Annotated in this window: 34 protein-coding genes and 1 pseudogene; 12 read left to right on the top strand and 23 right to left on the bottom strand. The window is 48.7% G+C overall.

The genetic code is table 11. The features are described 5' to 3' along the window. Window positions 1-120: 120 nt before the first annotated feature. A pseudogene (gene pgtP, locus EOJ37_RS10930) lies at window positions 121-1,422 on the top strand (phosphoglycerate transporter PgtP); the annotation flags it as partial. A 69-nt stretch (window positions 1,423-1,491) separates the two neighbouring features. Here pgtP and EOJ37_RS10925 read toward each other — a convergent pair. From EOJ37_RS10925 to tesA, 3 genes are read right to left on the bottom strand one after another with little or no spacing between them, the layout of a single operon-like run. Next, window positions 1,492-2,346 (bottom strand): thioredoxin family protein, encoded by an 855-nt coding sequence (locus tag EOJ37_RS10925; RefSeq protein ID WP_127959950.1) that lies wholly within the window; start codon window positions 2,344-2,346, stop codon window positions 1,492-1,494. 53 nt (window positions 2,347-2,399) lie between these two features. Continuing rightward, the gene (locus tag EOJ37_RS10920; protein ID WP_127959949.1) at window positions 2,400-3,179 is read right to left on the bottom strand and encodes an SDR family oxidoreductase; all 780 of its coding nucleotides are present in this window, start codon (window positions 3,177-3,179) and stop codon (window positions 2,400-2,402) included. A gap of 24 nt (window positions 3,180-3,203) precedes the next feature. After that, a complete protein-coding gene (gene tesA / locus EOJ37_RS10915; RefSeq protein WP_420820634.1) occupies window positions 3,204-3,833 on the bottom strand; it encodes a multifunctional acyl-CoA thioesterase I/protease I/lysophospholipase L1 in 630 nt (209 codons plus the stop codon). Window positions 3,834-4,055: 222 nt separating this feature from the next. Between tesA and ybbA the strand changes: the two genes are divergently transcribed. Beyond that, window positions 4,056-4,742, top strand: coding sequence for a putative ABC transporter ATP-binding protein YbbA (ybbA, locus tag EOJ37_RS10910; RefSeq protein WP_127959947.1), 687 nt, complete (start codon window positions 4,056-4,058; stop codon window positions 4,740-4,742). Next, window positions 4,739-7,162 carry a putative ABC transporter permease subunit YbbP gene (ybbP, locus tag EOJ37_RS10905; RefSeq protein WP_127959946.1) on the top strand — a complete coding sequence of 808 codons (2,424 nt, stop codon included), beginning with the start codon at window positions 4,739-4,741 and terminating at the stop codon, window positions 7,160-7,162. Before ybbA ends, ybbP begins: the two co-directional genes overlap by 4 nt. Before the next feature lie 78 nt (window positions 7,163-7,240). Here the strand turns inward: ybbP and purK are convergent, their stop codons facing one another. The 9 genes from purK to mpl all read right to left on the bottom strand — a co-directional run bounded on the left by purK (window position 7,241) and on the right by mpl (window position 15,253). Then, window positions 7,241-8,308 carry a 5-(carboxyamino)imidazole ribonucleotide synthase gene (gene purK / locus EOJ37_RS10900; RefSeq protein ID WP_127959945.1) on the bottom strand — a complete coding sequence of 356 codons (1,068 nt, stop codon included), beginning with the start codon at window positions 8,306-8,308 and terminating at the stop codon, window positions 7,241-7,243. Next, window positions 8,305-8,829 (bottom strand): 5-(carboxyamino)imidazole ribonucleotide mutase, encoded by a 525-nt coding sequence (gene purE, locus EOJ37_RS10895; protein ID WP_127959944.1) that lies wholly within the window; start codon window positions 8,827-8,829, stop codon window positions 8,305-8,307. The genes purK and purE overlap by 4 nt, the downstream gene beginning before the upstream one ends. Window positions 8,830-9,030: 201 nt before the next feature. Then, window positions 9,031-9,768 carry a UDP-2,3-diacylglucosamine diphosphatase gene (locus EOJ37_RS10890; RefSeq protein ID WP_127959943.1) on the bottom strand — a complete coding sequence of 246 codons (738 nt, stop codon included), beginning with the start codon at window positions 9,766-9,768 and terminating at the stop codon, window positions 9,031-9,033. Between the two features lie 10 nt (window positions 9,769-9,778). Beyond that, window positions 9,779-10,273: a peptidylprolyl isomerase B gene (gene ppiB / locus EOJ37_RS10885; protein WP_127959942.1), complete on the bottom strand. Its 495-nt coding sequence runs from the start codon at window positions 10,271-10,273 to the stop codon at window positions 9,779-9,781. Between the two features lie 619 nt (window positions 10,274-10,892). Continuing rightward, complete coding sequence (nagZ, locus tag EOJ37_RS10880) at window positions 10,893-11,909, bottom strand: beta-N-acetylhexosaminidase (RefSeq protein ID WP_127959956.1); 1,017 nt, start codon at window positions 11,907-11,909, stop codon at window positions 10,893-10,895. Window positions 11,910-11,932: 23 nt separating this feature from the next. Beyond that, the gene (locus EOJ37_RS10875; protein WP_240651703.1) at window positions 11,933-12,823 is read right to left on the bottom strand and encodes a phosphotransferase; all 891 of its coding nucleotides are present in this window, start codon (window positions 12,821-12,823) and stop codon (window positions 11,933-11,935) included. Continuing rightward, window positions 12,783-13,370, bottom strand: coding sequence for a penicillin-binding protein activator LpoB (gene lpoB, locus EOJ37_RS10870; RefSeq protein ID WP_127959941.1), 588 nt, complete (start codon window positions 13,368-13,370; stop codon window positions 12,783-12,785). The genes EOJ37_RS10875 and lpoB overlap by 41 nt, the downstream gene beginning before the upstream one ends. A 58-nt stretch (window positions 13,371-13,428) precedes the next feature. After that, window positions 13,429-13,779 (bottom strand): purine nucleoside phosphoramidase, encoded by a 351-nt coding sequence (hinT, locus tag EOJ37_RS10865; RefSeq protein WP_127959940.1) that lies wholly within the window; start codon window positions 13,777-13,779, stop codon window positions 13,429-13,431. A gap of 97 nt (window positions 13,780-13,876) precedes the next feature. Continuing rightward, window positions 13,877-15,253: a UDP-N-acetylmuramate:L-alanyl-gamma-D-glutamyl-meso-diaminopimelate ligase gene (gene mpl, locus EOJ37_RS10860; RefSeq protein WP_127959939.1), complete on the bottom strand. Its 1,377-nt coding sequence runs from the start codon at window positions 15,251-15,253 to the stop codon at window positions 13,877-13,879. A 170-nt stretch (window positions 15,254-15,423) separates the two neighbouring features. On the opposite strand from mpl, the gene fbp reads away from it, so the two are divergent. Together fbp and ppa are read left to right on the top strand one after the other, a co-directional pair. Continuing rightward, the gene (fbp, locus tag EOJ37_RS10855; protein WP_127959938.1) at window positions 15,424-16,428 is read left to right on the top strand and encodes a class 1 fructose-bisphosphatase; all 1,005 of its coding nucleotides are present in this window, start codon (window positions 15,424-15,426) and stop codon (window positions 16,426-16,428) included. A gap of 33 nt (window positions 16,429-16,461) precedes the next feature. Continuing rightward, on the top strand, window positions 16,462-16,992 hold the full coding sequence (ppa, locus tag EOJ37_RS10850; RefSeq protein WP_127959937.1) for an inorganic diphosphatase: 531 nt from the start codon (window positions 16,462-16,464) through the stop codon (window positions 16,990-16,992). Window positions 16,993-17,140: 148 nt separating this feature from the next. Here ppa and EOJ37_RS10845 read toward each other — a convergent pair whose 3' ends face one another. Genes EOJ37_RS10845 through tamA form a run of 3 tightly spaced genes read right to left on the bottom strand, consistent with a single transcriptional unit; the run spans window position 17,141 to window position 22,980 of the window. After that, a complete protein-coding gene (locus EOJ37_RS10845) occupies window positions 17,141-17,488 on the bottom strand; it encodes a gamma-glutamylcyclotransferase family protein (protein WP_127959936.1) in 348 nt (115 codons plus the stop codon). Between the two features lie 3 nt (window positions 17,489-17,491). After that, window positions 17,492-21,247: an autotransporter assembly complex protein TamB gene (tamB, locus tag EOJ37_RS10840; RefSeq protein WP_127959935.1), complete on the bottom strand. Its 3,756-nt coding sequence runs from the start codon at window positions 21,245-21,247 to the stop codon at window positions 17,492-17,494. Beyond that, window positions 21,244-22,980, bottom strand: a complete 1,737-nt coding sequence (gene tamA, locus EOJ37_RS10835) for an autotransporter assembly complex protein TamA (protein ID WP_127959934.1) — start codon at window positions 22,978-22,980, stop codon at window positions 21,244-21,246. The genes tamB and tamA overlap by 4 nt, the downstream gene beginning before the upstream one ends. Window positions 22,981-23,746: 766 nt before the next feature. Here tamA and paeA point away from each other — a divergent pair. Continuing rightward, window positions 23,747-25,072: a polyamine export protein PaeA gene (paeA, locus tag EOJ37_RS10830; RefSeq protein ID WP_127959933.1), complete on the top strand. Its 1,326-nt coding sequence runs from the start codon at window positions 23,747-23,749 to the stop codon at window positions 25,070-25,072. 130 nt (window positions 25,073-25,202) lie between these two features. Here paeA and EOJ37_RS10825 read toward each other — a convergent pair whose 3' ends face one another. Next, the gene (locus EOJ37_RS10825; protein ID WP_127959932.1) at window positions 25,203-26,459 is read right to left on the bottom strand and encodes a hypothetical protein; all 1,257 of its coding nucleotides are present in this window, start codon (window positions 26,457-26,459) and stop codon (window positions 25,203-25,205) included. A gap of 601 nt (window positions 26,460-27,060) precedes the next feature. After that, window positions 27,061-28,308, bottom strand: a complete 1,248-nt coding sequence (locus EOJ37_RS10820; protein ID WP_127959931.1) for a hypothetical protein — start codon at window positions 28,306-28,308, stop codon at window positions 27,061-27,063. Window positions 28,309-29,222: 914 nt separating this feature from the next. On the opposite strand from EOJ37_RS10820, the gene dksA reads away from it, so the two are divergent. The 4 genes from dksA to folK all read left to right on the top strand — a co-directional run bounded on the left by dksA (window position 29,223) and on the right by folK (window position 32,720). Continuing rightward, window positions 29,223-29,678, top strand: a complete 456-nt coding sequence (gene dksA / locus EOJ37_RS10815; RefSeq protein WP_127959930.1) for an RNA polymerase-binding protein DksA — start codon at window positions 29,223-29,225, stop codon at window positions 29,676-29,678. 70 nt (window positions 29,679-29,748) lie between these two features. Next, window positions 29,749-30,624 carry a tRNA glutamyl-Q(34) synthetase GluQRS gene (gene gluQRS, locus EOJ37_RS10810; RefSeq protein ID WP_127959954.1) on the top strand — a complete coding sequence of 292 codons (876 nt, stop codon included), beginning with the start codon at window positions 29,749-29,751 and terminating at the stop codon, window positions 30,622-30,624. Between the two features lie 93 nt (window positions 30,625-30,717). After that, complete coding sequence (gene pcnB / locus EOJ37_RS10805) at window positions 30,718-32,244, top strand: polynucleotide adenylyltransferase PcnB (protein ID WP_127959953.1); 1,527 nt, start codon at window positions 30,718-30,720, stop codon at window positions 32,242-32,244. Beyond that, window positions 32,241-32,720: a 2-amino-4-hydroxy-6-hydroxymethyldihydropteridine diphosphokinase gene (folK, locus tag EOJ37_RS10800; protein ID WP_127959929.1), complete on the top strand. Its 480-nt coding sequence runs from the start codon at window positions 32,241-32,243 to the stop codon at window positions 32,718-32,720. Before pcnB ends, folK begins: the two co-directional genes overlap by 4 nt. Window positions 32,721-32,768: 48 nt before the next feature. Here the strand turns inward: folK and rarD are convergent, their stop codons facing one another. Continuing rightward, a complete protein-coding gene (gene rarD, locus EOJ37_RS10795; RefSeq protein WP_127959928.1) occupies window positions 32,769-33,656 on the bottom strand; it encodes an EamA family transporter RarD in 888 nt (295 codons plus the stop codon). A gap of 283 nt (window positions 33,657-33,939) precedes the next feature. On the opposite strand from rarD, the gene pldA reads away from it, so the two are divergent. After that, the gene (gene pldA, locus EOJ37_RS10790; protein WP_127959927.1) at window positions 33,940-34,794 is read left to right on the top strand and encodes a phospholipase A; all 855 of its coding nucleotides are present in this window, start codon (window positions 33,940-33,942) and stop codon (window positions 34,792-34,794) included. Window positions 34,795-34,906: 112 nt separating this feature from the next. Then, window positions 34,907-36,739: an ATP-dependent DNA helicase RecQ gene (gene recQ, locus EOJ37_RS10785; protein ID WP_127959926.1), complete on the top strand. Its 1,833-nt coding sequence runs from the start codon at window positions 34,907-34,909 to the stop codon at window positions 36,737-36,739. 182 nt (window positions 36,740-36,921) lie between these two features. Here the strand turns inward: recQ and pnuC are convergent, their stop codons facing one another. From pnuC to EOJ37_RS10760, 5 genes are all read right to left on the bottom strand, one after another. Continuing rightward, window positions 36,922-37,611, bottom strand: a complete 690-nt coding sequence (pnuC, locus tag EOJ37_RS10780) for a nicotinamide riboside transporter PnuC (RefSeq protein ID WP_127959925.1) — start codon at window positions 37,609-37,611, stop codon at window positions 36,922-36,924. Then, a complete protein-coding gene (locus EOJ37_RS10775; protein ID WP_127959924.1) occupies window positions 37,608-38,666 on the bottom strand; it encodes an AAA family ATPase in 1,059 nt (352 codons plus the stop codon). The genes pnuC and EOJ37_RS10775 overlap by 4 nt, the downstream gene beginning before the upstream one ends. Before the next feature lie 478 nt (window positions 38,667-39,144). After that, window positions 39,145-40,266 (bottom strand): alanine dehydrogenase, encoded by a 1,122-nt coding sequence (gene ald, locus EOJ37_RS10770; protein ID WP_240651702.1) that lies wholly within the window; start codon window positions 40,264-40,266, stop codon window positions 39,145-39,147. Between the two features lie 20 nt (window positions 40,267-40,286). Next, the gene (gene kynU / locus EOJ37_RS10765; RefSeq protein WP_127959923.1) at window positions 40,287-41,567 is read right to left on the bottom strand and encodes a kynureninase; all 1,281 of its coding nucleotides are present in this window, start codon (window positions 41,565-41,567) and stop codon (window positions 40,287-40,289) included. A 31-nt stretch (window positions 41,568-41,598) separates the two neighbouring features. Further along, window positions 41,599-42,798, bottom strand: coding sequence for an MFS transporter (locus EOJ37_RS10760; RefSeq protein ID WP_162473690.1), 1,200 nt, complete (start codon window positions 42,796-42,798; stop codon window positions 41,599-41,601). Window positions 42,799-43,689 lie beyond the last annotated feature (891 nt).

Genomic DNA, 43,689 nt, shown 5'->3' with positions numbered 1-43,689 from the left:
GCTCCGGGATCAGTGGTGCCATCTTTTCCCACAGTTCATCGCTAATCTGCCACTTGCTATTTGCCATAATTCACCCTCAGAAATGATCATGATGTATTATACAGTAATTCCTATTGAGATGGGCTCTTAGCCTATTATATTGTGCGGAATAACTTCACTCTATCAACTCCTTATTTGAAAGAGCAACTTGATCTTAGTGCGACCCAAATCGGTCTACTGACCAGTTGTATGTTAATCACTTACGGTATCAGCAAAGGGATCATGAGCACACTGGCAGATAAAGCGAGTCCGAAACTATTTATGGCCTGTGGCTTAGCGCTCTGTGCCATAGTGAATATTGGGTTGGGATTCAGCACTGCGTTTTGGATCTTTGTCGCGTTAGTGGTGCTGAATGGCCTGTTTCAAGGTATGGGCGCTGGCCCCTCTTTTATTACCATCGCCAACTGGTTTCCCCGGCGTGAACGGGGCCGTGTCGGTGCATTCTGGAATATATCCCACAACGTTGGTGGTGGTGTTGTCGCTCCGATTGTCGGGGTTGCTTTCGCACTGTTGGGCAATCAACACTGGCAAGCAGCCAACTATATTGTGCCGGCTGGCATTGCGCTCGGATTTGCTGTTATTGTGTTGTGGTTCGGCAAAGGCTCACCACGCCGTGAAGGCTTGCCGACGCTGGAACAAATGATGCCAGAAGAGACGATGCAACTTAACAGTACCTCTCAACAGCAAGCACCAGAAAATATGAGTGCGTTACAAATTTTCTGCACTTACGTGCTGCGTAATAAACACGCCTGGTATGTATCATTAATGGATGTTTTCGTTTACATGGTGCGCTTTGGCATGATCAGTTGGCTGCCACTCTACCTGCTAACAGTGAAACATTTCTCTAAAGAGCAGATGGCTATCGCCTTCTTGTTCTTCGAGTGGGCAGCTATTCCCTCGACTCTGCTCGCTGGCTGGTTATCTGACAAATTATTCAAAGGACGTCGAATGCCTCTGGCGATGATCTGTATGAGTATTATCTTTGTCTGCCTAATTGGCTACTGGCGTAGTGATTCATTGCTGGTGGTGACCATTTTTGCCGCTATCGTTGGTTGTCTGATCTATGTGCCACAATTTCTCGCTTCAGTACAAACTATGGAGATTGTGCCCAGTTTCGCCGTTGGCTCGGCTGTCGGGCTACGCGGCTTTATGAGTTACATCTTTGGTGCTTCGTTGGGCACCAGTCTATTTGGTGTGATGGTTGATCAGGTCGGTTGGGATGGCGGTTTCTACCTGTTGATGGGTGGCGCAGTTTGCTGCCTGCTATTCTGCTACCTCTCTCACCGTGGCACACTTGAGCTAGAGCGAGAAAGAGCGCAGCATCTGCAATCGGCGGCAAGCGCACCGCAACCGACAGCATTGCAGCCAGCCACTATCGAATAGCACGGTTAGCCGTTGAACCATCCCCTCGCTTGACGCTGCGAGGGGATGCAGCCTGTGCCTATCAAACGGTTAATAGAGCAGTGCGTAGAGTTGGCGGCGATATTTGGCTGCCAATGCGTCACCCGTGCCCAGTGCGGCCAAAATATCCAGTAACGTCTTGCGTGCATTACCGTTTGCCGCTGCCAAATCTTGTTGCAGATGGCTCAACAGTAGTGTCAACGCCTCTTCATTACGGCCAACCTGATGCAGTTGTAATGCTAGCTGTATCGCCAGTTCAACATTCTGCGGCTGCTGTGCAACCTGTTGTTGTAGTAGCTGGATCTCTGGGGTATCGGCAGCTTGTTTCATCAGCTCAATTTGCGCTACCAGCCCTTGATAACCGGTATCACGATCCTGCAATGGGATCACAGCCAATACATCTTCCGCCTCACTGATCTTGTTTAAGGTGATCAATGTTTCTGCCAGTGTCAACGCAATATCACTGCGTTTTTGGTTGATCTGCCAAGCTTCCTTCAGCAGTGGCAATGCATCACTGGCTCGCCCCTCTGCCAAACACTCGCTGGCTTGTGCAAATTTGATCTCCTCAGTTTTCGGCAAAAAACTCTGCACAAATTCGCGGATCACCGCTTCCGGCTGTGGCCCTTCAAAGGCATCAACCGGCTGCCCATCCTTAAACAGATAGACCGTTGGGATAGCACGTAAGCCAAACTGTGCGGCGATCATCTGCTCGACATCACAGTTAACTTTTGCCAGCAGCAATTGCCCAGCATACTCCGCAGCCAGTTTTTCCAGAATTGGACTGAGCTGCTGGCAGTGTTGACTGCGTTCTGACCAGAAATAGAGCAGCACTGGCACCGTAAGCGATTGCTCCAGCGTCTGGCGCAGGTTGGTTTCATTCATTTCAATAACAGATTGAGCTAGCATGGTTTCCCTTTATCTGATTGTACTGCGTGGCATTATTCTATACTCAAATTCGCCTAGCTGTTAGTGCGCAGTAGCCAGTCAAGCATACGGCCTGGTAAGACGCGGCGTAACAGTGCCATCACATGCGTTAACCGCGTTACCGGATAGCGCAGTTTGGCACGCCGACTCTCCAACGCATGGTGCAACTTCGGCAGTACCGCTTCGGCAGTGAGTGCCAGACGTTTGACGATTGCGCTATTCTTTACCGGCTGCGAACTGAGCGCCTGGTTGACATTATTGGTGAACTCCGTTGCCAGTGGGCCAGGCTCAATCAAGCTGACCTGGATACCTGTCGCGTGTAACTCCATGCGCAAACTGTCAGACCAAGCCTCCAGCGCGAATTTACTGGCCGCATAGGCACCACGCCCGGGCGTTGCTATCAAGCCCATGACCGAACTGGTTTGAATAATCCGCCCCTCACCATGTGGCAGCATAGCAGGTAGTAATAGTTGTGTGAGTTGATGAGTGCCAAACAGATTGCTAGAAAACTGCTGTTCCAACTGCTGGCGTGAGATATCTTGCAATCGCCCATAGACACCAAAACCGGCATTATTGAATAGCCCATACAGTCGGCCATCAGTGCGCTTGATCACCTCTTCTGCCGCGCGCTGTACGCTGGCACTATCATCCAGATCCAGTTCAATCCCTTCCAGTCCCAGTTGAGCCATTTTTTCCACATCAGTAGGTTTGCGGCAAGCCGCCAGCACGCGGTAGCCACGCTGCTTCAGATCTTGCGCGGCCACCAAACCAATCCCACTCGAACAACCAGTAATCAATATGCTTTTTTCGCTCATGCTATGCTAATAACCTATTGTTAGTTAAGGTTGGATAACGGCTGTTAACTGCTCAGCCATCCAGGTTGCAATAAATGGCTGTGCGGCCTGGTTAGGGTGCAACTGATCATCCTGCATCCAATGCGGTTTGAGTGCTACCTGCGGCATAAAAAACGGCAGCAGCGGAATAGCGAACCGCTGAGCTAATGCCGGATAGAGCGCACTAAAGGCATCGGTATAACGACGACCATAGTTCGGTGGAATATTAATTTGCATCAACAGTGGCTTAGCCCCTGCCTGTTGCACCAATTCGATAACCTGACTGAGATCTGCTGTGATATTCGCGACCGGGAAACCGCGCAAACCATCATTAGCCCCCAGTTCAATCAACACCCAGCGTGGCTGATGCTGCTGCAACAGCGCCGGTAAACGTGCAAACCCCTGTGCAACCGTGTCACCGCTGACGCTGGCATTCACTACTTGCGGCAGATCCTGTTGTGCTTGCCAGCGCTGTGCCAGCAGTGTCGGCCAGGCTTGTGCCACTGGCAGCCGATAGCCAGCACTTAAGCTGTCGCCCAAGATCAGTAACGTATCTCGCGCACTGGCCGCTGCGCTTAGCAAACCCAGCAGCAGTAACCAGGCAAAGCGCCAGTGAAAAATAACGTTTCTGTTGATCATACTCGCCGTCTACCCCTCTCTATCACGCTGTTATTTCAATCATTGTCAAGTAATTATCCTGGGAGCGCACTTATTTGGCAACCGGTTGTACTTGCCGCTCTGGATCACATCCCTAGTAGCAATCATAGCGGCTGAGTTAGCAATCACCTACAATCAACCCAGCGCGCTGGTTGTACCACGGGCAAACGCAATCATCCTGTCAGTTAAAAGGTTGGGGAAATGACCACAGAACATATTATTGCTGCTCACCATTTGACCAAACAGGTTGGCGAGGGAGAACATCAGCTAACTATCCTGACCGATGTCGAGTTACTGGTCAAACCCGCACAATCTATCGCCCTGATTGGTGAATCCGGCTCTGGGAAATCGACTCTATTGGCAATTTTAGCCGGTTTGGATGACGGCAGTGCCGGTGATGTCTGGCTACTGGGCCAGCATTTGAACCAGCTCAATGAAGATCAGCGTGCTGCCTTAAGGGCACAGAGTGTTGGTTTTGTTTTTCAATCCTTTATGCTGATCCCGACCCTGAATGCGCTGGAGAATGTGCAGCTACCGGCGCTGTTGCGCGGTGAGAGTGAACAACACAGCCGAGAGCAGGCTGTTGAGTTATTAACACAACTCGGTCTGGCGAAACGGCTTAGTCATCTGCCAGCGCAACTTTCTGGTGGTGAACAGCAGCGAGTCGCATTGGCTCGGGCATTTAGTGGCCGGCCGAAAGTACTATTTGCCGATGAACCAAGCGGAAATTTAGATCGCCAGACTGGCGAGCGTATTGCCGATCTGCTGTTTTCACTCAATCGCGACTTTTTCACCACCTTGATTATGGTGACACACGATGAAACCTTGGCTGCCCGCTGCCAGCGGCGGCTACGGCTGCGTGATGGCAAACTCTGGGAGGAGCGATGATCTGGCGCTGGTTCTGGCGCGAATGGCGCTCCCCCTCCCTATTGATTGTTTGGCTGGCACTCACCCTGTCAGTGGCTTGTGTACTGGCGCTCGGCAATATCAGTGACCGTTTAACCACGGCATTAACTCAGCAAGGACGCGATTTTATTGCTGGTGACGGCGTATTGCGTGCAGCCCATCCTGTGCCGGAAGCCTGGTTACAGCAAGCCAAACAACAAGGCCTACAGGTTAGTCGACAATTAGCGTTCACCACCATGACCTATGCGAACGATCGACCACAATTGGCCCAGGTGAAAGCCACTGATGCCGCCTATCCACTGTATGGCAATCTGGAAACACGCCCTGCCAACCTGAAACCACACGTTGGTCAGGTACTGGTTGCGCCGCAATTGCTGGCGCTGCTTAATCTGCAACTGGGTGATCTGCTTGAAGTGGGCGATGCCTCGCTACGTATCAGTGGTGAAATCTTACAAGAACCAGATGCCGGGTTTAACCCGTTTCAGGTCGCCCCGAAGGTGATCATCCATCTGGCCGATGTCGAGCGAACCGGTGCAGTACAGCCGGGTAGTCGCCTCACCTACCGTTATATGTTTGCTGGTTCACCCGCTCAGTTAACACGTTTTCAGCAGCAGCTTGAGCCACTGCTACAAGCTGATCAACGTTGGTACGGGCCAGAAAACAGCGCTAGCTTGGGGCGTTCACTACAGCGCTCACAGCAGTTTCTGCGACTCTCCGCACTGCTGACACTACTGCTATCGGCAGCAGCCGTTACCGTAGCAATGACTCACTATTGTCGTACTCGCCACGAGTTGATTGCGATCTTAAAAACGCTGGGTGCGCAGCGTCACACCATCAGCAAACTGATCATTGGCCAGTGGCTATTGCTACTTCTGTTGGCTGCGCTCACTGGCAGCCTAGTCGGTTTAGCATTTGAAGCGTTACTGGTGCAAATGCTGTTGCCAGTGCTGCCGCGCGCACTGCCTGCTGCGGGCCTATGGCCGTGGCTGTGGGCGCTAGGCGCACTGGTCACTATCTCATCACTGGTTGGCGTGCGCCCGTTTCGGCAACTGCTCGCTACCCAACCCTTGCGTGTGCTGCGCCAGAATACTGTGGCGAATGTCTGGCCACTGCGCTATTTCTTACCGCTCATCTTCCTCACTGTGCTGTTGTTATTGCTAGCAGTGATTGGTGCGAATCCGCTGTTATGGGCTAATTTCGCTGCTATTGTGCTACTGGCGTTGTTATTAGCCAGTTTTGGCTGGGGAACACTGCAACTTCTGCGGCGGTTACGGCTAAAAAACCTGGCGATCCGGCTGGCGGTAAGCCGTCTGTTGCACCAACCCGGGCACACCCTCAGTCAGTTAGCCGCTTTCTCGCTCTCTTTTATGCTGCTAGCACTACTCCTGCTGTTGCGTGGTGATCTGCTCTCCCGTTGGCAGCAGCAGCTACCGGCTGATAGCCCAAACTATTTCCTGTTAAACATCAGCAGCGAACAGATACCACCACTGACAGCATTTCTACAGCAGCATCAAATCAAGCTACAGACCTTCTACCCAGTAGTTCGTGCCCGTCTGACAGAGATCAATCAACAACCTGCCACGCAACGTGCAGCAGAATTGCCCGCTGGGGCCGAGGCGCTGACTCGTGAACTGAATCTCACCTGGCTAGCCGAGTTGCCAGCCCACAATCCACTGCTGGCTGGGCACTGGCCGCCAGCAAATGGCGAGGTTTCGATTGATCAGGGGCTGGCACAGCGGCTGCAACTTAAATTGGGTGATCAGCTGACCTTCACCACGCCCAGCCAGCAGTTCAGTGCCAAAATTAGCAGTCTGCGCCAGGTGGACTGGGAGAGTTTAAGGCCGAATTTCTACTTTATTTTTCCTCCGTCCGTGCTGGAACAGCAACCGCAGAGCTGGTTAACCAGTTTCCGCCATAGCACGGATAATAGTTTACTCGTTGAGCTGCACCGCCTGTTTCCTACCATTAGTCAGTTAGATATCGGGGCTATTTTGCAACAACTCGACCAAGTGTTGCAGCAGGTTAGCCGCGCGTTGGCGTTGATGGTGCTGCTGGTGGTTGTCTGTGGCTTGCTGTTGCTAATGGCGCAAGTGCAGGTGGGTATGCGCCAACGTCAACAGGAGTTGGTGGTTTATCGTATTCTCGGCGCCAGCAAACGTCTGTTACGTCAGACGCTGTGGTGTGAGTTCACTCTGTTGGGATTGGTAGCCGGTTTCACCGCTGCAATCGGTGCTGAAGCAGCACTGGCGCTACTGCAACACTATGTGTTTCACTTTCCTTGGCAGCCCACAGTGTTATTGTGGTGGCTACTGCCGCTGTGCAGTGCGCTGCTACTTTCGCTGTGTGGCGGCGCATTAGGATTGCGGCTGTTGCGCCGTGGCGCGGCACTGCGGGGGGATTGATCGGCAGAAACGCGCTAGCACCAAGATATGGCCGGAGAGTGAATGGGGGCATAGCCCCCAGCGGTAAAGCGCTACAGATTATCCCAGTTGCTGCTCAGCCCAGCGTAGACAGCCGTGATAGTCGTTCGGTAACAGTGGGGCCAGCGCTTGTAGTGTCTGCTGTAGCGCCTCGATATGACTATCATTGAGATTGAGATGCCCCACTTTGCGCCCTGGGCGCACCTCTTTTTGGTACCAGTGCAGGCGCACGCGTGGCAGCGCTAGCCATTCAGTACAACATTCGGTGCCAATCAGATTGATCATCACCGAGGGGCTATTTACCACAGGCACCGGCAGCGGGAGATCGAGCAGCGCCCGGAGGTGCAGTTCAAACTGACTGATTGACGCGCCGTTCTGTGTCCAGTGCCCACTGTTATGGACGCGTGGAGCCAACTCATTGATCAGCAATTTATCACCCACCACGAAGCACTCCATCGCCATCACGCCGACATAGTTCAGGTGCTGCAAAATCGCCGACAACATCTGTTCAGCCTGTTGCTGTAACTGTGGATCAGGCTGTGGCAACGCAACGCTAGCACGCAGAATGCCCTGCTGGTGCAGGTTATGGGTTAACGGGTAGAAGACACAGTGGCCGTCGTGGCTACGCGCGCCCACCAACGAGACTTCCGCCGAGAAATTAATCGCCTGTTCGATAATCGCTTCACCATACACCTCCTCGGGTAGCTCAATGGCCTGCCCTTGTTGAATACACCATTGACCGCGACCGTCATAACCGCCGGTGCGACGTTTCACCATCAACCGTTCACCCAAACAGCTAAACAGCGTCGACCACTGTTCCGGCGCATTCAGTGCAGACCAAGGAGCAGTGGCGAGATCGAGCTGATCCAGCAGTTGTTTCTGTGGCAGACGATCGGCCAGACGCGGGAAAATGTCACGGTTGATGAAACTGCGACAACCCGCCAATTCACGTGTCAGTGCCGTCTCTGGCCAGCGTTCAATCTCTGCCGTGATCACCGCATCTTGGTAAGGCACTGCCTCCGGCTGAGCATCTAAGCCAACCGGATAGACTGCGATCCCCAGCGGTTCACCCGCTTGGCGCAACATTCGCCCCAATTGACCATTCCCCAATACGCAGACTGGTTTCATAGTGACTCCCGTGGATCTGGATGGTTTAGCACCTCCTCGGTCTGTGCCTGACGCCAATCAGCCAAACGTTGTGCCAGCACGCTATCGTGCAATGCGAGGATTTGTGCCGCCAACAGTGCCGCATTGGCTGCACCGGCTTTGCCTATCGCCAATGTTCCGACTGGAATGCCACGTGGCATCTGTACAATCGAGTACAGGCTATCAACACCACTCAATGCCGCACTCTGCACCGGTACGCCTAACACCGGTAGCAGCGTTTTAGCCGCCAGCATTCCTGGCAGGTGCGCAGCACCGCCAGCACCGGCAATAATGACCTGAAAACCCTGTGTGCTTGCCTGCTCGGCAAAGGAGAACAACTTATCTGGGGTACGGTGTGCTGAGACGACTTCAACATGAAATGGTAGATCGAGCATTGTCAAGACTTCGGCGGCGAATTGCATGGTCGCCCAGTCACTTTTTGAACCCATAACAATGGCGATTTTAGCTTCAAGATTGGCGGCTGACGTGGCATTGGCGCCCATAGGGATTTGGCTCCTGTTCAGGTGCGGGTGGTGGCCGAATGAAACACACACGGATCGGTGTGCACTAATTTGGCTGGCGATAATAGCACGCTGACAGCGATAGGAAAACGGTTGCGTGGCCGCTTTTTGCCGCACTGACTCTGCGATCACTGCACTCTACTGCCGCTCACCGCAGGCGTTAGGACAGCAACAATATTAGCTTCAGCATGGCGACCCATCTAACGCAAAGTGGAGCAGTTCAACCGCCTGTGGGGTAACCTGCACCATGGAGCCGCTATCATGCCAGTCGCCTAACACGATGCGCTGCGCATCACCTGAAGGCAGTGTCAGCGGGTGAACCGCCGGGCGGTGAGTGTGACCGTGGATCAACCAGTGTACATTGTGCTGCATCATCGTCTGAACTACCGCTTGGGCATTCACATCCATAATCGTCGCGGGCTTGTACTGGTTATCTTGCTGACTGCGCGCACGCATTCCAGCCGCTATCTGTAATCGCCAACGCAGTGGCAAGGCTAAAAATAGTTTCTGTAACCAGCGGGTATGCATTCTACGACGAAATTTCTGGTAAGCATGATCGTCGATACACAAGGTATCACCATGCATAATCAGGATTTTTCTACCATATAACTCGATCACCTGTTCGGCGGGCAACAGCGTCAGTTGGCACCGTTTCGCAAACGCTTCAGCTAAGAGAAAATCACGATTACCGTGGATAAAGTAGCAACGCACGCCCGCCTGATGTAGGCTCTGCAATGCCTGTGCGACCTGATGATGCAGCGGCTCCGCTGCATCATCACCAACCCAGACTTCAAACAGATCACCTAAGATATATAACGCATCCGCGCGGTTGGCCTGCTGCTGTAAAAAACGCAGAAAACCGGCAGTGACCAAGGGTTGTTGTGCCGAAAGGTGTAGATCAGCAATCAGCAGGGTACGCATCGGCAAGCGCTTATTCGCTGACCGTGACGCTGTTGATAATTACATCTTCAACCGGCACATCCTGATGCATTCCGCTACGACCGGTCTTGACTGCCTTGATCTTATCAACCACTTCCATCCCTTCAACCACTTCGGCGAAAACACAGTATCCCCAACCTTGTGCGTTTTCTGCGCGGAAATCCAAAAAGTCGTTATCAACGACATTAATAAAGAATTGAGCAGTGGCAGAGTGCGGATCATTGGTGCGTGCCATTGAGAGTGTGCCACGGCTGTTTTTCAAGCCATTGTTGGCTTCATTACGGATTGGTGCTTTGGTTTTTTTCTGATCCATGCCCGGTTCAAAACCGCCTCCCTGGATCATAAAACCATTTATAACACGATGAAAAATAGTATTATTATAAAAGCCTTCGCGGCAATAACTGAGAAAATTCTCAACGGTAAGCGGAGCCTGTTCGGCAAAGGTGTTGATAACGATATCGCCGTGATTGGTGTGGAAAGTAACCATAGTGTTAATCCTAGCTATGATGAAATCAGATGCCACATAACTGTGTCTGTACCGTCATCGCAGATCGGAGAGACAACAGATGGTGACCACTTGAACCTATACTCTAAATAACTTGAGTTGCATCTCGTTGGCTAGACTGAAAAATTTTCAGCAGTATCGCCTGATTGTTGATTGATGCGCCGCTACCAGCGGTGAGACTGGGTAAAAACCAAGTCACCAGCGACAATCAACACGGATGCACGTTGAAGCGTGACGAGTACAAGTAAATTTTAATTTACAAATCAACCCATTATAGAAAATCGCGCTAGCGTATTTAACATGTTTGAAGCAATAGGCTGATCGGCGCGACATGTTAACACAACTCCAATCGAAAACCGCGCCCAAATCCCGATTTTTCTATACCACGCTGCATTAAGAAAAACCTTTTTTTCTATGCAATTACCTGCTTTTAAAAGCATATCGCTGGCAAGCGGTATAGCTAGTGTATTGTTTCTGCACGTTTGATGTTTGGAGGGTTGAACGCCTCTACCGTCCCCCCTCCTCGCTGCTGATTCAATGCGATACCGCCAAGCGATTGCTGACAGCGCCTCTGGCCTCGTATTGGCTGTCGTCGCCAGCCTCAGTCACGCCGTTGTTTCTCGGCTTCCCAACGCTCACTCAGTTCAGTTAATGCCTTATTGGCTTGCTGCCAGCGTGCAGAATCATGTAGCTGTTGACGCGTAAAACGGCCTCGGTGGTAAAGTTGCTGTGGTTTCTCTGTGCTGATTGGCGGCAGATTATCCAGCAAGCTAACCGCGCCTGCACGATGATTACAAACTAGGATCATGTCACAACCCGCATCCAACGCAGCTTGTCCGCGCTGGCTATAGCTGCCCATGATTGCTGCGCCTTCCATTGAAAGATCATCTGAGAAGATCACTCCCTCAAATGCCAATTCCTGACGCAAAATCTGTTTTAGCCAGTATGGCGAAGCACTGGCTGGGCGTTGATCTGCTGCGGTGTAGATCACGTGAGCTGGCATAATTGCGTCTAATCGTTGCCGTTCAATCAAGGTGCGGAATACCGACATGTCATGAGCGCGGATCTCGGCCAGTGGTCGCTCATCTTGTGGTGTCTCTTTGTGTGAATCAGCATTGACCGCACCATGCCCAGGAAAGTGTTTACCGGTGCTCTTCATGCCTGCACTGTGCATTCCCAGAATAAAGTGCTCTGCCATTACTATCGCCTGTTCTGGCTGATGGTGGAAAGCCCGTTCACCAATCGCACTACAGTGGTGGCCAATATCCAGCACCGGAGCAAAACTGATGTCGATATCTTGTGCCATCATCTCTGCCGCCATTAGCCAGCCTGCCTCTTCGGCTAGTCTTGCCCCTTCGGCGACGCTGTTCAATGCCGCAAATGACTGAGCAGCAGGTAATCGGGTGAAGCCTTGATGGAAACGCTGTACCCTTCCGCCCTCTTGATCCACCGCCACCAGTAGACGCTGGGGTGAAGTCGCGCGAATTTGCCGTACCAGTTCACCAAGCTGTTCAACATCATGGAAATTGCGGCTAAACAGGATCACCCCGCCAACAAGCGGATGTTGTAAAATCTCGCGTTCTTCTGCGTCCAGCTCATAGCTGGCAACATCTAACATCACTGGGCCCACAGCCACCTCACTTAACAAGAAAATTTAGTGGGCAGACAAAACTGACGATACAGTGCCGCCCCCTGTTGCAGTAGCGCACTATCTTGGCTCTGCTGCCAGCGTACTTCAAACCACATCAGCATCAGATAGTCTACCCACACCGCCCAACGCGCTATCTGCTGAGTGAGGCGAGCGAGATCACGATAACCGTGCTGGCTATAGTCAGATAAAAAAAGCCGTTGCTGTGTGGAGGAAAATTGATTGAAGCGAAACAGTGCCGCCAGCTCCAGTGCAATGTCACCATCAGCGGCATATTCCCAATCAATCAGTTGCAGTTTTCCTGCACTGTGCAGCAGGTTGTCGGCGTGGATGTCCATGTGCAGCGGTGCCAACATCAGTGGTGTCGGCATGTTGCCGTGGCTAAAGTAGCGCTGCCAGGCTAACCAACGCGGCGTCAAACGGCGACGATCAATCTGTTGCCAATAGGCAGCAAATTGCTGTTGCAAGTTAATCCGGTAACCGCTGCAACCACACTGGTGCAGTTGTGCCATCGTGGCTGCCAGTTGTCCATTGTAGAGGCAGGCATTAAATGTTTCTGGATCAACGCATTCCCCTGGCAACCACTCGACCAGCAACCATCCCGCCTGCTGCAAGATCACCCGTGGTGCTAATGGTGGGCCACAGCGTTTTAATGCTGCTGCTTCACGCCGACGGTTAATACCAAGCTGTTGTCGCTGCACGGTCTGAGGACGCGCCAACAACGACACTTTCTGGTCTGCAATACGCCAACTTTTACCACTCAGCCCTTCCACCAGGCTAATCTGGCAACTGTTGGCGTCTATTGTTGGCAAAAAGCGCCGGATCAATTGGCGTAGTTGCTGTTCAGTATCTGACACCACTTTCACCAGACCAGACAATTTCACCACTCTGCACCAGCATCAACTGCATATCGATGGTGGGCGCAGTGACATCACCGCTCACGTCGCTATACAGCACATACTGCGCACCAACAACACGCGCTAATCCGATCGCTTTACTGCGTGAAGCCAGGCTATCTTCTGCCGATAGTCCTAGTGTTTGTTGTGCATTGATCCACTCTTGTTGTGATACCAAAGTGAAGTGCGGGTTGGATGCCAATGCCCCATACAATGCGTCGGTTGCTTGTGAAATTTGTAGCGTACCGTTTGTGCTATTTTTTACCCCGTCCACCAGCAGTACACTGCCGGGTACGATTTCATCCGCAGACAGCATCTTTGCCACCAGTGGACGTAAGGTACTCTGCCAGTTAATCTGCTGGATTTTCGGCGGTGGTGGCACCACTTCCGGTGGCGCAGGTGGCTCGACCGGTATCACCTTTGGCGGCGGCGGTGGTGGCTCGACAGTGATCGGCGGGGTTACCGGTGCCGGTGGTCGCGCCAAGCAACCGGTTAACATCAACGCTACGAGCACTATTGATAGATACTTTTTCATTAACCCTTTTTACTCCAACAAATTACCAGCCCAAACCGCCATGTACTGAGCTGCTTTTTTAGTTTGCCAGCATTGGCCCTAATGGGCGTCCACCGACCAGATGCAGATGAATATGGTAAACTTCTTGACCGCCATGACGGTTGCAGTTGATGATTAATCGATAACCGTCTTCCGCTATTCCCTCCTGCTTGGCTATTTTAGCTGCCACCGTTAACATTCGCCCCAGAGCAGCTTCATGTTCCGCTTCGACTTGGTTAACTGTCGGGATCAGCACATTTGGCACAATAAGAATGTGCGTGGGTGCTGCTGGCGCAATGTCACGAAATGCTGTCACCAACTCATCTTGGTACAGCACATCAGCGGGAATTTCGCGCCGGATAATTTTACTAAAAATCGTCTCTTCAGCCATTGATAACTCCTTGCGATAGTAAATAGCAGCCGCTACAAGCAAAGGCTTCTGCCTATGCCAATTTGATTCAATCCATTATTGTGTTCGCTGGCAGCCGTTAAGGTGTGGCTGTCGCTCCCTTTTCCGCTAGGCGGGTAAGCAGTTTCTGATGAATACCACCAAAACCGCCGTTGCTCATCACCAAGATGTGGTCACCCGGTTGCGCACTTTTGACAATCATCTCAACCAACTGATCAACATCGGCACTCCAGTGTGCTGGCTGCATACACTCATCAGCCACTTCAATAACTTGCCACGGAATGTTGTCTGGTTGCAGTAAGAACACTTCATCAGCGCGCGCCAGTGAAGGAGCCAGTTCGTTTTTGCTGATGCCCATTTTCATAGTGTTAGAACGTGGTTCTAACACTGCTAAAATGCGCGCTATGCCGCCAACTTTACCACGCAATGCCGCCAATGTGGCGACGATAGCGGTAGGGTGATGGGCAAAATCATCATAAACAGTTACGCCGTCCGCTTCACCACGCAACTCAAGACGACGTCGGGCATTAATAAACTGTCCTAGTGCTTGGCACGCTTGGGCTGGCAATACGCCAACATGTTCAGCGGCAGCAATCGCCATCAACCCATTATGCATGTTGTGTTCACCAACCAGTGTCCAGTTCACTTCACCCACTTTTTCATTATGGTGAAACACTTCATAGTGGCTGGCATCGGTGGTCAGTTTGTGTGCCCGCCAAGCCCCCTCTTCACCCACCAAGCTCTGTTCACTCCAACACCCCATAGCGATGACCTGTTTAAGGTTGGCATCGCTATCAGGCAGAATAATTTTGCCGCTGCCTGGTACTAGGCGGACTAAATGGTGAAACTGTTTTTGGATCGCTTTCAGATCATCAAAAATATCAGCGTGATCAAACTCTAAATTGTTCATAATCAAGGTTCGGGGGCTGTAGTGAACAAATTTAGAACGCTTGTCAAAGAAGGCACTGTCATACTCGTCAGCTTCAATCACGAAGAATGGGCTGTCGCCTAGCCGTGCCGAAATATCAAAATTGCCGGGGACTCCGCCAATCACAAAACCAGGCTGGTAGCCGGAGGCTTCCAGTATCCATGTCAGCATTCCAGCAGTGGTGGTTTTACCGTGTGTCCCTGCTACGGCTAGCACCCAGCGATCGCGTAATACGTGATCATGTAACCACTGTGGCCCAGAGAGGTAATGTATGCCCTTTTCCAGTACCCTCTCAACACAAGGATTGCCACGTGCCATTGCATTACCGATGATCACCAGATCCGGTGTCGGCTCTAACTGAGCAGGATCATAACCCTGGATCAAATCAATTCCCTGCTGTTCCAGTAGGGTGCTCATTGGCGGGTAGACATTGGCATCCGAGCCGGTCACTCGGTGGCCTAGTGAACGAGCCAGCATCGCCAGTCCGCCCATGAAGGTACCGCAAATTCCAAGAATATGTATATGCATTGAGCTTCTCATGTAACTGCATTCAGGTGGATTGTATTCTAGCGCTAAGAATCGTTTAGAAGAAATGGATTTGCCTATGAAGCCGTCGCTGTTTTCAGATACACTGCTGACGAAAACGTAGGTGGTCAGTCGACTCACCACTATCCATCCGTAGATTCTGGGATTGTGTTATGAAAACGTTAGGCGAATTTATCGTCGAGAAACAGCAAGACTTCCCACACGCCACCGGCGAACTCACTGCCCTGCTTTCTGCAATAAAGTTAGGCGCAAAAATCATCCACCGTGATATCAATAAAGCCGGACTGGTTGATATTTTAGGAACCAGCGGTATTTCCAATGTTCAGGGCGAAGTGCAGATGAAGCTGGATCTGTTCGCCAATGAAAAGCTAAAAGCAGCACTACAGGCTCGTGGTGAAGTGGCCGGTATCGCCTCTGAAGAGGAAGACGAGATCGTGGTTTTCCAGGGTGAACGCGGCGAAAACGGTAAGTATGTGGTGTTGATGGATCCGCTCGACGGTTCATCAAATATCGATGTTAACGTCTCTGTTGGGACTATTTTTTCCATCTACCGACGGATCACACCGCTCGGTACCCCTGTCACTGAAGAGGATTTTCTCCAGCCTGGTCATGCCCAAGTTGCTGCCGGATACGTGGTTTATGGCTCATCCACCATGCTGGTTTACACTACTGGTTATGGTGTTCATGCCTTCACCTATGATCCTTCACTGGGGGTGTTCTGCCTCTCGCACGAGAAGGTGCGTTTTCCTGCTAAAGCCAATATGTACTCGATCAACGAAGGTAACTACATCAGGTTCCCACTCGGCGTGAAGAAGTATCTCAAGTATTGCCAAGAACAGGATGAGGCCACTTCGCGTCCTTACACCTCACGCTATATCGGCTCACTGGTGGCAGACTTTCACCGTAATCTACTCAAAGGCGGCATTTACATTTATCCTAGTACCGCCAGCCATCCGAACGGCAAATTACGGTTGCTATATGAATGCAATCCAATGGCTTTTTTGGCTGAACAGGCCGGTGGCAAAGCCAGCGATGGTCAACACCGTATTTTAGATATTGTGCCCACACAGTTGCACCAGCGCGTGCCCTTCTTCGTCGGTAGCCGTTCGATGGTAGAAGATGCTGAACGCTTTATGGCACAATTTCCGGACGAATAATCCCATTACATCGATCTTACAAAGGAAAGCAAAATGAGTTTGAATCAGGTTCCTGCGGGTAAAGCACTGCCAGAAGACATTTACGTTATTATCGAGATCCCTGCCAATGCTGATCCGATCAAATATGAAATTGACAAGGAGAGTGGTTCTCTATTTGTTGACCGTTTTATGTCCAGCGCAATGTTCTACCCGTGCAACTATGGTTATATTAACCACACGCTGTCACTCGATGGTGACCCAGTAGATGTTCTGGTTCCTACACCTTACCCGTTACAACCAGGCTCAGTGATCCGTTGCCGTCCTGTTGGTGTGTTAAAGATGACCGATGAAGCAGGCGAAGATGCAAAGCTGATCGCGGTGCCACACAGTAAGTTAAGCAAAGAGTATGACCATATTCAGGATGTGAACGATCTGCCTGAGCTGTTGAAGGCACAGATCGCACACTTCTTTGAACACTACAAAGATCTGGAAAAGGGTAAGTGGGTCAAAGTGGAAGGTTGGGCAGACGCTGCCGCTGCTAAAGCAGAGATTGTTGCCTCTTTTGAACGCGCACAGAACCCGTGATCACCAATCCAGTGACGCGCGGCAGCCAGCTTCTGTGGCTGCTCTGTCACTGAGTTAGCAGGTTGGTCACTAAACTGTCACCAGCGCTGATCAGCGCGTTTGCAGCTTCCAATCCAGAAGCTGCAAACTGTTTTGCCTGAGGAGCTATTCAGTGCTCATCAAGGCGTTTTAACCAATCACCACTCTCAATTCGTGGATAACCCTCTACGCTGTGCTTGTATAAGTAGATCCACGCACTGCCGTAAGGCGTTTGAATCAGTTCACGCTGGTAGTCTTTGGTGTTGTTTTTCAACTCATCCAACTCTGCCAGGATCGCTGAGTCGATACGATAAACTTCACACTGTATCGTACCCTCTCCAGGGATTGCCGCCGGATAGTGGCCCAGATCGTAGATCTGATAGCCCGCCAACCGGTGGTCACCTAGCCACTGTGCGTTGGTCATCCAATGACTATTACCCTGATTGCGTCGTAAACTGCCATAGACAATTATTCGCATTGCTTAAAACTCAAACTGATAAAGCACATCCAGCGCCTGATCAATACCAGAGACCGCTTCTAGGTACAACCTTGGCATCAGGCGATATCGCAACGTTAGCGTAGCCAGGGAGTCGAATATTCCGACTCCATACTTCACCTGTAATCCCGGCAGAACATAGCCACTCACCACCACCTGCGAGTTTTCACCGGCTCCTTCGGTATTCAGGGCAAGGTTACTGACGCCAAACGCCTCGCCGATTTTACCCACAAGTTGACCACTTTGTGCAAGTCCCATTCCAATTAACATGGCTGTCATTGCGTTGCCATCAGCACCGCTGCTATCCAAGCCTTGACCACGCAACAGATAAGAGAGCGCTTCTTGCTGTGACATGGCCGGATCAGAGAATACTTCCAGCCTCGGCGCATCCGCCATGCCAGTAACACGAACCCCTGCGGTGACTTCACCTTGTATCGAATTCGGGTTACGGATCGCCTCAATATTCAGCAGTGGCTGATCAGCCGGGCCAGAAAAGATCAATTGCCCTTGTCGTACCAGCAGATCTTGACCATAAGCACGGAAACGTCCAGAAGGGATGTTGATCTGCCCTGTTAATCCCAAACGATTACGCTCTTGTACTACACGTAAGTTGCCGCGTAGCATCGCATTTAGACCAAATGCTTCCAGACTCACATTATTACCAACACGGATCATTAAGTTGCTGTTAATTGGGATCGAGGTCGATGCAGGCTCTATCGGTTGCAGCTTACGGTTCAACATCACTTCGTCCGGCGAGATGCCAACTGCCGTTTCCGGTAATTCTTGTACTTTGATCCTGGCCCACGGAATATCAACCGAACCGTTCAGGGATAACAGGTTGGGTGTTGCTTCAAACACCAGATCCGGTGATACATCAATACGCACCATCGGTGGGATGGTCAGGCGCAACCGATCGCCTTTCGCCGCAACGCGTGCACGCCAAGCATTCAAATTACGCCAATCAGCTCCGCCACTGAGTGTCAGCTTCCCCTGAGTGGTCGCTAGTAGCCCATCTAAGCTTGAGGTCAGGCCGTCGAAATTGATCGCTAAGCGACCTTCAGTCATATCAAACGGCAACCAACTACTGACGATCGCCACCTTTTCCAGCGCTAAACGCCCAAATAGCTGTGGGTTTTGCACCTGGCCGCGTAGTTGTAAATTAGCGTTCAGTACCCCTTCGGCTTTTTCACCTCGTGCTAGGATCGGTTTCAGCAGTGCCAGCGAGAGGTTGTTGATGCTGATGTTACCGCCAAGTCCACGTCGCTGTTGTGGATCCGTCACTTGAATATTGCCCTGGAACTGACCGTTATTGTGCAGTTTAACCAGCCAATCCAGCTTCGCCAGCGTGTTGTTCAGCGCCAGATTGAGGTTCAACTTTTCAAAGCTGAGCGGTAACGCCGAACCTTGTACTTGTTGTACTAGCTTCACGCCATTGCCAATCAGCGAGAGCTGTGTTTGTGGCAAGCCACCATTCGGCTGCCAGCGAACATCAGCCTGACCAGTGAAACGCCCGGTTACCGCCGTATCTGCTTCTAGGAATGGCTGCACCATTGCCAAATCGAGGCGATTCAGCACCACTCTCGCTTCTCCACTGCTGCCCGCATCAATGCTGTTTGGCACGCAGAGTTGCGCATTCGGGTTATTCCAACAATGCGCGCCAATGCTGATCCGTTGAACCGTGTGACGGTAATCAAGCGCGATCGGCTGATTGGTTCGCCATTCACCGACTGGTGTGTCGAAACGAACATTAGCCAGGCTCGCACGCCAACGTTGCTGACTACGATCAAAACGCCCGTCAAGCGCTAACTGACCTGCCACCGGTTTGCCATCAATATTCAACGTTAAGCGATGCTGACGTTCATTTCCGTTGGCATTCAGTACCAGTTGTTTAATGCGCAGACCTTCTTGGCGAAGTTGTTCAACCCGCAATGTTAACTGACCTTGCACTTGCTCAGCGGAGCGTACATTTCCATCCAGCTTCACTTGCTTGATGCGCAGTTCTTGCCAACGCAGATTTTTTGCACTGATGTCAGCCAGCACCTGTGGTGCTTGTAAGTTACCGCTTAACCGTAATAGGCCTTTAATGTTACCAGCCAACCCTGGCAGTGCCCCATCCAGATGCTGTGCATCAACGTTGGCATCCAGTGCCCAATTTTTTTCATCCAATTGGCCGTTAATCGCCAGTTTGTTACGGCCCAGCGTCAGTTCAACGCCAGGGATGATCCACTGCCCAGCGGCGTTGCCACGTAATGAACCTCGCGCTGATAAGCTGTTTTGCTTCACTCGGCCATCGAGCCGCAGTTCCGGTACCTGTAGCTGCCAGTGACCGCCCTGTATACTGCCGCGCGTGGTAATTAATCCCTCTAATTGTGCGGGCCACTCCGGCCACTGTTTTGCGGTATTGATGCCACGCAATAGCAGTTGCGAGTTCCAGCTTAATGTGTTGCTCCAATCCACTACGCCGGAGAGATCGCTGTTACCGCCCAGTGCGCTAATACGCAAACGCTGTAAATTGAACTGTGTCAGATCACCTTTGCCATCGAGGAAGAGTCCGATATCAGGCAGTGCTTGGCCTTTAACTTGACCACGGGTAGAGAGCACGTAATTTGTGGCCTTACCGGTAAAGCGCAAGCGAAAATCCTGTAACTGATACGCTGCTTGACCGGTGAGTGGCCACCGTAGACGTTTACTCTCCACCGTCAGTGATAGTGGTAACCCCGCTTTGGCTAACTCCGTTTGCAGATCAAGCTGTGCCACTACCGGCCCCAATAGATTGAGTACCACTCTCTGCTGCTTGCGCAAATTGCCACTGATGTTGAGTTTAATTTGCTGCCCGTTCAGTGGTGCAACATTGAGCTTACTGCTCAATGTCATCGCCAGTGGCCAGTCATCATCTAATGTCGTCCCAGCCTGAACAAACAAGTTGCCTTGTGGCGCTTCAACAGTGAAGCGATCAAGCTGGATTTGCTGTCCACGGTTGCTGGCTTGTAACACGAGCTGATCAATCAGCAGTTCTGTATCACCACTGAGCCGCAGTTGTTCGCCTTTGATCTCGTCAATGGTCAGATCTAGCGGCAATATAATCTCCGGTAGTTGTGGCAGTAATGGCTTGGAAAACATTGCCTTAAGTTGCTCTACCAGTGGTGTCGCAGGTGCTGTTGGTGCTGTTGGTGCTGTTGGTGCAGGTTCGCTAGCTGCCGGCAATGCTATCGTCAAACCACGGATTGCCGTTGGCAGCAGTGTGAGTGATCGCTGTTGCCAGGCGGCGGCGGTTGTCAATTCAACCAGTGTCACGCGGGTTTCATCAACCGCGACATTGATGTTATTCAGTGCCACGTTACGTACACTGATCGGGTAGGGGGTGCTCAATTCAGTCAACGGTTGCGGGTTTGGCTCTGCGGTGCTGGCAACCATCTGTGCCGTTTTTACTACTACATCAACATCCTGTGTAACTAAACGATTAATGCACAATTCGCTACGTTGCAAACAACCCAGATCTAATCCGAATTGGAATTGTCCGGCATGTACCTCAACACCTGGCATCTGATAGCGGATGTCAGTTAAACGCAAATCACGCCAGCCACCACTCACGCTGCCAATTTCAAGCCCTGGCACCCAGCGAGCAGCACCGTGGATCAGCAGTTGTAAACCCGCAGGTGTGGCGACTAAAAATGTCACTAGCGCAATCAGCAGCAGAACTATAACTAGAAATCCTATCGCCAGTTTTTTCACCAGATTCATAGTTCTGGCCCCAAACCGATATAGAACTGCATTTTGCGGGTTTCGTCATCTCTGATCGGGACAGCAACATCCAGTTTTATTGGCCCAACCGGTGATTGCCAGCGGATACCCATGCCTGCGCCCGTTTTGATATCTTGCTGTTTGATGTCGTTAACCGCTTGTCCTCCATCAAAAAACATTGCTCCCCACCAGCGCCCAGTGAGGTTGTACTGATACTCGACTGACCCTACCATCAACTTTGAGGCTCCTGTCAATAATCCCGCCTCATCGCGCGGTGAAATACTCTGAAAACGGTAACCCCGTATACTGCGATCTCCTCCAGCAAAGAACCGTAGATCCGGCGGCACCTGTTCAAAGGTGTTCGTCTCGATCCAGCCAAATTGCGCTCGCGTGACAAAACGGTGTTTGTCTGCCAAGGTTCTTATCCAAGCGTTTTGTGCTTGCAGCAGTAAAAAGTCGACATCCGAACGCCAAAGGGAGTTGGATATATCGACTGAATAGCGCTGACTGTCTCCCCATTCTGGCATCAATCCGCCACGTACTCTGGTGCGGCTAACGCTGGCACCAGGGTAGAGCAACATAGTGTCATTACTCACCATCCCCTGGGTAAAGTGGTCTAGACGCCAGCTCAGGTTAATCGCACGCTGCCAGCCGGTTGACAGATCCCAGTTACGTGAAACGACCATTTTGGTACTGTCTGAACGGGTGTCGTTAAGATCGGTGCGTTTGAAGCCAGACTGTAACAAGTAATACTGCTCCAGTGGGCTACGCTGCAATGGGATACGGTAGCTCAAATCTAATTGTTGCTCTGGTTTAGAGAGGTTTGTGCTGACAGTAAAACTGTGACCACGATCATTAAGCCACGGTTTTCTCCAAGTTCCACGTACCCGTGGACCAATATCGGTAGAGAAACCAGCCCCCAGTTCCATAATGTTGCTGTTACGTGGTGTCAGTAACGCTTCGAGAGGCAAGACGCGATGTTCATCAACCGCACTAAAGTCAGGAGAGACCACTATCGAGTTAAACCAGCCAGTGGCAGATAAGCGACGGTTTAGCTCGGCCAAATCATTCGAGCTGTAGTAATCACCTTGGTTGAACGGTACCAGATTTTTCAAATAATCCTGACGAATCTGTCCACCGGTAAATTTTACCTTGCCAAAATAGTAACGCTCGCCGCTATCAAATTCGATATCCCAAAAGGCACGGCGTGAACGCTTCTCAACACCTAGCTGATTCCTAACCAAGTTGGCATCAAAGTAGCCTTTGCGCAGTGCCAGGCCGCTCAGAGAATCTCTGAAACTGTCATATTTGCCGTGATTCAGAATTTCACCGATGGTCGGTTCACTGATACTGACCAATTCTTGGTAATCTTCATCGTACTGGGCTGCACCTGATAGCTTGATCTGTGATCCGGCGATGCGCACGGGTTCACCAGGATCAACTTTCACCAACAACTGTGGCGGTAGCAGTTTCCGTTTATCGTTAAAAGTAAAGTCTATTGTGGGTTCATAGTAGCCTAATGGCCTTAACCCTTGGCGGATCGCTGTTTCAATCCGAGCGCGCGAACGTCCCTCTGCACTAACCTCCTCAGGTGCAATCGCTGAAAGACGGGCCTGGACGTTTCTATCCAGTTCTCCTGTCAATCCTTCCACCTTCAACTGTATATTCGCAGCCAACAGTGATGGCGAAATCAATAGCGTACCTAAGACGCAAAGAACACGGTATAGTGACACTCATTACCTCAAAATTATTTTCTACCAATATCTTTGCTCAGCAGCAGACAAAACGTGCATCATGAAAATGTCTGCCGGTAGCGGTACTCAATCATCTGGTTACTGCCGCAAGCGTTCATCTGTTGCTATTGTGCTAGCGTTTGCCATAGCTTGCGTTTGCTCTACCTTGGATGTCGATGAGGCATTGTTGATTTTTCAAGCTAAAATCTCTGTATTAAACTTGTACAACAACACAATATAGGGCTTTATTGTGGACAAAGACGCCGCGAGTTACAACTGACGCTTGTTGCAATTGTGCCCCATTTGACAGTAACAGGGTGCCATCGTAATGAAATTTTTTGTAAAGTCAGCACACTCTGCTCACAAAACATCAACGGCCTGCTCACGTTCACTGCATCGCCATAATCGGAAGTTGGAGAGGTTGAAGTGGGAGAGGTTAATGACCGTCCGCTGTAGCAACAACCGACTTCAATCTGGATGATTCGGGTGAACTGTTCTGCCATTGGCAGTGATTGGATGTTATCAAAACAACAGCACGGTTGCGCTTGTTCTGCCAATACCGACAGTCTAAGTGCAGCCACCGAAAGTGGGTGGATTGTTATCTAACTCACTGTGACCTATACCGATACCTATTCAGTAAGTCGAGCCTGTTGGCAGTGCGCATTTTTGCAGGCAGAATATCGACGTATGTATTAATAACCAAGTTAATGGTACGGTATTACCCCTAAAAAGTGTGCCGCCCTCGATCGGCAGCAATGGATAGATTATGTTAAACAGTATGTTACTGATTTTTCTTTTGATCGCTATCAGCGCGTTTTTCTCAATGTCGGAAATTTCTCTGGCGGCATCGCGTAAAATCAAACTTAAACAGATGGCAGATGAAGGCAACATCAATGCTGCCAGGGTGCTGAAATTACTTGAAACCCCCGGCATCTTTTTTACCGTTGTGCAGATTGGCCTCAATGCAGTCGCCATTCTTGGCGGTATTATCGGCGATGCAGCTCTGTCGCCGACTTTCAAAGTGCTGTTTGAGCGCTTTCTTTCCCCCCAGGTTGCCGAGCAATCAAGTTCAATCTTCTCGTTTGTGCTAGTCACCAGTTTGTTTATTCTGCTAGCCGATTTGATGCCCAAACGCATTGGCATGATTGCACCAGAGAGTATCGCGGTGCGTATTATCGGGCCAATGCTGTTGTCAATCATGCTACTGCGGCCATTGGTTTGGTGCTTTAACGGCATCGCAAATTTGGTCTTTCGTCTGTTTAAACTGCCGATGGTACGCAAGGATGATATCACCTCTGACGATATCTATGCCGTGGTAGAGGCCGGCGTGCTAGCCGGTGTGTTGCGTAAGCAGGAACATGAGTTGATTGAGAATGTGTTTGAGCTGGAATCACGCACAGTGCCCTCCTCAATGACTTCACGTGAGAGCGTGATCTATTTTGATTTGCGTGAAAGTGAAGAGAGTATCAAGCAGAAGATTGCTATTCATCCACACTCTAAATTTCTGGTTTGTGATGGCCATATCGATCAGGTGGTCGGTTATGTTGACTCAAAAGATCTGCTCAATCGGGTATTGGGTAATCAGAGCTTGGTGCTGAGCAGTGGAGTGCAAATTCGCTCCGCGCTGATTGTGCCTGATACCTTAACCCTTTCCGAAGCGCTCGACAGCTTTAAAACTGCCGGTGAAGATTTTGCCGTGATCCTGAACGAGTATGCACTGGTGGTCGGGATTATCACACTCAATGATGTAATGACAACGCTGATGGGGGATCTGCTGGGTCAGGGCCAGGAGGAGCAGATCGTTTCTCGCGATGAAAACTCTTGGTTGATTGAAGGGGGGACGCCAATCGAAGATGTGATGCGCGTGCTCAATATTGATGAGTTCCCGGAAGCGGGCAATTATGAAACCATCGGTGGTTTTATGATGTACATGCTGCGCAAAATTCCGAAGCGTACCGATTTCGTCAAGTATGCTGGATTCAAATTTGAAGTAGTGGATATCGATAGTTACAAGATCGACCAGTTGCTGGTCACCAAACTGCTGGAAAAGAACTCGCTGGCTGTCACTAAACCGAATGAAGGCGAGAGTTAACGATTTATCACCGTCAGGCACGAGCCGTGGTGATACCGACAGCGCTCAGAAACCACATTTCATGCTGAATCAATGTGGATTTTGAGCGCTGACAATACCCAACAACCTTCCTTAGCCAAACGAGTGCCTGTTAACGTTGAACCACACTGAGCGTGGCATAAGCTTTGTATTCCCCAGGCGCTGTCTCTTTTGCACCACACAAACGAAACGCCAGGCTGCCTTCTATAGTCGCTTGCTCGGTCGGTTCTACTGCCGGCAGTTTCAAACCGTCACGACCATCAAAGTAGATCGTGTTGGCACTCTCTTCTGAACAATTGGCTGGTGGTGAGGACGACCAGTTACCGGTAACCGACAACTTGTTGCCGCTCTCCGCCACCCCGAGATATTTAGCATTGCCACTCATTGCTTGTGAACTGCCAGTTGCCGTCATTGACAGATAGGGGATCATCGGAACATTTGCAGAAATATCCCCATCAGCACAAGATACGCTATAACCAATGACATCCGTATCCACAGTTGAATCAAGTTCGATGCTGTTTCTTGACAACGCCAAGCTACAGGAGTAACTGGCAACAGTGACATTAATCCCATCGACCAACACCGTAGAAAGATCTCCTCGACCATTTAACGAGGTGTCAATATGCATTAATCGGCTGACTGAATAATGTCCTGGTTTCAGACCACCGCTAGGTGCATCGATCAGGAAATGGACTCTCAGTGATGAAGAACGGCTCGCATTAGCTTGATAAAAAGGGTATGTCCCTACTCCCTTAACAACATTGGGACAATGCACAAGATTCTGCTCGCCAAATGTGCCATCTGGCAACGAGTTGAGTCCGTAGCCTTGTTTATTGATATACCAATAGTTCCGCCATGCTCCCACCAAAAAAGTCAGTGAGCCTAGCATTGTCTGGCCATTGGCCAGCTTACGCTCCCAATCACCCAAACCGTGAGCCAGCACCACTCCCCCTACTGTTCCATTAGCGTTGTTTGGTTTCAGTTTGAAACCATATACTTGACTGTATCCCTTAGCGATAGCGAAGTTATTTTGGGTCGATGAACAGCCACTAGAGAATGGACTGATCGCGGGAAAACCAAAATCTACTGCTGATCCAGCATCATACAATGGGCCACTTAAGCTTGATGTCACCAGTTCGCTTGCCCCAATAAGGCCGGATTTCCCACTAGGAACCACAACCTCAAGTATTCGTGCCGTAGCAATGCTCGCCATACTGCTACTGAGTAACATCCCCAAAAGTAACCGCCAGTGACGACGCTGTATGGTATAACGCGCTGCTATCCTCAAGCTAGACATAACCATTACTGAACGATTACTGCTCGCTTGCAGGCCAACCAGTTTGGTCAATCGGTTACTCTTCACTTTCACTTTTACTTTCCCCGTTAAATCCCATCCAGATGATTTGTCTAAAAAAACCAAGCATGTAAACAGCCACTCGGTGTGATGCGACTTAACATGTCGCCTCTGATGCTGCCATCACGCAAAATAGGTGATGACAACCAACAAAATCATTATTTTATAATTAATTGACAAATAGAATGGCGATCATGTAACAAACTTTATTTATTAATAAAAAATTATTAATAATGGATTGATTTTTCATAACCTCTTAATTACCAATTATTTGATTAAAATACGATCAAACAGCTACTGCCCGTGTCCGAGAACCCTGTTTCAAGAACCCTGTATAGTGGTAAGCCCTAGGCGGTATGGTTGTGAGAGAAAATCAAATTTGAAGTAGTGGATATCGATAGTTACAAAACTGACCAGTTGCTGGTCACCAAACTGCAGGAAAAGAACTCGCTGGCTGTCACTAAACCGAATGACGGCGAGAGTTAACGATTTATCACCGTCAGGTACGAACCGTTGTGGTACCGACAGCGCTCAGAAACCACATTTCACGCTGAATCAATGTGGATTTTGCGCGCTGACAATAGCCAACAACCTTCCTTAGCTAAGCGAAGGCCTGTTAACGTTGAACCACACTGAGCGTGGCATAAGCTCTGTAGTCCCCGGTTGCCGCCTCTTTAGCGCCACATAAACGAAACGCCAGATTACCTTCAGTGGTGATGTTTTGAGTAGGCTCCACTGTAGGCAGTTCCTGACCATCACGACCATCAAAGTAGATCGTACGGGGGCCCTCTTCTGAACAATTGGCTGGCGGTGACGACGACCAGCTACCAACCACCGATAACTTGTTGCCACTCTCTACCACACCAAGATGTTTCGCATCTGCACTTAAGCCTTGTGAACTGCCACTCGCACTCAGTGATAGATAGGGGATCATTTTAATATTTGAAGAGGGAGTGCCATCACTACAAGATACCCTATAGCCAATGACATCCGTATCCTGAGTGCTATCAAGTTCAACCCTGTTTCTTGACAACACCAAACTACAGGAGTAGTTGGCAACAATGACATTAATCCCGTCGACCAGCAGATTAGAAAGATCTCCTTTACCATTTAACGAAGTATCAATGTGCAGTAATTTGTTGATTGAATAATATCCCGGTCGTAGCCCACCGTTAGGCGCATCTATCAGGAATACCACTCTCAGTGATGAAGAACGGGTTGCACTAGCGTTATAGAAAGGATATGAACCTGCTCCCAGTACAACATTGGGACAATTTATAAAATTTTGGTCACTGAAAGTGCCGTCTGATAACGAACTTAATCGGTCTCTCTTACCATTGACATTCCAAGTATTCTGCCATGCTCCCTGGATAAAATTAACCACGCCGACCATCCTCTGTCCACTGGAAAGCGTGCGTTCCCAGCTACCTGAACCGTGCACCAGCAACACACCACCAGCCGTTCCGTTAATATCCGTTGGCTTCAGCCTGAAGCCATACACCTGACTGTATCCCTTAGCGATTGCGAAATCATGGCGGCTCGCCGAACAACCGTTAGAGAATAGACTGACTGCAGGAAAACCAAAATCCACCACCGCGCCAGCATCATACAGTGGACCACTTAAGGTTGATGTCACCACATCTGTTTGTCCAACGATACCGGCTCTTCCACTAGGAACTACGACATCAAGTGTCCGGGCGGTGGCAACTATCGCACTGGCACTGAGCAACATACCCGAAAGTAACTGCCAGTGATACCGCGATAGCCTAGAACGCCTTATCACCCTCAACTTAGATAGAGCGATTGCTGAACGATTGTTTATCGATTGCAGGCCAAATAGCCAGGTTAATCTGTTACTGCTCATTTTCACTTTCCCCGCTAAATCTCATCCAGATGATTTGCTTAAAAAACCAAATGGTACAAAAGACCACTCGGTGTCACTCGACTGAAAACATTGCAACCCGATCCCCGTCACGCAAAACACGTGACAACAACAGACAACATTATGATTTTACGGTTTCTTTATAAATCGAAGTCTCCGCTATGTAACTACCTTGTGCTGTTGATAACAAATTGTTTGTTACGCGCCAATTTTTATCATAACCTCTTATTTGTTGCAATTTACTTATGACTCTATTGACAGATTGCTGCCATCGTCCAAAAAGTTAGTAACGCACAGTGACAAGCTAAGTGCCAAGTGAATTGACCGGATTGCTAGCCGAGCAAGCACACTTGCGATAGCTGCATGGTCGCAAGCACGGTTGAGGCATAACAGCGACTGCTGTGAAAAAATACCCAAGATAGAAAAACTGTTCTAAGCTGTTTAACATCATGACAGAATTTGAATATTCTGCTGTCAAGCATGTTTTGTTTAACTGATGTTAATAAATAGGCGCGATGAAGAATTGCCAACCCCCTTCCCTTCTGTTATTTATAGCGGCCTATTTTTCCCGTAAGGGACTTAACAACCCCTGAGTATGACCTGAGCTGCTCCAGCTCTGAGCAGGTAGCAGATAAGTAGTGCGCTGATTATTGATATCAGTAACTTATTGATGCATTGTCAAAAACACAAAATCTTGTCTATTACCTTGTGGCAAGCTGCATTTAGAATGGCAGGTAACATGGTGATCGCAGGGGATATCCGGGTGACTAGACGTTGGTCATCAGTGCGTAAGAGGGTTAGTGCTGTCGTATTTGCCACTAAAAACAGCCAAGCACTCAATGAGTAACGTGTAGTCGCACCGATACAATGTATATGTATGTTAGGAGAGAAGTAAGATGCAAGAAGGGCAAACCCGCAAAACTTCGTCCTTGAGCATTCTCGCCATCGCTGGGGTGGAGCCATACCAAGAGAAGCCGGGCGAAGAGTACATGAACGAGGCCCAGTTGTTACATTTTAAACGCATTCTTGAAGCTTGGCGTAACCAGCTAAGGAGTGAAGTTGACCGTACTGTCTCGCACATGCAAGAAGAGGCCGCCAATTTCCCTGATCCTGCCGATCGTGCGACACAGGAAGAGGAATTTAGCCTCGAGCTACGTAATCGGGATCGTGAACGAAAATTGATAAAAAAAATCGAGAAGACGCTAAAAAAGGTCGAAGACGAAGATTTTGGCTACTGTGAATCCTGCGGTGTTGAGATTGGTGTTCGCCGCCTTGAAGCGCGACCAACAGCCGATCTCTGCATAGACTGCAAGACACTGGCCGAAATCCGCGAAAAACAGATGGCAGGCTAAACCAACGTTGCCAACATGGTGCGTGCTGAAGACACGCGCCATGACAACCCAAATTACCAACGACTACAATATGTTATCAGCACGTTATGTAGGGCGTTTTGCTCCATCACCTTCAGGTGATCTCCACTTCGGTTCACTTGTTACCGCGTTAGGCAGTTACCTCCAGGCACGAGCACAGCAGGGCTTGTGGTTAGTTCGAATTGAAGATCTCGATCCTCCACGTGAAATACCAGGCTCAGCACAGCGCATACTGACGACGCTGGAACGTTATGGCCTTAATTGGGATGGTAGCGTGCTGTATCAGTCACAGCGCCATGAAGCCTACCGCGCCGCGCTAGATTGGCTACAGCAACAGCATCTCACTTATTACTGTACTTGCCGACGTAGTCGCATCCAGCAGTTGGGTGGCTACTATGATGGTCACTGCCGCGATCTGGATATTGGCGCAGAAGGGGCTGCAGTACGCTTACGGCAATTAAAACCAGTCTATCATTTTCATGATCAGCGACTCGGCTTACAATGTATTGATGCTGCTCTGGCACGAGAGGAGTTCGTGTTACGCCGTCGCGATGGGCTGTTTGCCTATAATCTCGCAGTGGTAGTCGATGATCACTTCCAGGGCGTTAACCAAGTAGTACGCGGTGCAGACCTGATTGCAGCGACCGTATGGCAAATGGCGTTATACCAGCAATTGCAGTGGCCAGTACCAAGTTACGTTCATTTGCCGTTGGTACTGGCGGATAACGCAGTAAAATTGTCCAAGCAGAATCATGCCCCAGCACTGCCAGCAGGCGATCCTCGCCCAGTACTGGTACGTGCGCTACATTTTCTGCACCAACCGGTAGCAGACAACTGGCAGGATCTTAATCTTAGCCAACTGTTAGCGTCGGCTATCGTGCATTGGCAGTTACAAACTGTGCCTAAACAAGCGGGCTGTTTGGTATAAAAAAATAATAACATTCTCAAATTCGTGATGGTGAGCTATGATTAGCCGCTGTTTTTGTTAACACCATTTTACTTGTCACTGTTGAGGTGCACTATCTTTACTCGAGTCGCCAAATTTTGCCGTAATATACTGGCTCGCAATAAAAAATTGCCAAGCAGTTCCATACCTGCTGAGGATGTCAAACCACCGCAGCAGTCGGCAGCGGTAACCGTATCGGCTGAACCTCGCCGTAAACCAAGCTCACCCCGCGCTCCACGTCATGGTGGGCGTAAACGTCCACCGATCGCCAATAGCAGGCAAAGCGGTGGTATAACGATCATTCCGCGAGATCAACACCCCATTTCGCGTAAAGATATCAGTGAAAATGCACTAAAAGTGCTCTATCGCCTCAATAAGGCTGGCTATGAAGCCTACTTGGTTGGCGGCAGTGTACGCGATCTACTATTGGGTAAAAAACCGAAAGATTTTGATGTCACTACCAACGCCACACCGGATCAGGTGCGCGCACTTTTCCGCAACTGTCGTTTGGTTGGTCGCCGTTTTAGATTGGCACATGTCATGTTTGGGCCAGAGATTATCGAAGTAGCGACTTTTCGTGGCCCGCACGATCTGGGTAACGAGTCAGACAAAAACTCTTCTCAACGTGGGCAGAACGGCATGTTACTGCGCGATAATACCTTTGGCTCTATTGAAGAGGATGCCGCGCGTCGCGACTTCACCATCAACAGCTTATATTATGGTATTGCCGATTTTACCTTGCGTGATTATGTTGGTGGGCTGCCTGATTTACAACAAGGCGTGATCCGCCTGATTGGCGATCCCGCCACCCGTTATCGTGAAGATCCGGTACGGATGCTACGTGCAATCCGCTTTGCGGCCAAACTGGACATGACACTGAGCAAAGAGACTGCAGATCCGATCAAGGCGTTGGCTCCGCTACTAGGTGATATTCCCCCGGCACGATTGTTTGAAGAGTCACTGAAACTACTGCAGGCCGGTTATGGTTACTCAACCTATCTCAAGCTGTGTGAGTATCAGCTATTCGAGCCATTGTTCCCACTGATTGCCCGCCACTTTACCCCGCAGCGTAACTCGCCATTAGAACGTATTCTGTTGCTGGTGCTGAAGAATACTGATCAGCGCTTGAACAATAATATGCATGTTAACCCCGCTTTCCTATTCGCGGTGATGCTCTGGTACCCACTGCTGGAACATGCACAAAAACTGGCACAAGAGAGTGGACTGACTTACTACGATGCATTTGCACTAGCAATGAATGATGTGCTTGACGAGCAGTGCCGTTCATTAGCCATTCCCAAACGGATCACCACTTTGATCCGTGATATCTGGCAGCTACAGCTACGTCTATCACGCCGTCAGGGCAAACGGGCATACAAGCTGATGGAACACCCGAAGTTTCGTGCTGCCTACGATTTGCTGGCACTGCGTGCCGAAGTGGAAAACAGTGCTGAGCTGTCGCGCTTGGCACAGTGGTGGGAAGAGTTTCAGACTGCAACAAGTGCGCAACAGCAGGGGCTGCTGAACTTGCTGGACAGGGAATCTGCACCGCGTCGGCCTCGACAACGGCGTAAAGGGAGTCGCCAGGGAGCATCATCATGATACGGGTTTATATTGCTCTAGGCAGCAATCTTGCCGATCCTGTTGTTCAAGCTGAACGTGCAATTGCTGCTCTCAGTACCATTCCAGAGACTAAGCTGGTCCGCTGCTCGCCATTCTACCGCAGCAAACCGCTTGGCCCGCAAAACCAGCCAGACTACCTGAATGCGGTCGTTGAACTGGAAACGACCCTGTCAGCGCTGCAACTGCTCGACTACACACAAGCGATCGAGCTACAGCAGGGGCGCGAGCGTAACGGTGAACGCTGGGGAGCACGAACCCTAGATCTGGATCTACTGCTGTATGGAGATCAACAGATCAGCAATGCCCGTTTAACTGTGCCACATCCCGGTTTGAAGGTGCGCGAATTTGTTCTCTATCCGCTGGCAGATATCGCGCCAGATCTGCGCCTGCCTGATGATGAACTGCTGTCCGAATGCCTGCAACGTATCGCGCGAAATGGCATCACTGCATGGTGAATACTCCTCGGTCTGCTAGCTGTTCGTCAGTTAGCAGACGCGCTATGGCTAAGGTGCCCTACGCGGGTTGTAGAGTGCGTCAACAGTAAATAGCAACAATCCAGCCCAGATGAAAGCAAACGTGAACCACCTCTCTTGGCCGAACTGCTCATCGTAGAACACCACTGCCAGTATCAACATAATGGTCGGGCCGAGATACTGGAAAAAACCGATGGTGGAGAGACGTAAACGTGCAGCAGCGGCGGTAAACAGCAACAACGGTACCGTCGTCACTACCCCAGCCGCTGCCAGCAGCAGATTGAGTGACCAACTGTTTTGGCTGAGTTGACTCGTTGAACTATCCGCCATCCAAAACAGATAGATAGCAGCAACGGGTAGTAACCAGAGTGTCTCGATCAACATGCCTGTTTGTGAATCGACAGCAATCTTTTTGCGTATCAAACCATAAAAAGCAAAACTGAATGCCAGTACCAAGCCAATCACTGGCAGAGAGCCAAACTGCCACAACTGTAGTAACACCCCGCTAAATGCCAGCAGCACTGCCAGCCACTGTAGACGGCGAAAACGTTCACCAAGAAACAGCATCCCCAGTAACACGTTCACCAATGGGTTAATAAAGTAACCGAGGCTAGCATCCAACATATGTTGATTATTGACTGCCCAGATGAATACCAGCCAGTTGGCACCAATCAAACAGGCGGTCACTCCCAGCAGTAGCAACCGCCGAGGATGACGACATACCTGGCGGACATTCGCCCAATTGCGTCCCAGTGAAATTAAGATCAGCATAAAGAAAAACGACCAAATCACTCGGTGAGCCACAATCTCATCGGCGGGAACCTGTTGCAGAAATTTAAAGTAGGCCGGAGCAATACCCCACCAGAAATAGGCCGTTAACGCATAAAATATGCCCTGTCGGGTCTGCTGTGCATCCATGTGGTAATAACCAGATAATAATAAAATAAGGTGACGGCGATTCTACTGGACTTATCGCAGGCTGTCGCGCGATTATCTGCTGTTTGCGGGAAGATATACCGAAAAATCTCGCCTATCCTTGTAGAGGATCTTGTCCATATTGTTTTCGAACGCGCTGCACGAACATCCGTAACCCACCACAGGAATAACGATGTCAAGCCATCATGTTCAGTTAATAGATTTTTATTGATACAGCCGCCCTGTATTTGTACTTTTTCGCAATATTTTCCGGAGCATATCAATCATGCAAGTCATGCCTAAAATTGCAGTAGTGGCGCTACTATCACCGCTGATCACACAACCTGTTTATAGCGCAGAAATTCGTGGTAGCATCATCAGCCATATGCTGCAAAATTACGATAAATCGTTTACTTTTTACTCTTATGAGTCGAATTATCTGCTATACACTTTCAGCAGTGATATCAATAAGGAAGCAATAGAAGCCTACAGTTGGGCACACGAAGCCAATAAGGATGAAGTGAAATATCAACTCAGCCTGGCATTCCCGATCTGGAAAGGGATCGCCGGTAAAAATTCACTATTAGGTGCTTCCTATACACAACGTGCTTGGTGGCAACTCTCTAACACGGATGAATCAGCACCCTTTCGCGAAACCAATTACGAACCGCAGCTTTTCATCGCTTGGGCCACTGAAGCAGCAATCGGTGGCTGGACGCTGCGCGATGTTGAACTGGGTTTCAATCATCAATCTAACGGGCGCGAGGAGCCGACATCACGCAGTTGGGATCGCCTCTATTTTCGCCTGATGGCGCAACAGGGCGATTGGCAAGTGGAGATCAAGCCCTGGCTGCGTCTCTCTGAGGGCGCGAACAGAGACGATAATCCCGATATCACCAAATATTTAGGCTATTACCGACTCCGAGTGGGCTACGCCGCTAGGAACAGCGTTTTTAGCCTGGAAGGACACTACAACTGGAACAGCGGGTTTGGTAACATTCAGCTCGGTTGGAGCTACCCAATTACCTCACATGTCCGCCTCTACTCTCAGATTTTTAGCGGCTACGGCGAATCGATGATTGATTACAACTTCAAACAGACGCGCTTCGGGATTGGTGTCATGCTCAACGATATTATGTAATATGGTCGCCGATAGCCTGTGGCAAAACTGCTTCAGGCTGCTTGTGCAACCAATCGATGTCGTAGCAGTTAGATGCTCTATCGGCAATGCTGTCTAAACAATGGGGAAGTGCGTGTCAACCGCAGTGGTGATCAATAACGAGTTGCTGGCAGAACAGATATTGCACGATACCTTTGGCTATCAGCAGTTCCGTCCCGGGCAGCAGAGCATTATCAACGCGGCAATCAGCGGTCAGGATTGCCTGGTGGTGATGCCGACCGGTGGTGGTAAATCGCTCTGCTACCAAATTCCTGCCTTAATGATGCCTGGCTTGACCTTAGTGGTTTCTCCGCTCATTTCATTAATGAAAGATCAGGTTGATCAGTTGATTGCCTGCGGTGTTGCTGCTGCCTGCTACAACTCGACACAAACGCGTGAACAGCAGTGGCAAGTGTTCAATGAATGCCGTAACGGAAAAATTAAACTGCTGTATATCGCTCCCGAACGGCTGATGATGGAGAGCTTTGTTGAACTGTTACAATACAGCCCGCCAGCACTGCTGGCTGTTGATGAAGCCCACTGTATTTCACAGTGGGGGCATGATTTCCGCCCAGAATATCGCGCATTAGGTCAGTTCAAACGCCACTTTCCTACCATGCCGGTGATGGCATTGACCGCTACCGCAGATGATGCAACACGCAGTGATATTATCCATCAGCTAGGGTTGCAACAGCCGCTGATCCAGGTCAACAGCTTTGATCGCCCTAACATTCGCTACACACTAGCGGAAAAATTTAAGCCGTTTGATCAATTGCTGCGTTTTGTACAGGCGCAGCGTGGTAAGAGCGGCATTGTGTACTGTAACAGCCGCGCTAAAGTGGAAGATACCGCCGAACGGCTAAAGAATCGGGGCATTAGCGTTGCCGCTTATCATGCAGGGTTAACACACGATGTACGCAGTGCGGTACAGGAGGCATTCCTGCGTGATGATCTGCAACTGGTGGTTGCTACCGTGGCATTTGGTATGGGGATCAATAAACCTAACGTGCGTTTTGTGGTGCATTTTGATATCCCGCGCAATATCGAATCCTATTATCAGGAAACCGGGCGAGCTGGGCGCGATGGTCTACCTGCCGAGGCACTGCTACTGTACGATCCTGCTGATATGGCTTGGCTACGTCGTTGCCTGGAGGAGAAAGCGGCCGGTTCACAACTGGATGTCGAACGTTACAAACTCAACGCGATGGGTGCATTTGCCGAAGCACAAACCTGCCGTCGCCTGGTGCTGTTGAACTATTTTGGTGAAAACAAACAGCAGCCATGCGGTAACTGCGATATCTGTCTAGATCCACCGAAACGCTATGATGGCCTAGAAGATGCGCGCAAGGTGCTCTCGGTAGTCGGGCGTGTTGGGCAACGCTTTGGTATCGGTTATGTAGTCGAGGTGTTGCGTGGTGCCAATAACCTGCGCATCCGAGAGCTTGGGCATGACAAATTATCGGTCTATGGCATTGGACGTGATCAATCCAGTGAATACTGGATCAGTGTCGCTCGACAACTGATCCACCTTGGTTTTATCAACCAGAACATTGCCCTGCACTCGGCACTGCAACTCACCGAAGCCGCCCGGCCGGTGTTACGTGCAGAGACCACTCTACAATTAGCACTACCACGCATTGAACGGTTAAAACCTCGCAGTAGCAACCAGCAAAAATCTTACTTAGGCCATTATGATCGCCAGTTATTTGCCAAATTGCGCAAATTGCGTAAATCGATCGCCGATGAAGAGAATATTCCACCCTATGTCGTATTCAACGATGCCACACTGCTGGAGATGGCTCAGCAAACGCCAACCAACAGCAGTGAACTACTGTGCGTCAACGGTGTCGGTCAACGAAAACTCGAGCGCTTTGGATCTAGCTTCATTGCCCTGATTCGGCAACACATTGCTGGCACAGATGACTAATCTCACCCGCCGATGCTGCTCGCTGAACCCGATTTATGCGCATCAATGAGCAGCAGTTTGGTTACCACTTTGTCTTTCCAGTACACACACCGCAGATTGGTTACGTGTACTGTGCCCTCGCTACTCGACAAACTAACAACATCAATAATAGCTAGCGGGATAGCGTCTCGATAGACCGTTCTTTAATCATCTAGGGTATATTGATCATATAACGTAATTAAGACATTCACTTGATACCAAATAGTTTGAAAGAAATACACCCAGTTACCTGTCATAAAATTAATTATTAACCAAAAAACATTTGCCAAAAACCAACCCCACCATGCCATTCGAAAACGCATAATCATTAGACCTTGGGCGACAATTCCTATTAACATACCCAGTATGTTCATCAAAAAGAAGAAGGAAGAGAACTCTTTAAAATAATCTTGTCGATAGAGATAAAACAAAATTGCCGATCCAATTACACCAAAAACAATAAAACTTAAAAAAGCAGAGCGTTTATCATGATTAAGCGTCGCTTTATCATCTTTATCCTTATGCTTATTCCAGCTAACCAGACCAATTAAATGCGTCATAAAATAATAAACTGGCGCTATCGCAAGGCCAAATGCCTGATACTGAAATTGAATACAACCATCACCCACATTGACAACTAAGCCAATCACATTGCCAATATTTTTCCTTAGCCCCAAATAATAAACACAGGCATAACCGCCAACACTGACAAAAATTGCCAACGTTGTCCAATAACTCTCCCAAGTCACCACGCCGACTATGATGGCAATAATGGCACCTATTGTCAGATAGCATTTAGACCAGAAAGAAATCCCTTCAGGTGTTTTAGTTATCCAAGTTAGCGCTTGCTTCATTTTAAACACTCCTTCATTTTCTTTATTTCAAACTGCCTAACAACTTTAATTGCTTCTTGCAAACGCGTTCCGTAATCACTCGCAGTAATTTCAATATAGTGAATATGACGCTGCTGATACATCTTCTTAAGCCGCTGATGCAACATCACACGTCGCTCATATTGTTCATTGAAACGCGTGCCATCTTGTACAAATGGCACTGTTGGCGCGAGGAGAATCAATAAGTCATAAGTGCTATTTTTAATAAATTGCTCCAACATAGATGAAGCTTGATGAAACTCATCCAAATCATAAGGCGAGAAAACAACATGCTCATGATAATCATGCAAATAAAACAGTGTTACCAATGCATCAGTATCAACAAACAGATGGCGTGAACTGGTCATATTAATTTGGGCATCCTGGATAATCTGCCCCATACCAATTTTCACAAAGTCAGCAGGTTGATAGACTTGATGAATACCGCCTAAAAACTTCTCATGATAAGTCTTGCCATATTCCTCACTGCAACCAGAATTGAAAATTTCAGCCAAACGCTTGGTCAGCGTACTTTTACCTGTACTTTCTATACCTGAAATCACAATTCTGGAATTTAGATAAGGGCGATACTCCTCAGCCAAATAGTCATAAAACTGACTGTAGTCACTTTCGAAGTGCGAGACTGAAATATGATGGTAGAGTGATGAAAGTTTAATTAAATGGCTTTTAATCAATTTATTTTTATAATGTTCTTTGCTATTAAATATAACTTCTAAATCAGGAACTAAAGCCAGTAACTGTTGATCCCAACGCTCAGAAACCTCACTGCCATTAAAATGCGTCTCATCATGCTCGAGCATATGAATTTGATAGCAGATATCTGCATTTAAACAAATCTTTCCAATCGCTTTTGCCGTGTTGGCAAGCGTGGTATAGCGCTTACCGGCATTAACGATGAAGATGTGCAATCTTTCACAAAGAGTTCCGGCTTGTATAATGTATTCTTTGTGAGCTTTAGTGACGGCTCTAAATTTACCTGAAATAGCCCCGACACGATAAGAAAATGGCTTGTTCATAACTCCCGTTGCTCACTGTTTGATGTATAGCGTTGTATCATGGTTATCTGCCTTTGGAGGCTATCCCCTAGATGAGGTGTTAACCTGTCAAAGCGTAACTCATCACTGTTCTCATTTCGTGCTAACTTAATGCTTAAGATAACAGCGTATTTCCTGATCAAAAGAGCTAAATAATAACAGGCGAATGCTGTTTTTCAAACGGGTTGCCATCATTGCAACCGTCAGCGCAGGAGGACACAGTGTAGATCCAGTAGGCATAGCACCTAAAAACCCAGTAACAACTCACATAGCCGCACTCAGATAAGCTCATGAGATCTAATTCGCCCCCCACTTCATCATTGCTACAACAAAAAAAAGCCCTCTTCCCGTAGAAGGAAGAGGGTTGGTAATGGTGATTCATTTAGCCAGTTGTGCGCTTGGCCCGTCGATACAGCGGTAACTGAGTTTGTCACTCACCACTCGACGACAAACGTTCTACTTAAGCAACTAATTGCTCTTTAGCACAAGCTACTGGTAGATTGTGCGCTACTGCGACTTCTTTAATGGTCAACTTGTGATTAATCACATTGATACCCCTGAGTAGGGCAGAATCTTCCAGGCACGCCTGCTTAACCCCTTTATTGGCGATACGTAACGCGTAAGGCACCGTTACATTGGTTAATGCAAAGGTAGAAGTGCGTGGTACCGCACCAGGCATATTGGCTACTGAGTAGTGGATCACACCATGTTTGACATAAATCGGATCGGCATGAGTGGTAACACGCTCAGTGCTTTCAAAAATACCCCCCTGATCGATGGCAACATCCACCAACACTGTACCCGGCTTCATCTGTTTTACCATCTGCTCACTCACCAGTTTCGGTGCCTTAGCGCCTGGCAGCAACACCGCTCCGATCACCAGATCAGCATCTTTCAGCTCATGCTCTAAGTTATAAGGGTTAGAGATCATGGTGCTAACGGCATTGCCAAACAGGTCGTCCAGTTCAGCCAAACGCTTGGTGCTGACATCAAGAATAGTCACTTGAGCACCCAATCCCACGGCCATTTTAGCTGCGTTGGTACCAGCAATACCGCCGCCAATAATCACAACCTTACCACGACGTACTCCTGGCACGCCACCAAGTAAAATACCTTCACCTTGATGCGGTTTTTCCAGGAAATGAGCACCCACCTGAGTCGCCATACGGCCAGCAACTTCACTCATTGGCGCCAGCAAAGGCAGTGAACCATCATCAAGTTGCACGCTTTCATAGGCAATTGCGGTGACACCCTTTTCAATCAATGCTTTCGTCAGCTCCGGCTCAGGTGCCAAATGCAGATAAGTGAACAGGATCAAGTTCGGGTAGAAATAGCCATACTCTTGTGCCAATGGCTCTTTCACTTTCATTACCATCTCTGACTGCCAAACTTGTTTTACATCGTCAGTGATTTTTGCACCTGCAGCCTGAAACTCTTCATCAGTGAAACCCGAGCCAAGCCCTGCACCCATTTCAATCAGGACCTGATGACCATTTTTCACCATGTTGGCAACACCCGCTGGGGTAATCGCCACTCGGTTCTCATTATTTTTTATTTCTTTCGGCACACCAATTTTCATCATTTTTCTCCTATAAGTTAAATTTAAACGACAAGTGCGCGTGCGGAAGAAAAATTCTCATATTCTTTATTAGCGGCAATTTTTTCCAGCACATTAACCAGTTGATAGACTTCTTCATAACTGTTGTAAAGCGCTACTGGCGCCAGGCGAATCACATTTGGCTCACGGAAATCAGGGATAATGCGATTATTTTTTAGCGCAATACAGATACGGTAAGCATCATCATGCTCAAGACTGACGTGACCACCACGGCGATCATCTTCACGTGGATTACCGACACTGTAACCATATTGGCTTAGGCGAGTGTCGATCAAATACATTAAATAGGCAGTGATGTGCAGCGACTTAGCGCGGATTTTTTCCATGCCGACTTCTTCATAAATTTTCAGACTACCTGCCAATGGTGCCATCGAGAAGAAATGCGGCGAACCAACTTGCCAACCTGTTGCATCTTGTTGATGTTCGAAAGTATGAGAAAGCTGGAACTGGGTTTCATCTTTATTTCCCCACCAACCTGCCAAACCTGGACGTGTGGAGAAATATTTCTTATTAATATACATTCCAGCAACCGCACCTGGTCCGGCTGAAAGATACTTATAAGTACACCAAACTGCATAGTCTGGTTCTATTGCTTTAAAATCATGTGGCACTGAACCGACCGAGTGGCACAAGTCCCAACCAATGATAATGCCTCGCTCACGGGCTGCTTTAGATACTTTTTCCATATCAACAAGTTGTGAGCTACGGTATAGCACCGAGGGAAGATGTACTAAAGCGACATCATCCGTCATTGCCTCAATAATGTCATCTTCTGACAGTGTACGGCCGTCACGACTGCACACTACCTTAACGGCATCTTCTACCTTCAACCCTTTTAACATCACCATACTGTCAACAGCATAACGATCAGAAGGAAAATTGAGATCATCAACCAAGATTTTATATTTCTTCTCTGTTGGATGATAAAAAGTGGCCAAACACTGATGAATATTGCTTGTCGTACTACCAACGGTCACTATTTCTAATGGATCTGCATTTAACAATGGCGCAGTTAATTTAGCGATCACATCGGTGTAACGGAAATGCTTAGGATGATTCCACAATTTTATCCCTTCATTCTTCCATATCTCCAGCATGGAAATTAAGCTTTCTTCCGCATCCTTGGAGCAAAGCCCCAGTGAATTCCCATCCATATACATCTCACCAGGTATCTGATAGAAACGATCACGAATAGGGCGCAGGACATCTTGTTGATCCATTTCTTGGGCAAACGCCAATCCATCTTTAAATTCTCTACTCAGCATAGTATTTCTTCTCCATTTCTATCTTTAAAATTTAGACGGCTTTGTTTTTATCTAACTGACTGGAAATAACAAAGTAGAATATTCCCAGTGTCCCAAGTAAAGATACTCCGGTCATTAAATAGATACCCATCATCCAAGACCCAGTAGTCTCTACCACCCAAAGAACTAATGGTGCACCGACAAAGTTGCCGATATAGTACATTTGAGTAACGAAAGAAACGCTATAACCAAGCAACTCTTTCTGTTTTACAATTTTCGGTACAGTAATCATTACCGAGGTTGATGCCAGACTGATTGCGGTAGACAGTAAAAACATTTGCAAAACATAAGTAAAATGACCTTGAAGAAACACGGTATATAACGTCGCCAATGTCATCAAAGCGAATGAGAGCAGTGTTATTAATCCTGGCTTACCTGTTTTATCAATCAAATATCCTGCTAACGCACCAAAAGGAATACCAAAAAGAGCAAATAGACTTGCATAAAAATTGGCAGACTCCGGCGATAACTGATAAAAATCTATAAATATTTTTGGATAGATAATAATAAAAGTAAATAGTACAAAAGCCATACAGCCTTGACTAAAAGCGAGAGTCAGTACAAATTTATTTTTAAATGCCTGAGCTAATATTGAGCTTTTAGCTTTTTCCTGCTGTGTATCTTTTACCACGTGCTCAGGTGCATCTAATAACCAGTAATAGAGGACCAAACCGATCACCGACACCGCCGCTACTGATAACCAGAGGCTTGATATTCCCCACAGCTTCATCATTGGTAAGAAGGCATTCATCGCAATCAGCGATCCCAACGCAGGAAAAGTACCATAAATACCAATCGGTAAACCAGTTTCATGCTGAGGAAACCAGTGACTAATCAAAACAATACCAACCATCACAGTCACTGAGAAGGAAATCCCTTCAATTATTCTACTCAGTAACAATAAATAGAAATTGTGTTCAGCAACAAGTGCGCCCAACAAGTTACCAATAACTAAGAACACCATAATTGAGACGGCAAGTTTCTTGCCACCAAATCGACTTAAAAATGCTGCTCCAGGAATCGCAAGTACTAAGCCTGCCAGACTAAACACTGACATTAGCCACGACAGTTTGGAACTCGATACCTGAAAGAAAGGCGCAAGTTCATGCATAACTGGAACAATTTTAAATTGACTGAGGCAGACAATAACTCCCCCCAGATAGAGCACTGCAAATTTTATCCACTTATCCATCTTGGTTTTCCTTTGCTTTTTAATAAAGTAAAAACGGAGCGCTCTCGCAAAAAAGAGCAATTTCATGCGTATTTTTCAACCAAAAATCCAATACACCATACACTGTTCACAGCACAATAGATTAATGATTTAAAATTAATGTTCTCAACATTCACCACGCACTGCCTGTGCTTTTTTGATTAAGCAGTAGAAGAGATTAAATAGTTAACGGCATGGAAGAAAAGCCTATTAATCAAGTCTCATTCATACTCAGTAGTTCAGAGCAAAATCACAAAATTTTTTATTCAATACTGGCTAAACCATATAGTCCGAGGTTAGAAATTCCTACTGCAAAACAATCAACCAAACCGCTATCAACTGACAGAAATAGCATCCGTTGATAATGGTTAATTAATCAACACCAGATAAACACCTAACTGCTCTACTACTTAGATACCTGAGTAACTCTATACTGTAAAGGAAAATGTTAATCATGTTGCTTTTATTTTGTGGATAATGAGCGAAAGAGTAAAACATAATGCAACAAATGCTTGTGATCATGTGCACAAAAACATTATACAGTTGACTTTCACCCAAAAAACGACATTTAAAACCACATAAAAACCAATTTAATAGATTTAAATATCGATTTTTAAAAAAACAAAAGACTTTAATTCTTAAAAAATACACAAACTCGCAGGAGGATTGGAGTAATAATCGGGAAAAAAGCATCAGACATACGCCAAAACAGCAGATAAAATATGCAGAGCAGCACCGAATACTCGGTAAACATCCGGCGATCTCACCTTGCGAGTTTATATTAAGTGGTTAAGGTGAGCGGCAGATTAGGTGGATGAGGAGAAGGTGTTACCGGGCAGGGGCAGCAGTTGGTCCAGTTGACTATTTTTCCAT

This window comes from Serratia microhaemolytica (assembly GCF_004011885.1).
Lineage (GTDB): Bacteria > Pseudomonadota > Gammaproteobacteria > Enterobacterales > Enterobacteriaceae > Serratia_G > Serratia_G microhaemolytica.
The sequence above is the reverse complement of the archived record's forward strand: the minus strand, read 5'-3'. Positions and strand labels throughout refer to the sequence as shown.

Bases quoted from the DNA above. Each gene is read 5' to 3' on its own strand.
- kynU (WP_127959923.1), bottom strand. From the start codon at position 41,567: ATGCTGAGTAGAGAATTTAAAGATGGATTGGCGTTTGCCCAAGAAATG.
- EOJ37_RS10925 (WP_127959950.1), bottom strand. From the start codon at position 2,346: ATGCTAGCTCAATCTGTTATTGAAATGAATGAAACCAACCTGCGCCAG.
- ybbA (WP_127959947.1), top strand. From the start codon at position 4,056: ATGACCACAGAACATATTATTGCTGCTCACCATTTGACCAAACAGGTT.
- mpl (WP_127959939.1), bottom strand. From the start codon at position 15,253: ATGCATATACATATTCTTGGAATTTGCGGTACCTTCATGGGCGGACTG.
- hinT (WP_127959940.1), bottom strand. From the start codon at position 13,779: ATGGCTGAAGAGACGATTTTTAGTAAAATTATCCGGCGCGAAATTCCC.
- ppa (WP_127959937.1), top strand. From the start codon at position 16,462: ATGAGTTTGAATCAGGTTCCTGCGGGTAAAGCACTGCCAGAAGACATT.
- pnuC (WP_127959925.1), bottom strand. From the start codon at position 37,611: ATGAAGCAAGCGCTAACTTGGATAACTAAAACACCTGAAGGGATTTCT.
- folK (WP_127959929.1), top strand. From the start codon at position 32,241: ATGATACGGGTTTATATTGCTCTAGGCAGCAATCTTGCCGATCCTGTT.
- nagZ (WP_127959956.1), bottom strand. From the start codon at position 11,909: ATGTTAGATGTTGCCAGCTATGAGCTGGACGCAGAAGAACGCGAGATT.
- EOJ37_RS10845 (WP_127959936.1), bottom strand. From the start codon at position 17,488: ATGCGAATAATTGTCTATGGCAGTTTACGACGCAATCAGGGTAATAGT.
- rarD (WP_127959928.1), bottom strand. From the start codon at position 33,656: ATGGATGCACAGCAGACCCGACAGGGCATATTTTATGCGTTAACGGCC.
- ald (WP_240651702.1), bottom strand. From the start codon at position 40,266: ATGATGAAAATTGGTGTGCCGAAAGAAATAAAAAATAATGAGAACCGA.
- EOJ37_RS10775 (WP_127959924.1), bottom strand. From the start codon at position 38,666: ATGAACAAGCCATTTTCTTATCGTGTCGGGGCTATTTCAGGTAAATTT.
- EOJ37_RS10820 (WP_127959931.1), bottom strand. From the start codon at position 28,308: ATGAGCAGTAACAGATTAACCTGGCTATTTGGCCTGCAATCGATAAAC.
- lpoB (WP_127959941.1), bottom strand. From the start codon at position 13,370: ATGAAAAAGTATCTATCAATAGTGCTCGTAGCGTTGATGTTAACCGGT.
- purE (WP_127959944.1), bottom strand. From the start codon at position 8,829: ATGGGCGCCAATGCCACGTCAGCCGCCAATCTTGAAGCTAAAATCGCC.
- tamB (WP_127959935.1), bottom strand. From the start codon at position 21,247: ATGAATCTGGTGAAAAAACTGGCGATAGGATTTCTAGTTATAGTTCTG.
- ppiB (WP_127959942.1), bottom strand. From the start codon at position 10,273: ATGGTTACTTTCCACACCAATCACGGCGATATCGTTATCAACACCTTT.
- dksA (WP_127959930.1), top strand. From the start codon at position 29,223: ATGCAAGAAGGGCAAACCCGCAAAACTTCGTCCTTGAGCATTCTCGCC.
- pldA (WP_127959927.1), top strand. From the start codon at position 33,940: ATGCAAGTCATGCCTAAAATTGCAGTAGTGGCGCTACTATCACCGCTG.
- purK (WP_127959945.1), bottom strand. From the start codon at position 8,308: ATGAAACCAGTCTGCGTATTGGGGAATGGTCAATTGGGGCGAATGTTG.
- gluQRS (WP_127959954.1), top strand. From the start codon at position 29,749: ATGTTATCAGCACGTTATGTAGGGCGTTTTGCTCCATCACCTTCAGGT.
- EOJ37_RS10760 (WP_162473690.1), bottom strand. From the start codon at position 42,798: ATGGATAAGTGGATAAAATTTGCAGTGCTCTATCTGGGGGGAGTTATT.
- EOJ37_RS10890 (WP_127959943.1), bottom strand. From the start codon at position 9,768: ATGCGTACCCTGCTGATTGCTGATCTACACCTTTCGGCACAACAACCC.
- paeA (WP_127959933.1), top strand. From the start codon at position 23,747: ATGTTAAACAGTATGTTACTGATTTTTCTTTTGATCGCTATCAGCGCG.
- fbp (WP_127959938.1), top strand. From the start codon at position 15,424: ATGAAAACGTTAGGCGAATTTATCGTCGAGAAACAGCAAGACTTCCCA.
- ybbP (WP_127959946.1), top strand. From the start codon at position 4,739: ATGATCTGGCGCTGGTTCTGGCGCGAATGGCGCTCCCCCTCCCTATTG.
- EOJ37_RS10920 (WP_127959949.1), bottom strand. From the start codon at position 3,179: ATGAGCGAAAAAAGCATATTGATTACTGGTTGTTCGAGTGGGATTGGT.